This is a genomic window from Seleniivibrio woodruffii, from assembly GCF_029267515.1.
Classification (GTDB): Bacteria; Chrysiogenota; Deferribacteres; order Deferribacterales; family Geovibrionaceae; genus Seleniivibrio; species Seleniivibrio woodruffii_A.
In genome coordinates this window covers 55,672-113,342 of sequence record NZ_JAJUIS010000009.1, presented here as the reverse complement: position 1 = coordinate 113,342, position 57,671 = coordinate 55,672, and the positions used below count along the sequence as shown (strand labels likewise).

Sequence of the window (57,671 nt, the reverse complement as noted above, 5' to 3'; positions counted from 1 at the left end):
GGACGTTGAACCCATGTGGGCAGAAAAGGGTCTGCCGGTGGCTGACTTTTCCGCCGGATACAAAGAGCATGTGGTGTCGCTTTTCAGAGTGCGATGCAAAAAGGTCACAGAATTTGGCGAGAACGGCGGCTATTTCTTCAAAGACCCCGAAGATTACGACGCAAAACAGGCAGGGAAACAGTTCACAACGGCTGTTAAGCCTGCTTTCGATAAGATAGTTGAAAAAGCTGACGGTGTTGCCGATTGGAACAGAGCCGCTCTTGAAGGACTTTTCCACGGCATAGCCGACGAACTCGGAATGTCCGCAGGTAAGATAAACCCCGCCGTAAGGCTTGCCGTAACAGGCGTAGGCGGAGGTCCCGACCTGTTCGACATGCTGGAGCTTCTGGGCAAAGACTGTGTTAAACGCAGGGTTGCGGCGGCGTCCGCATGGATAGAAAAAAACGTTTAAAGGATTAAGCATGGAAGAAGAAGTATCCAAACCGTCCAATTTTTTGAAAAATATCATCCGCAAGGATCTGGAAGAGGGCAAGAACGACGGCAGAGTCCACACACGTTTCCCGCCGGAACCAAACGGATATCTGCATATCGGACACGCAAAGTCCATCTGTATAAACTTCGGACTGGCGCGTGAGTTCGGCGGTAAATGCAACCTGCGCTATGACGACACGAACCCCGTTAAAGAGGATGTGGAGTACGTTGATTCCATCCGGGAAGACGTGCGCTGGCTTGGGTTCGACTGGGAGGACAGAGAGTTCTATGCCTCCGACTATTTTGAATTTTTCTACGAATGTGCCGTAAACCTCATAAAAAAAGGAAAGGCATACGTCTGCGAACTGAACGCGGAAGAGATGCGCAAAACACGCGGAACTCTGAAAGAGCCGGGCGAGGAAAGCCCCTACAGAGACAGAAGCGTCGAGGAGAACCTCGACCTGTTTGAACGCATGAGAAAGGGCGAATTCGCCGACGGCGAAAAAGTCCTCCGTGCCAAAATAGATATGGCGTCGCCTAACATGAACATGCGCGACCCAGTAATCTACCGCATCGCACACGCACACCACCACCGCACAGGTGACAAATGGTGCATCTATCCTATGTACGACTTTGCCCACGGGCTTGAGGACTCGCTCGAAAGAATTACCCACTCCATCTGTACGCTGGAGTTTGAAGACCACAGACCTCTTTACGACTGGTTTCTGGAGGAACTGGGCGTTTTCCATCCTCAACAGATAGAGTTTGCGAGGCTGAACCTCACATATACCGTAATGAGCAAAAGGAAACTCCTGACGCTTGTTCAGAAAGGTTTCGTGAACGGCTGGGACGACCCCCGTATGCCCACTATAGCGGGACTGCGCCGCAGAGGGTTCACCCCCGAAGCGATAAGGAATTTCGCCGAGATGATAGGAGTTGCCAAAAGCAACAGCCTGGTGGACTACGGTCAGCTTGAATACTGCCTGAGGGAAGATCTTAACAAAGTCGCTCAGAGGGTCATGGTCGTCAGCGACCCGCTGAAAGTTGTCATTACCAACTATCCCGAAGACAAAGAGGAATGGTTTGAAGCGGAGAATAACCCTGAAAACGAGGCTGACGGCTCAAGACAGGTTCCTTTCTGCCGCGAGGTATACATTGAGCGGGACGACTTTATGGAGAACCCGCCTAAAAAGTATTTCAGACTGTCTCCCGGACAGGAGATGCGCCTTAAACACGCATACTACATAAAATGCGAAGAGGTCGTTAAGGATGCCGACGGCAATATTCTTGAGCTTCATTGCACATACGACCCCGCAAGCCGCGGCGGCTGGACGGAAGACGGGCGCAAGGTGAAGGGCACTGCCCACTGGGTAAGCGCAAAACACTGCATTGAGGCTGAGGTCAGGATGTATGAGCACCTTTTCAGCACGCCGAATCCCGACAAGGCTCCTGAGGGAATGGACTTCACAGCGAACATCAATCCCGATTCGCTGAAGGTTGTAACCTGTTTTGCGGAGCCATCGCTGAAAGACGTTGAGCCGATGCAGAGATATCAGTTCCTGCGGGTGGGATACTTCACAAGCGACAAGGATTCGAAACCCGGAAAGCCCGTGTTCAACAAGACCGTAGGTTTAAAGGACAGCTGGGCGAAAGAGCAGAGTAAATAAGAACTTCTTAAATGAAAAACAAAAGGCGGAAAGCAAAACTTTCCGCCTTTTTTAATGTTTAGTTGCTGCCGAATATGCTTGCGCCAAGTAGCGGTCTTTCAACCATGTTATATAAGCTGCTGCCCAGAACAGTGGCGTTCATATCGGTTATAGCGCTGGTGTTGTACGTTATTACCTGGCTCGGAAGACTGACGGACATGGTTTCAAATGAAAGCCTGTCGTCCGCATTTTCCAAATCAGCGTCACTTACTTCCCCATCCACATTCATGCTCATTACCATACCTGTATTGACGATGAAAACGGAAGATGCCGCCCCTGCATACAGATGGGTATCGAAAAAGATCCCGTCGGGAAGAGTGTAGACCCAGTTGAGTCCTTCGCCTGAGGTGACGAAGGCGGACTCGGAAAGCTGGGCAATGGATTGGGTATTTAAAATCATCTGCATGTCGCCGGACATTACGCCTGACGCAAGAGTGTAATAATAAATCAGGTTTTCTGTTTCAGACGGTGTTTTCGTTACGGCTATCTTCGCCTGGTATTCCGTGTATGAGGAGTCTGTGTCCTCAAGAGCTATCAGGGAAACGGAATTGATGTTGTACGACCCTGTGTTGAAATCGGTGGAAATCTCCGCCGCATAAGCGTTTGAATAGTCCTCCGGCACAAGCGAGAGGTAAATTTTACCGTTTATACCCACAGCCATATCCACGAAGTTCATGAGCGTATCATCCACGCCGTTGTCGGCGACTACATCGATCATATTTTCGTAACCTTCATAAATCTCTTTGGACGACTGGTATGCGAGAGAAGAGTCAAGCGCTATCAGGGAGAGCGTCGAGTGGTTCTGAGTGTCCGGAGCATATGTGTAGGCCAGAACGACAACAGTATCGTATGGTTTCACCACTGCCAGTTTAATGGGAAGCACACCGCCATCTGTATTTGTGGCCTCTATGAGGTTTGAACTCATAATGTTGCCGTCCGATGATGAAACTTTCAGCAGCATAGTGTTTGCGTTGTATGAGTTAGAATTGTTTTTCCCTTTTATAAGAAGCACGATATCGTCCGATGTGTCCGTATCGTTCACGGAATCGGAAACGAGAGCCGCATCTATGAATTTGTGAAACTGGTTATAGTCGGTATCGGCGCTCTGATATTTTTTTATCCAGCTTATGCTGTCTCCGCTTGAACTTATCTTCATCAATGTAACGAAGTAATCCCCGCCTTCATAGTTTCTGGCAACGATGTATTGCGTTCCGTCTGAGGCGGTGAGCAGCTTGACTCTGGATACTGTGTTCGCGGAGTCAGGATTTACATGCTCAATGGAATATGCGCTCAGAACGTCGCCGTCGGCATCGAAGTTAGCCATAAGAGGTTCAAAGTAACCGTTAAAATCATTATAACCGGGTGAGAGAAGATTAGTTGAGAGAAGTGCGGAGAACGAGTTGTCCGCGTTCTTTTTAAAGTCTTTGAATGCGGTGCTGAATAACTGGCTCTGAATCTCATCAAATATGTCGTAAATCTTGTAATATCCGTTCACGATAACGTTATCGTCGTCGTCACCGCCGTCACCTCCGCCGGAAACACATGCCGTTCCGGTTGCCAGACCGAGGTTATCAAATGAATAGAAGGTTGAAAACGCTCTGCCTGCGGAGTCATAGGCGGTAATCTTCATCTCGCCGTAATTCTGTGTTGCCGGGATAATGTCGCCAAGGTCAACGGATATGACAGATGTTGTGAGCGGTACCCTGCCTTTGACAGTTCTTTTCGTACCCTGGTCTGAAACAGTGAAAAACTGTATTTCTGCCCAACTTGGGGTATAAGCTGTGGGAAGAGTTACCGTAATGCTTTTTGTGCATGAGCTGCTTGACGCCATCGCCGCAGTGGGGAAGACGTTTCCGCTCATATATGACGATGTAATCCCGTCGCCCTGAACATAGAGGGTTTCAGCTACTGAGCCGGATTCTTTTGTTGTGATGGCAAACGAGTACGGGTCTCCGTCATTAACGGCGGCTGCATTTGCGTACATTGTCATATTTTCGTTTATCTCATTGAAAAAGTAGGAAGAGGCGGAGCTCGTAAGTTTTGCGTATATAAAGTTCGGATCCGGTATGATCAGATAACCCGCGCTGTTGATCCCGTTACCTGACATTGTGAATGACGCTATTTTGTCGGCTGATACAGTTCCTGCGCCGACGGAAATTCCTGCCACTTTAACGGGTGTGGTCTGCCCGCTGGTGCTGAAAAGCTGCGCCGCCTGATTCTCTATGGCAAGGTCATAGTTGTGCCCGTTGCCGATAAGTTTCCATTCGTCGTCAATCTTTGCCGCCCAGAGTTCTTCAAATTTATACGAACCGTCGCTGTATATGTATTTAACTTTTGCGGTGGCCGTGTCCTCAGATGTTTTTGATGAGGTTTTCATCTTAGATTTGGGCAGTTTCATTCTTGGGTTGAGCATCTGAACCGATATCAGATTCAGTCCGTTGCTTTTCATTTCCGCCCGTTTTGTAACGAAATCCGTTATGAAAGTGCTTCTGTCCATGCCGTTGTAAACGCCGAAATCGCTTTCATCCGCAACGTAATCATCCATATCCGATTCCGAAAGGGTTCCATCCACCCCCTTTGCCTCTACGCTGAAAACAAAGTTCTCAATGGCGTATTTATCCTCGAATGAACATGTCAGGGTCAGGTCGGAAACGGTATTGGGGACTATAGTGAGCGAATCGCCGCCCTGACAGACAAGTGTGTCTGTCCCGCTGAATGCCGAAACTGTGAAACTGTACTCCTTTCCCGCCTCAAGGTCGGGGATGGTCACGGACGACTGATTTTCCGCCGCGGTCGTTACATCCATTGTGGTTTGTTCGTCCCCGGTCGGTCCGTATCCGATGAGAACCTGAGATATGCTGGTGTTTCCAACTGTAAATCTGGGATTTGTTTTGGTTCTCTTTTTTGAGTTATCAGGCAGCTCCAGTTTAATTTCTATACTGGTATTTTTGCTTTTCGAGGCAGTTGTGCCTCCTCCGCAAGCGGAGAGAAAAGCGGTTAATGACAGAATTATAAAAAGTTTAAAGTATTGCATAGCACACCGTAATCATTAGTATGTGAAATTATGAATCAAAATGGTAAAAATAACAACAGAAGTAACGGTCAGAAATTGTAAGAAATCTATCAACTGCCCGTTTGAGTATAAAAAAAGCGGAGGTTTTGCCTCCGCTTTGTTTAATTACTTTCCTGATTTCAGCATATTCCAGTATTTTTCATAAACTTTGATAGCGTCGCCTACGTCGAGCTGGAATTCACCCTGTTTTATTATGCTCAGGGGCGGATAAATGGTCGGGTTTGTGCGCACGGATTTGTCCAGAAGCGCCACGCCCGCCTTGTTGGGGCTGGGGTATCCGACTTCCTCGCTTATCATTTTAGCAACTTCAGGTTTCATTATATAGTTGATGAACTTGTGCGCGTTCGCAACGTTTTTGGAACCTTTGGGGATGCACATGCTGTCCACCCAGAAGATAGCTCCCTCTTTGGGATAGATATATTTGATTGAAGGGTTTTCCTGCGCAGCGGCGTACATTTCACCGTTGAATGTAAGACCGAGGGTTACTTCGCCGTTTATGAACGGAACTTTTGGCGAATCGGAGTTGTAAACCCGCACGTTGGGGCGGAGTTTGCGCAGAAGTTCATAGGCTTTTTTAATTTTTTCGGGGTCGGTCTCGTTGCCGGAATAACCGAGTATCCTGAGCGCAATATGGAAGACCTCGCGCAGGTCGTCGGTAAGGATGACCTTGCCTTTATATTTCGAATCCCAGAGGATACGGTATGTGTTTGCTTTTTTCGCGTCAACAAAGTCGGAGTTGATGGCGAGAGACGTTGAACCCCAGAGATACGGCACGCTGTACTTGTTGCCCATGTCGTACTCTTTGTTGAGCAGGGACGTGTCCATGTTTTTGAAGTTCGGCAGGAGCTTCCTGTTAAGAGGTGTGAGCAGCCCTTCCTTCTGCATCCTGTTAACGTAATAGGTGGATGGGAAGATAACGTCGTACCCTTTACCTCCGAGCACTTTCACTTTTGAATACATAACCTCGTTGCTGTCATAGGTGGTGTAGATTACTTTTATGCCCGTTTCTTTTTCAAAGTTGCTCAGAACCTGTTCGGGGATATATTCCGACCAGTTGTAGACATAAACCACTTCTTTGGCAAAAGCTGAAGATGCCAGAAGGCAAAGAAGGATAGCAAAAATCAGTCTTTTCATTTTTTCTCCCTGTTAAGTATTTGAGATATCATAACTATCACAAGCGACAGGGTGAACATTATTGTGCAGAGAGCGTTCACCTCCGGCTTAACCCCCAGCCTGACCATTGAATAAATGCGAAGAGGCAGTATTTCAAAGTCAGGACCTGTTACAAAGAAACTTATGATAACATCATCCATCGAAAGTGTAAACGCCAGCAGCCATCCCGCAACAACAGCGGGAAGCATCATAGGAAAAAGGACATGGCGTACGGTCTGAAACTCCGTTGCGCCAAGATCGCCCGCCGCATCGAAAAGGTTTTTGTCAAACCCCTTCATACGGGACATAACCGTAACGGCGACAAACGGTATGTTGAAAGTGATATGCGAGAGCAGAAGGGTGATGAACCCCGGCTCCATATGTATGGTGACGAAGAGTATCAGAAGACTGATACCCATCACGATATCCGGTGCCATCATGAGGATGTATACCAGAGACATTATAACTTTTTTGCCTTTGAAAGTGTATCTGTAAAATGCCACAGCAGCCAGCGAACCGATTATGGTTGCGCAGGTTGCCGAAAGTGTAGCCACAAGAACTGAGTTGCCTGCGGCAGTCATAAGCGACGTGTTTTCCAGCAGATTCTGATACCATTTCAGAGTGAAGCCCTGCCATGTCGTGCCGAATTTGGACGCGTTGAACGAATATACTATAAGCACGAAAATAGGCACATAAAGAAATGCGTAAACAAGTGATGAATAGCCGATTTTCAGTGTACGCATCATATGGCTTCACCGCCCGTTTTCTTGGTGCTTCTATAATAGATGTAGATGATGACAAACATAATAACGGTGAGAATCATGCTTGCCGCCGCGCCCATGGGCCAGTTGCGTGTCAGAAGGAACTGGTTCCGTATGAAATTGCCTATCAGAAGGGACTTCGCACCGCCAAGAACATCTGATATGTAAAACAGACAGAGGGTCGGCAGAAACACAAGCATACTGCCGGCTATCACGCCGGGCATGGAAAGGGGCAGAACAACATGCCAGAAGGTGCGCATACGTCCCGCGCCGAGGTCTTTTGCCGCCTCGATAAGTTTGCCGTCCAGTTTTTCAAGCACAGCGTACAGAGGCAGAATCATGAACGGCAGCAGAGAATACACCATGCCGACGAGAACAGCCGTTTCGGTGTACATAAGCCTCAGAGGCTCGTCTATTATGCCAAGCGCCATGAGAGCACCGTTCAGCACTCCGTTGGTCTTTATTATTATGATGATTGCATAGGTACGTATCAGGGAGCTTGTCCAGAAAGGAATGATGATAAGCACCAGCAGAAGACTTTTGAATTTTCCCCTGTATTTTGAAAGGTTATAAGCAAAAGGGTAGCCTATCAGCAGACACAGAGCCGTGGTTACGAAAGCCATTTCGAAAGAGTCCGCGAGCACCTGCAGAAAGAGCGGGTCGCGTATGGCTTTGTAGTTATTCAGCGTGAAAACGGGTGAAATCTCACCTGGAGTGTTGCTGGTCATCAAGCTGACAGCCAGAACCATCAGTGTCGGCACAAGAACCAGAAGGATGAGCCAGACTGAGATGAGGGTTATGGAAAAGGTTTTAAAACGGTTCTTTTCAGTCATCGGGAAGCAGTACCTCCCAGCCGTCAACCCATTTAACGGCGACCTTTTCACCTGTTTTATATTCAAATTCGGGGTCGTCCTCATCGAAAAATTCGCTCGCCATGATAACCGTTCCGCTGTCCAGACGCACGATGGAATCCAGCGTCGCGCCTTTGTATGTGGTCTCTTCTATTATGCCCTGAAGCGGATAGTCGCTGTCCGCGTCTTTAATATGTTCCAGACGGATGTCCTCCGGGCGCAGAAGCAGCTTTACGCTGTCGCCCTCGACGTATGTGTGTTTTTTGGTAAGGCGGCACTGCCTGCCTTCAACGTTGGCGCGCAGTTTACCGTTAATGGTCTTTTCTATGACAGCCTGCAGAACGTTTATCTCACCCACAAACTTTGCAACAAACATGTTTTTAGGGTTTTCGTAGACCTCTTTGGGCGACCCGTCCTGCTGGATGACCCCTTCGTTCATGACCACAACCCGGTCAGACATGGAGAGAGCCTCCTCCTGATCGTGGGTTACGAAAACAAAGGTTATTCCCAGCTTGCGCTGAATGTGTTTCAGCTCTGTCTGCATCTGTTTGCGGAGTTTGAAGTCCAGTGCGGAGAGCGGCTCGTCCAGAAGGAGCACTTTGGGGCGTTTGACAATCGCCCTTGCTATTGCAACCCTCTGCTGCTGACCGCCCGAAAGATTCTGGGGCATACGGTCTGCAAAGTTTCCAAGCATAACCGTATCCAGCGCCTCTTTAACGCGTTCTTTTATCTCGTCTTTCGGAACTTTGCTCATTTTCAGTCCGAAAGCCACGTTGTCGTATACCGTCATGTGGGGGAACAGGGCATAGCTTTGGAAAACAGTGTTCACCTCGCGCTTGTTGGGCGGAATAATGCTTACATCTTTGCCGCCTATGAATACCCTGCCGTAGTCCTGAGTTTCAAGACCGGCTATGATGCGCAGAAGTGTAGTTTTTCCGCAGCCTGAGGGTCCCAGAAGGGTTACGAACTCGCCGTCTTTTATGCAGAGATCGAGGTTGTGTACAACCCCGTGTCCGCCGAATGATTTTGAAATGCTTTCCAGTCTCACTATGTCGTTTGCGCTGCTCATTATCCACCGAAAAAAATAATCTGTACTTATAATACAAATAATGTGCGGCAGTCTATAAAAAACTGACCGGAAAAACAATAAATCACAAAATTATGACAAAGGGGCTATTCAACTATGCCTGTAATGCCTTTAAGATATTCTGATTCAGGGAAAAAAGGGTTTATCGGGTGGTCGCCGCTCTGCGAGAGAAAACCTGTTATTCTGAGGGTTCTTCCGGCGTCTTTTGCAGCCCATGCTATGGATTTTATGAAATCTTCCCTTGAAACCCTGCCTGAGCATGAAAAAGAGAAGAATATTCCGTTGTTTTTCACCTTTTTCAGTCCCAGCATGTTCAGGTCTTTATATGCGCGCAAAGCCTGTTCCACAGCGGATTGCGACTTTGCCAGCTTTGGCGGGTCCAGGATGACCATGTCATGTTTTACAGAATCCGCGTTTCTTTCGCGGAGATAATCAAAAATGTCTGCTTTAACGGTTTCCGGCGTGTCAAATCCGTTCAGTCTGAAATTTTCTTTCAGGTTTGCAAGGGCGTCCGCGGAGGAGTCCACGCTTGTTATGTGTTTTGCGCCTTTTGCGGCGGCGTTCAGTGAAAACCCGCCTGTGTAGCAGAAACAGTCCAGAACGTCCTGACCCTCTGCATACTCTGCGGCTATACGCCTGTTTTCCCTCTGGTCGAAATAGTATCCGGTTTTCTGGCCGCTTTTCAGGCTTGCTGAAATTTTCAGTCCGTTCTCTTTTATTATTATGCTGTCGGGCGTTTCTCCGTGGATGCACTGCTCCTGCCAGCGTATCATCTCTTTCTTTGCCAGCTCGTCAGCGGGGCGTGCGTATATGGAAAGCGGGCTGACAGTATCAATGAGTGCGTCTTTCATCATTGGCAGATAGTGCACAGCCGAAGCTGTGTTCACCTGCAGGCTGATATGACCGTTGTATATGTCGGCAACGTAGCCGGGCAGTCCGTCCGCTTCGCCGTAAAGCAGTCGGAAGCTGTCTGTTCTGCCGGCATCTATCAGGCGTTTTCTGGCTGCTAGAGCGCATGAAAGTCTTTTTCTGAAGATATCCGCACCAAATGTTTCCTCTTCGTCCCATGAAAAGAGTCTGAGGGCTATTGCGCTGTGTTCACTGTAAAATCCGTAGGCCACGAAGCGCTTGTCAGAATCAAGAACCTTCACCGCTTCGCCGTTGACTATTCCTTTTTCAGCGGAATGAACAGCACCGGAAAATATCCACGGATTTTTATTTCTTGCCAGTTTGTCTTTGAACTTTTTAAGTATTATTGTCTTCATGCTTCTATTGAACATAAAAGAACGGTTATTTCAAGCGGATAGTAATTTTGCTTGAAATTTAGTGAATAAAAAGTAACAATTGTCAGAATAAACACAACTAATTATTTGTTTTCCGGAGGCACAATGAGTCTTTCTATAAGATACAAAATTGCTTTGATGGCAGTTGTTCCCGTACTTCTTACAGCACTGTTCCTCAGTATATTCACCTATTATCAGCTGAAAAAGATAGGGGAATCGGAGATCGCTGATTTCAGAGAGAGTATGCGCACTGCGAAAGAGCAGGAACTGAAACAGTACATAGATCTGTCAATATCGTCCATTAAAGATATATACGACAACGCTTCCGCTGACGATGAGGAAGCGAAGGCGAAGGCTGCCGCAAAAATTCAGGAACTTAATTACGGCGCCGACGGCTATATCTTTCTTAATGACCATGACGGTATCGCCCTTGCGAACAGAGCAAAGCCGGAGGTTGTCGGAAAGAATCTCATAGAGATGAAGGATAAGAACGGCGTATACATATTCAAAGAGCTCATCGCCGCAGCGGACAAGGGCGGCGGATATGTCAGCTATCAGTGGTTCAAGGCTTCAAAAAATACTGAAGTGGAAAAACTCAGCTACGCGGTAGCACTTAAAAAGTGGGGCTGGGTAATGGGTACCGGCTTCTATGTTGACGATATTCAGGACGCTGTTAACGCAAAAGAGGCACACCTTAACTCCGTTATCAGAAAAACCATTTTCATAATAATGGGTATGTCCGCTTTCATCACCGCAGGCATAGTAATAGTGGCATTCTTCCTTTCAAGCGTGCTTACAAAAAGTATTAAAGCTATCAACCAGTTTCTTAAAGAAGTGTCTGAAGGCGAGGGCGACCTCACCCGCGATCTGCCAGTTCTTTCAAAGGATGAAATGGGTGAAATGGCTCAGCATTTCAATAAATTTATAGGGAAACTTAACGAGATCATATCCATAGTTAAAGAGGGCTCCGAAAACGTTGCCTCTGCCAGCACAGAGCTTGCGAGCACAACAGAGGAGCTTACGGTTACGTTTCAGGATCAGGCAAGTCAGGTCACTTCCGTTGCCAGCGCAACAGAGGAGATAAGCGTAACTTCCCAACAGGTTATGCAGTCCATAGGCGAGGCGAACGATCAGGCTGCGAACGCAGAAAAACTCACAAGAAGCGGAAAGGAACAGCTTTTAAGCTCTGTTTCAGAGGTGATGGGAATCAGGGAAAAGGTAGAAAAGCTGGGCAGAACCATAGACAGCCTTGCGAACTCGTCTTCTGAAATAGGTAACATTACAAACGTTATTAACGATATCGCAGACCAGACAAACCTTCTTGCTCTCAATGCCGCCATCGAAGCGGCAAGAGCCGGTGAACACGGGCGCGGTTTCGCAGTTGTTGCCGACGAGGTTCGTAAACTGGCGGAACGCACCCAGAGCGCCACAAAAGAGATAGAGAACATCATTGTAAGCCTTCAGAACGAAACGAAAACAGCCACCAGCGACATGCAGGAGGCGACCAATAAAGTCGTTTCAGGCGCAAAGGCTATTGAAAACACAGAAAACGTTTTTGAGCAGATAGTTGAATCTGTCGGGAACATTAACGCTACAAACCAGACGATTAACAGTTCCATTCAGGAGCAGGTGACAGCCATTGCCAACATAAACGACAATGCGCAGGTTATTTCTTCCGGTATCGACGAAAGCTCGAACGCTCTGGCGCAGGTAACTACAACCGTTGCCGACCTCCAGAAGCAGGCGGACGACCTTCATATCATGGTGAGTAAGTTCAAAACCAGAGGCTAATTTATTCTCCGCACGGACAGTTTTTCATCTGTTTGTGCGGAGAACTTTGCATTTTTCATGAAAGAATGTTAAGATTATAAATTAATGCTCTTAATTTTTTTGCGCAGGGTGACTGATGAGTACGACTATTCTGGTTATTGACGACGATCAGGAAATTCTTGATATTCTTAAATTACTTCTCAATCTCGAAAAATACAATGTACTTACAGCTCAGAACGGTATAACCGGTCTGTTTCTTGCCAGAGAGAACAACCCTGCCATGATAATTCTTGATCTCAACCTGCCGGATATTGACGGTCAGCAGATATGTAAAATTATCAGAAGCGAGCTGGACGTGCCTATTCTCATACTCTCCGCCCGCGACAACGTTTCCGACAAGGTTGTCTGCCTTGAATACGGTGCGGACGATTATATGACAAAACCGTTTGAGAATATTGAACTTATCGCCCGCGTAAAGGCAATATTGCGCCGTGCGGAAAAGACCGGTCCTGTTCAAGGGGATGACAGCGAAGACACTGTTTTTCATCATATGCACATAGACAGAGCCAACAGGCAGGTGTTTATAAGAGGTGAAAAAATCAGCCTTACCCCGAAAGAATACGACATTCTGGTATATTTTATAGAGAAGGCAGGACAGGTACTCTCCCGCGATACCATAGTGAACGACATCTGGGGTAAAAACTCTATATACTCGTGGTCACGAAGCCTCGACGTACACATCAAAAACCTGCGCCAGAAGGTTGAGATAAACCCGAAAAACCCGGATATCATCAAGACCGTTTCAGGCGTTGGCTACAAGATCAAAAAATGAGACTCACGGTTAAGCTGATTATCAGCATAACACTGGTGACCATCGTCATAATCCTTGCCATGATTAACGTGTTCATGGAGAGTCAGAAAAAAATACTGCTTCAGCAGGCGCATACACAGGCGAAGACCATGTTCGACATGATAGTTGTCACTCGCCAGTGGGTTGCGGAAAACCGCGATCAGATAAAGCCTGTTCCGGCAGTTGCCACTAAACAGCTATCCACCTATGCTGCGCGTATGACGGATTTCCGTTTTCACATCACCAGTATGCAGCTTATCAACCCGGAAAACGCTCCGGACGAATACGAAGTGCGTGCACTTGGGCTTTTCGCTCAGGGAGCGAAAGAGCATCAGGAGATAATCACCCTCGGAGAAGAACGTTTTTACCGTTACATGGCACCGCTCTATGTCAATAAGGCGTGCATGGAGTGCCACGACTATCAGGGATACAGGATCGGCGACCTGCGCGGCGGGATATCTGTAACTATCCCCATGAAGGCGCTGGAAAAAGCAATGGCGGTGAACAACAGGAACTATCTTATAACCGGATTCGCCGCGTTTTTTGGTATTGTGCTCACCCTTACGCTGCTTCTCCGCATGACAGTTCTTAAAAACCTTTCAACCCTGACAGATGCGGCGGGTTCATACAAGACCGGAGATTTCACAAAAAAACTTACTATAAAGACCGGAGACGAAATTCAGGAGCTTTCGGAAGCGTTTGAGATGATGCGGCACAGTATCCTTGAGAATGAGGACAGACTCAAAGAACAGCTTGCCCGTGTCACAGAGCAGTATAAAACTGTTCTCGGTGTTTTGCAGACCAGAAACGACGAACTGAAAACCATAAACAGTTTTAAATCCGATATCCTTGATTCACTTGCCCACGAATTGCGCACGCCGCTGACGAAGATAATTTCCTATTCCGAACTGCTCGTTGCACAGGGGCTGGACTGTTCGCCGGATGTGAAAGAGAAGTCGCTTACAACAATAGCAAGAAGCGCGAGACTGCTGAACACTCTGTTCAGCGAGATAATCACGCTGTCCCGTCTGGACAGTAATCAGTATCCTTATCACTTTATGCCGCTGAACATCGGCAGGCTGGTTTCCGAGATTGCAGCGGAATATGAAAAGGAGATAGCCGATAAAAACATCAGTTTTGAATCGGAGATTTCAGACGAGGCAGTTGTTTATGCAGATGCGGAATCGTTCCGTCACGTCTTTGCAAACCTGATATCAAACGCAGTTAAGTTCAGCCGCGGAGGAGGATTCATCAAAGTAAGACTGAAAGACCTCGGCGAATACAACGTTATAGAGGTTGAGGATTCCGGCGTGGGAATTCCTGCGGATGAAATTGAAAAGGTCACAAAACGCTTTTACAGGGCAACCAATGTTAAACGCGAGTTTTCCGGAACTGGGCTGGGACTTTCCATAATCTCACGAATCATGGAGGGACACAGAGGCAGACTTGAGATAGAATCAGAGCAGAACAAAGGCTCTCTTTTCCGTGTTTGCGTTCCAAAAAACCTCGCGGATGAAGAGTCTGCGGAGCAGGACGCATAGTTAATTCTGGGTTAATAATTTAATCCTGCGTTCATATCGTTATATGGGCTAAATTTCTTTACTATCAATCTTGTATATGTATAGTTGACTGTGTTATAATCATTTCATGGCAGGCATAAGAATATATGACTTCCACGAAACAGTTTACTTGTCCGTCATCGGATCCGTAAAAGCGGGTGAAAGCCCGGCGGAAACTATGAAGAGGATACATTTACTGGCACAGCAGAGGGCTGCAAAGGACATTTCCGGACAGGAAGCGTCCCATATGCAGTGCCGCAGAGGGTGCAGCCATTGCTGCCGTGTCCACGTTCCCGTTCTGTGCCTTGAGGCGGACAGCATTGCGGAATATCTTTTATCATCCCTCTCTGAGGAAAGTCTGGAAACTCTTAAATCAAAGCTGCGCTATATAAAAGTGCATATCGCCGGGTATGACGAGCAGGAGCGCATCGTTGCTAACATTCCCTGCGGATTTCTGGGCAGCGAGGGCGAATGTCTCATTCACTCCGTTCGTCCCCTTGTCTGTCGTTCGGTCACAAGTGCTGACTCCGAAGCCTGCCGCCGTGCGATGACAATGTCCGTGTGCGAGGAGAACGCCTTTATTCCCATGAACATCACACACAAAAGCATATACGATTCAGCTTTTATAGGTCTTGCGGACGCTATGAAGGAAATGAAGATTGACTGCCGCAGTTTCGAGATAACTGAGGCGGTACTTTACAGACTGAATAAACAAATTGAATAGCGCCTTTACAATGTTTATTTGACGTATGGCGTTTTAAAATATAAAATTAATTACGTCTCCTATTTTGTTAGCGAGGTAAATAACCATGAAAAAGACAATCGGATTTATTGTATTTCTCACCGCAGTTTCAACAGCCATTGCCGCTGCGGACGGCGCAGCTCTTTATGCTAAATGTAAAGGCTGCCACGGTCCCGATGGTTCCAAAAAAGCTCTTGGAGTGAGCGAAGTTATCAAAGGTCAGCCGGCTAAAGATATTGAAGCTGATCTCATTGCCTATCAGGCGGGCACAGGCGGCGGAGCGAAGAAAGCCGTTATGAAAGCTCAGGTGGTAAAGCTGAACCCCGAAGAGATCAAAGCTCTGGCTGATTACATCTCAAAACTGAAATAAGCCTATGATAAAGCAAACTTTAAGGTTTGCGGGTATCTTTCTGGCGATAGTATGTCTTGCAGGTTTGGTCGCTGTCCGTCCGGTTTTTGCCGCGGACGGCGAAAAAACTATGGAGCATATGCACCATGAGGATGCGCCCGCAGAAGATAATGCGCAACCCGCGCACGAGCATGTGCACAAAGATCCGGCACCACAGGAGAAGGCGAATGTAGGTGTTACGGAGCATCTCGGCTCCGTTATACCGCTTGACCTTGAGTTTCAGACCTCTGACGGCAGAACAGTCACGCTGAAAGACATAGTAGACAAACCTACGCTTTTCGCTCCTGTTTACTATAGCTGTCCCAACGTGTGCAACTTTCTGCAGTCACGGCTTGCTGATATCATCCCGCAGGTTAAGATGAAGGCGGGCGAAACATTTCAGGTTGTTTCCGTCAGCTTCGACGAGTTCGATACTCCTGAAACAGCCGCTGAAAAGAAGGTCAACTACATGAAGGCAGCCGGCGGAACTGTGCCGGACAGCGGCTGGATATTTCTGACAGGTTCAAAAGAGAATATAGACAAACTCATGAACGCACTAGGCTTCCGTTTCCAGCGGAAAGACAGGGACTTTCTCCACCCTGTTGCTGTCATATCAGTTTCAAAGAGCGGAAAGATAGTCAGGTATCTCTACGGAACGGACATTCTGCCTTTCGAAATGACCATGGCGGTTGTGGAAGCGGAGAAGGAAACCCCCGGTCTGTCGGTGAAAAAGCTGGTTGCATATTGTTTCAGCTATGACCCGCAGGGCAAAAAATACGTTTTCGACGTTATGAAGGTTTCCGGCATAGTGGTACTTTTGGTTATAGCAATGTTTGCTTCGTATCTGTTCTTTGGCGGAAAAAAGAGAAAAAAGCGAGGTTCGGATGAGCAGTAACTCTCTTTCATTCTGGGAGGATTCGGGAAACGGCCGCACAGGTATTATGGCGTGGCTGACAACAACCGACCATAAGCGCATCGGGCTTATGTATATGTATGTTATTCTGGCGATGTTCATCGCCGGATTGTGCCTTGGGCTTGCGATACGCCTTGAGCTTATTGCGCCGGGCAGAACAATAATGGACGCGCAGACTTACAACACCGTATTCACTCTGCACGGGGTTATCATGATTTTCATCGTGGTTATCCCCAGCATCCCCGCCGCTATCGGCAATCTGGTGCTGCCCATACAGCTTGGGGCGGAGGATGTGGCGTTTCCGCGTCTCAACCTGTTTTCTTGGTATCTGTACATAGGCGGAACCATACTGGCGCTTGTGTCCCTGTTTACAGGGGGCGGCGCACCGGATACCGGCTGGACCTTCTATGTGCCTTTTTCGGAGTTCACCACAACCAACGTCTCCGTGGCTGTTATTGCGGTGTTCATCCTTGGTTTTTCATCAATACTAACCGGACTTAACTTCATTACAACCATCCACAGGCTGCGCGCTCCGGGCATGACATGGACGAAGATTCCTCTTTTCACATGGTCGTTATATGCGACGGGCTGGATTCAGGTGCTTGCAACCCCTGTGCTTGGTATAACGGTTCTTCTGATATTTGCTGAAAGGGTGCTTGGCGTCGGGCTTTTCGATCCGAACAAGGGCGGTGATCCCATCCTTTATCAGCACCTTTTCTGGATATACTCCCACCCCGCGGTGTACATCATGATTCTTCCCGCCATGGGTGTTGTTTCCGACATTATCCCCGTTTTTGCCCGCAAACCTATTTTCGGGTATAAGACTATAGCCTTTTCCAGCCTTATGATAGCCTTTGCAGGCTCGCTGGTGTGGGCGCACCATATGTTCACATCAGGCATGAGCGACACGGCGGTGCTTATCTTCTCGCTGCTTACATTTGTTGTCGCCATCCCATCGGCTATTAAGGTGTTCAACTGGACGGCGACCCTTTACAAAGGTTCCATAACCGTCGATCCGCCTCTGCTTTATGCACTGGGCTTCATCTTCCTGTTCTCCGTGGGCGGTCTTACGGGGCTTATCCTCGGTTCCGCTGGCACTGACATCCATGTACACGACACATATTTTGTGGTAAGCCACTTCCACTATGTTATCTTTGGCGGAACAGGCTTCGGTATGTTCGCCGCGGCGCATTACTGGCTGCCGAAATATTACGGCAGGATGTACAACAAAACGGTGGCGAAGGTAGCCTTCTATATTCTGTTCATAGGTTTCAACCTCCTCTATTTCCCGCTGTTCATCATCGGGCTTGAGGGGATGCCAAGACGTTATTACGACTATCTGCCTCAGTATCAGGAAGGACATGTGATATCCACCGTCGGTTCGTGGATTCTTGCCGTGGGTGTTATCATAATGCTTGTAAACCTCATCAGGGGCTTTACGAAAGGAGAAAAGCTGAAAGGGCGCAATCCGTGGGGTGCCGCTACACTTGAATGGACGATACCTACTCCGCCGCCTCTGCTCAACTTTGACAAGGAGCCGGACACCTCCCGCAAACCCTATGATTTTCAGGGGGTAACGCCGGATGAGTAACACACACAAAGACTACGCAGGCGCGAAGCTCGGCATGTGGCTGTTCCTGTTCACAGAGGTTCTGCTTTTCGGCGGTATGTTCGTGCTCTATGCGGCATATCTCCACGAGTACAGGGCGGATTTCCATGTGGGCGGCAAGCAGCTCGACGTTGTTATAGGTACGCTGAACACGGTTGTCCTGCTTTTCTCCAGCTTTGCCATAGCGGCGGCGATAACCTTTATCCAGCAGGGTAAAAAGAAGCTCGCCGTAAACTTTACGTATCTGACGATAGCCTGTGCCGGTATTTTCGTCATAAACAAGACGATAGAGTGGCGGGCTAAGTTCCACCACGGCATATGGCCGGACTCGCCCCATCTGCGGGAGATGTCCCACGGCGAGAACATCTTTTTCGGGCTGTATTTCCTCATGACGGGACTTCACGCCGTACACGTTATCATCGGCGCGATACTTCTTTCGGTGATGGTGTGGTTCATGAAAAAGGACGTTATCAATCAGCAGGATTTTGTGAAACTGGAGAACGCGGGGCTTTACTGGCACATAGTGGATCTCATCTGGATTTTCCTGTTTCCCCTGTTTTATCTTGTGTTGTGAGGTCGGTATGAGCGAAAATCATGAACATAAACACCATATACTGAGCATTAAGACTGCGGGGATAATCCTCGGTCTGCTGCTTATGCTTACGGCGATAACAGTTGCGGTATCACGCATTGACCTCGGCTTTATGAACGTTGCTGCGGCGCTTGCGCTGGCAACAACAAAGGCGCTGCTGGTCATAATGTTTTTCATGCATATGAAATACGAGAGCAGGTTTATGCAGGGGATAGTCTTTCTGTGTTTTCTGATACTCGCCATCTTCATAGGCATGACGTTCTTCGATCTTGCGTACAGGGGAGGCTGAGATGGACGCGACACTTATCGATGCCGTCAGCAAGGTTGATACGGCATTTAAATTCATATTCGGGGTATCTTTTGTCATCCTGTTCCTTATAACTGCGGTGACGCTGTATTTCCTTTTCAGATACAGCAAAAAGCGCAACCCCGTTCCCGCGCAGATTGAGGGGAACCTCGTTGCGGAAATTATCTGGATAGTAGTTCCCTGCATTATCGTGGGCGCTATGTTCTGGTACGGATGGGTAGGCTATAAGGCTCTGCGGGAGGCTCCGGCAAACAGCTACGAGGTGAAATGCACCGCCCGCATGTGGTCTTGGAAGTTCGAATATCCCAACGGAAAGACCAGCGACAAGCTGTACGTTCCTGCGGACACTCCAATCAAGGTTGACCTGACATCCGTTGACGTTATCCACAGCTTTTATGTGGCGGCATTCCGTGTAAAGATGGATACTGTACCGGGTATGCACACCTATGTATGGTTCAACAGCGGCGAACCGGCGGAATATGAGATTCAGTGCGCCGAATACTGCGGCGTGCGTCACGCATACATGCTTTCAAAGGTTGTCGTGGTTCCGAAAGAGGAGTTCGACAAATGGCTGAATGCCTCCGCCGCAGCGGAAGTTCCCGATGAGGGCGAAGAACTGCTCAAAAAACACGGCTGCTTCGACTGCCATACAACGGACGGCACGGATCTTGTGGGACCCAGCTTTAAGGGTATCTACGGACGTGATACCGTTGTTGTTGAAAACGGCAAAGAAAAGACCGTTAAAGCGGACGACATGTACCTTGAAAAATCAATTACACAGCCAGCGGCGGACATCGTCAAAGGTTATGAGGATATGATGCCTCCCTTTGAACTGACGAAAGAGGAGTTGGGCAAGATAATCGGATATTTCAAAGGTGGCGGCAAGCCCACGGCGAAACTCGGAGCCAAAGGCGCGGAGATTGCTGAACGGGAAGGCTGTACCGGATGTCACTCCGTTGACGGAAGCGAACTTGTGGGTCCCAGCTTTAAAGGGCTGATGGACAGAAAGACTGCTGTGACAAAAGACGGCAAAAAGATGGAAGTGACAGCCAACGTGGAGTATATCATAAGCTCCATAAAACATCCGTCAGAGTACGTTGTTGAAGGCTATGAACCTTCAATGCCGGAATACGGTCAGCTCAGCGACGACGACATTAAGGCGCTGATAGAATATATCAGCACTCTGAAATAGATGCTCAGCATAAAGCATCTTGTCAGGGTAAGATTATCATCAATGGTGGGTCTTTCCGCATTTGCGGGGACCTGCCTTTCTTTTCACCATATCGGTCTGACGCACCTGTACGCAGTTTGCGCGTCTGTTTTTCTGTCGTTCGGCTGTTCCGCGCTGAATCAGTATCAGGAGCGCGACAGCGACAGACTCATGAAACGCACCATGCAGAGACCTCTGCCGGGCGGGTATATTCTTCCGAAAGAGGTTCTGGCGCTCGCGGTGGTTCTGATTCTCATCGGATTCAGCTTCATTGTTTTAAGCGGCAGTCTGTGGGCAATGGCTATCGGTTTTCTGGTTGTCGCCGGATATAATTTTGTTTATACGCCTCTGAAAAAGGTGTCCCCTTTTTCTGTTATGCTTGGCGGGCTGGCGGGTGCCATGCCCCCTGTGCTCGGCTACTGTATGGCGGGCGGCAGTCCTTTTGACAGGGATATACTGCTTGTCACAGCGGTACTCTATCTCTGGCAGACTCCGCATTTCGCCATCCTTGCGGATATACATGCGGAGGACTATAAGAATGCAGGATTTAAAACTCTGACATTCTCATACGGTGCGGACAAAAGCCGACTTTTCGTTCTGGTATGGGCTGTGGCATATCTTACGGCACTGCTTTTTATCCCTTTTTCAGAAGTATACAGCAGCAGATTCACCGCTGCGGCAAGCATCGCGGCAGTTGTGCCCGTGCTGATTTTCATCTTCGGCTATGCGAAGAGACCGTCGCTTCGTTTCGGTTCGCTGAATCTTTCGGCGTTACTTTTCTTTCTGCTCATCATCGGCGACAGGCTGATGATTCATTAATCCTTGCAGTATAAAGCGTAACAGGCTATCATCTTTTTTCTGAAACAGCGGAGGTGCGTAATGAGCGCAAATGTCACAGATGTTATGAAGCGTCACCATGAGACTGCGGAAAAATACGCCGCGGCTATGGAGGCTGCGAAAGAGAAACATGAATTTATCTCCGCTATGAAGACCTGCGCGGATGAAGTTAAGGCACAGTACGGCGAACTTGAGGCTGTAAGTGAGAAGTACGCAGAGCTTATGACCCTTGGCACAGCAAGCGCGGAACTGCGGGAGATGGCTGAGAAGACAGGTGACTGCTTTGGTCGCAGAATATCTAATATATATTCGGCAACGGCACAATTTTTGACCGATCCGGAGTTTAAAAAAGCTGAACAGGAGCTTTATCAGGTTTTGACTGATAACCCGCTTTTTATGGGCGCAATGGAAAAAGAAGGCAGTTTCGATGCTGTTGCCCAGTCTTTCGCAAGCTCGGTGAACGCTATGGCGGAGAAGCTGAATGCGGAGACCACCGCCGTTTCCGGTGAAAAGGTGGCGGAGCTTGAGGCTGTGCTGAAAGAGTTCGATTCACTGGCTAAGCGTTACGCGTCGGCTCTGGAAAAAGCTGAGACTGTGCGAAAATTTGTGAACGCCAACGAGCTTTTTGTTGAAGCAGTGAAAAAGCTGATACCCCGTATGACCTCCGTTGCCGACACGATGCGTCTGCTCTCGGCGAAAAACGCTCTTCCCGAATCAGTTTCAGAAGCGGGCAAAAACCTGAGAAATACCCTTGGCAAAGAGCTTGGGGAGATATTGAAGGATAAGCGCGACCTTATGACCGATGCAAAGGTAAAAAAATCAGTTGAAAAGATAGGAAAACTGCTGGAATCGCTGCCTTTCTAAAAAACGTAACGGAAGAAGTTAATTGCGAGGATGCCCACTGCGAGACAGAAGAGAAGTCCGCGTCCGGTTATCGCCGTACCTATGACAACCATTGCCGAAAGTATCTCCGGCACGGAACCTTTTATAATCGACGGAGCCGCTATTGAAACCAGAATCGCTATGGGAATGCTTTGCAGAGCGTAGCGGAATCTGGGGGTCAGATTCACCTTCCCTGCGATGTAAAAACCAAGAACACGTGTGAGATATGTTGCCGCACCCATCCCAAGGATGGTCAGAAAACTAGTCTTGTCCATAGCTAACCCATGCTGTAAGTCCGCCGGCTATCCCGCCTGCGAGTATATACCATTTGCCGCCCACAAAATGCTCGAAAAGACATGAAACTATTATTGCAACAACCACAACAGGAATATCCTTTCTGCCGCGGAAGCCGGAAACTGCCATTGTTATGAATACCGCCGACAGCGCGAAGTCTATACCCAGTTTTTCGGGTGAGGGTATGAAAGCGCCCGCCTGTCTGCCTATCATGGCGGAAGCCAGCCAGAGGAAATAGAGGATGAATCCGGTTCCGGCAAGGTAGCCTATGCGTTCCGCCGTGCGCGCCATCTTGCCCATTGTGAGTGCCCATCCTTCATCCACCATAAAAAACAGGCTGAAGTAACTAACCCATTTTTTTTCTTTTTCCGCATAGGGATATATCGATGCGCCCATGAGGATGTGGCGTATGTTGACTATGAAGGTTGACAGGATTATTGCGAAAACCGGAAGAGGAGCGTTCCACATTTCAAGTGCCATAATCTGCGACACGCCTGCGAAAACCACCATGCACGACATAACGGTTTCCCATGTGGTGAGAACGCCCTGTGTCAGCATACCGTAAACAATGCCGTATGCCGCAACGCCTATCGCTATGGGCAGTCCTTCCTTTATTCCGAGTTTAAATGCCTGATAATTCGTATTCATCGGAGACAATTATATCTTTTTGTAATAAAAATTACATCAAGTTTTTATGATCTTTTTGAAAAAGCCAGCGCCACGCCAAGCCCCATAAGAACAGCGCCCGCCGCTTTGTTCAGAAGACCTGCGCCTTTGGAGTTTTTCAGCTTTTCACCTATCTGTCCGCTGAAAAGCGCACATGCGGAGAAGACTATAAAGGTGCATATGATGAACAGCAGCCCCAGAAGCGCCATCTGTATGGCGGGGTGTCCGTTCTGCGGTTTGACGAACTGCGGAAAGAAGGCGATGAAGAACAGCGCTACTTTCGGGTTAAGAACGTTCGCGGTGATGCTCTGTATAAAAACAGCCTTTGGGCTTAATATCTTAGTATCTTTTTCCGCGGACGCTCCGCCTTTGCTGGTGAATGTTTTCCAGCCTATGTATATGAGATAGAGCGCGCCCGCTATCTTTATGGCGGTGAACGCCAATGCGCTGGAGCGGATTATTGCCGACAGTCCAACTATTGCGAAGGTGGTATGGGCTATATTGCCCAGAGAGAATCCCGCTGCGGCTGCCATGCCGCTCTTGTGTCCCTGTGTTATGCCGCGGGTTATGACATAAATGATGTCAGGACCCGGTGTTATGGCGAGAAGTAGAGATGTTGAGCAGAAAAGGATTATCTGTGTACTGTCGAGCATGTTATACCTCTGCGAAAACTGAGTGAGACTTTTTATAATATACGGAAGGACGTTTGCCCACCTGCCAATCCGCTTCGGCAAGGAGTTTCGAACAGTCCGCAACTGACATGCCTCTGTTCTCTTCCGTTTTTTCATTCGTATCTCTTGGGTTTGCGCCCACCTCTGCCCAGAAGAGGTTAGCTCCTGCCGAAGCGCCGAGGACGTTCGGTTCGTGGGTGCAGTTGCCCGCCACTGTCGCAGGTGTCGCTATGCGTGTCACTGCCACAATCTGTGCCAGACGCAGTTCGGATATCATTCCGTACTGTTCAAGGTCGGAACCGGGGATTGTTATCCTGCGCATGGCTCCGCTGAAAGCGGGGTCAAAGGATGCTGCAAGGAGTATCTTTTCGGCTATCTCGTCGTTGGTGTGTTCCGGTCCTACGGGTTCAACGCAGGTGCCGACGATAAGGCCAGCATCCTGAAACGCACGGATTGATTTCAGACGCTGTTTAACGGGTGCGTTCGTTCTGTCGCCTTCGCCCATGCGGATGGCGTGGTATGTGCCGTTATATCCGGCGGATTTCATTTTAACAGCCTGTTCAGGGGACATATCGCCCACGTTGGCTATCATGAGGGTTTCGGGACGGAGTATTTTTCTTACTTCCTGCGAAATCTCTATAAATTTCCCGAAGTCGTAGTTTGCTGTGGTCATAAGGAAGACGGCGGCGTTTTCATCTGCATTATCAAAGCCTTTCGCATATTCAACAGCTTCCTGAACGGTGAGTTCCTTAGGTTCTTTGAATATACCGTATTTCGCGGCGAATGCGCAGAAACGGCAGTTCACAGGGCAGGGCGCAAGGTTAAGGGCGAACTGCCCGTGCACCTCGGCTGTGTTATCCGTCAGTTCGCGGGAAAATCTGACGCTTTCACCCATGAGCAGGTGTGCCTCCCGTGATTTAGGGTCTATTTCCAGCATAGAAACCACTTCCGCGTGGGTGAATGCCTCTCTGTCGCGTACTTTTCTGATTATATCGTGAACGTTCATAGATGCCTCCAAACAAACAAATAATTTTCAGAATATATTACATCACGCATCTTTACAATAGCGAATCAGCGCTTTGGTCAGCGCATCCAGCGGTTTTGATCCGATGTTCCACCTGTGCCAGTAAAGGTGCGCCTCAACGGTGTAAGGTGCCGCCGCGTCTTCTATCAATCCGTTTTCGAAGTATCTCCGGCACTGCTGATCGGGCATCATGCCTATGCCGAATCCGCGTATCACCGCATCAAGATATTTTTCGACGGACGGGATGTAAAGGCTGGGGTGGCTGATGTTCTCCGTACCGAGCGCATTGCGGAACATCTGTGTGTGGAGAGTGTCCCGTTCGTTGTATATTATGACTGGCACCTTTTGCAGTGCCTCTGCTGTGAAACCGTTCGGAAACCACTCTTTATGTTTTTCCGGCGAAACGTACATCCTGTATGTTGTTTTGCCGAGGTAATGCACACTGCATCCCTGCATGGGGGTGCTTCTGGTGCTGATACATCCCGAAGCCTCTCCGTTTTTCAGCATGGAGTGCGTCACCTCCTGATCGTCCACACGGAGTTTCAGCAGTAGCCTTTCTGTTTTGACAACATCCTCAACGGCATCGAAAAACCATGTGGCAAGGGTGTCCGCGTTAAGCCCGATACATAAACTTGTGAAACCGCAGTCCTCCTCGTGACTGAGTGCTTTCTCAAGCTCCCGCTCAAGCGAGCTTACTTTGTTGAAATGAGCTATGAACGCTTTGCCGGTGTCTGTCGGTGTCGGCGGGTTGGAGCGCACAAGGAGAACGGACTTTGCCGCATCCTCAAGCAGCCGCACGCGCTGTGACACAGCCGACTGGGTTATAAAGAGTTTTTCAGCCGCCTTCTCAAACCCGCCGCACTCGACGACGGCACAGAAGGCTTCCAGCAGTTTGTAATCGTACATAGACTAATATTAGCAAAACTTATGTATTATGAAAACAATTAATTTTACTTTTCATATCAGATGTCATATGTTTTCTGACGAAAGGAGAGCAAAATGACTGCATTTGTAAGCGGATTTTCGACCGGAGCCGGACTGATAATAGCGATAGGCGCGCAGAACGCGTTCGTTCTTACCCAGAGCGTAAAGAGGAACCATCACTTCAAGGTGGCGCTGATATGCGCTGTTTTCGACGTACTGTTCATCATGACAGGAGTTGCCGGAGTGGGTTCGTTTGTTGCATCCAATCCGCTTCTGATGAAGATTGCAACATGGGGCGGCGCGGCTTTCCTTTTCTGGTACGGTCTTCTGTCTCTAAGGTCTGCGTTTTCCGACCGCAGGATGGAACTGAATGAAAAGACAGATTCCAGCATAAAAAAGACACTGCTTGCCACAGTTGCCGTGACGGTTCTCAACCCCCATGTCTATCTGGACACAGTGCTTCTGGTGGGCAGTATCAGCGCAGGTTTCATGGGCAGCGGACGGTATTTTTTCGGACTTGGCGCTTCAACAGCCTCTGTTGTGTGGTTCTTCACCCTTGTTCTTTTCGGTTCCGCACTTGCGAGAGTTTTCGCAAAACCGATAGTTTGGCGTATGCTCGATGGAATCGTATGCTGCACAATGTGGGGAGTGGCGGTTTCGCTTATTGTATAGTATAGTGTCTTATGGATATAAGACGTACATACTCACTGAACGGGAAGGTGTCGAAGGCGGGCAGGACGGTCTACTGGATGTCCAGAGACCAGCGGGCGCGGGACAATTGGGCGCTCGTCTATGCCGCAGAGCTGGCAAAGTCGGCGGACAGCGCGTTTGCTGTGGTTTTTTGTCTGGCTCCGGGCTTTCCCAACGGCAATTCATATCATTACAGATTCATGATAAACGGGCTGAAAGAGACCGCGAAGGAGCTTGAAGCCCTCAACATCCCTTTTTATCTGCTCATTGGCAGACCGCAGGAAGAGATTCCGAAATTCGTTAGATACCAAAAAGCTGACACTCTGATATGCGATTTCATGCCGCTCAAGGTGCCTATGGCATGGCGGGAGGAGGTCGCGTCAGCGCTTGACATTCCCGTCATAGAGGTGGATGCGCACAACGTTGTTCCCTGCCGAGTTGCTTCGGACAAGCAGGAGTATGCCGCGAGAACCATACGCCCTAAGATACACAGGCTTCTGGGTGAATTTCTTACGGAATTTCCGCAGATGAACCGACAGGAGGCTGTTTTTTCTGAGACTGTTCAGGCGCCGGACTGGAAGAGGGCGGAGACGCTGTATCCGTATGACGGATTATTCCCTGTGACAGCAGGATCAAAGGCGGGTGCAGAAACACTGCATGAGTTTACAGACGAAAAGCTCTCTTTCTATAACGAAAAACGGAATAACCCCAATTTTGATGCACAGTCCATGATGTCCCCGTATTTCCATTTCGGTCAGATCGCCCCCCAAAGAGCTGCGCTGAACGTTCTGGCGGCGGATGCGCCGGATGCAGATAAGGACGCATACATTGAAGAGCTTATCGTGCGGCGTGAACTTACGGACAACTACTGCTTATATAATCCAGATTACGACAGTATTGACGGTGCGGATTCATGGGCGCTTAAAACCCTTGATGAACACAGAGACGACAGACGTGATTATGTTTATTCATACGAACAGTTTGAGCTGGCTGAAACCCACGACACCCTGTGGAACGCAGCACAGGATCAACTGCGTCTGACGGGGCGTATGCACGGCTATATGCGGATGTACTGGGCGAAGAAGATCCTTGAGTGGACGGCTGACCCTGAAGCAGCTTTCAGATACGCTCTTCTGCTGAACGACACCTATGCGCTGGACGGGCGCGACCCGAACGGATATGTGGGCGTGGCGTGGAGCGTTGCCGGAGTGCACGACAGGGCATGGACGGAGCGACCCGTTTACGGGAAGATACGCTATATGAACCGAAACGGCTGTCGGTCAAAGTTCGATGTGGCTGGTTATATTGACAAAATAGATGAAATAAAAAAGGGCGGTGAGTGACACCGCCCTGTCTGTTTTTATACGGAGAAGTGTTTCAGCATGGAGGAAAGCTCCATAGCCTTCGCATTAAGTGACGCGGCTATCTGACTTACGTCGTCACCGGCATGGGTGTTGCGTTCCGAAAGATCATAAAGCTGCTGCATTATCTGTATAAGCTCTTTAGTTCTCGTGGCTATGAGCGTTGTTTTGCCCACAAGAGTTGCGGAGGTGTTCAGCGACACACTCAGCTCGTCTTTTGTGCTGTTTGCCAGATTTATCAGGTCGTTGGACTGATCAGCAACGCCAAGTATCTTTTTGGAAAGTTTGTCTGTCTCTTTGCTTATGGATTCAACGCTGTCCACCAGCTCGCCTGTTGTCGAATTGATAGTGCCCAGCGACGCCTGAGTGCGTTCTGCGAGTTTTCTCACCTCGTCCGCAACAACGGCAAATCCGCGTCCGTGTTCGCCTGCTCTCGCCGCCTCTATGGATGCGTTAAGCGCCAGCAGGTTTGTCTGGTCGGCAATGTCTGCTATCATGCCCAGAACGCTTGAAATCTGCGCCATCTGTTCGTTCAGCGCCTTTATGCGCTCGGAAAGCTCAGACTGCCTTTTGCTGTCCTGAACGATGGATGCGGAGAAAGTGTTCAGATGAACGGTGAACTCCTCAAGCTGTCTGTTGCCTTTTTCTATTACCTCTGTGGTGGTGACAGCCATCTCCTCGGTCATGTCCAGTTCGTTGCCGACTTCGGAGGTAAGCTCGCCGCTTTTTGAAACCAGCTCCATCTGCTGGTGTATGTTGTTTGAAAGGGATTCTGCCGTTGACGAGAGCCTGATGCTTGATTCGTATGTTTCGTCTGCGTTGCGCATTGTTGATGATACGACGCGATGCACAGTGTCTATGAAATGATCAACGTATTTCGCTGCAATGCCTATCTCGTCGTGGCTTTTAACGTTCAGCCTGAGGCGCAGGTCACCGTCACCCTCGGAGATATCGCGCATTCTGTCTTTAAAATTGTTAATAAATCCTATCATTATTTTTGAGGCAAGCATAAGCAGAAGAACAGATGCTATTATCACTATTGTGAAGAAAAGCTGCATACGGAGCATGTTCGTAACTTTTGATTCGGATGCCTCCTGAAGCATGGTCACGGCTTTGTTCATTTCAGCCAGCAGGGGCATATTGTTCTGCATAATGTATTCAAGCGCCTGTTTGTCGCCTGATTCAAGATATTTTGTAATATTACCGGAAAAAGTTGTCCACTGCTGTGCAACTTTTTCAAGCTGACCGTGCGCAGGTTCGCCTACAGCGTTTATGAAGACCTTTTCGCCTTCCGGGTCGTTTGAAACGGGCACTTCGCCGGAGTTTATAAGCCCTTTAAGGGTCATATCGAAGTTTTTGACGGAACCTGTGATACTTTTTTTCACATCTTCTTGCGAAGCGCCGCCGAGTTCGTATATCAGAACCTCTTTGGTCATTTTTTGCGTGAGCATACGCTGGCGCCCGCCAAGGTTTACAATAAGTGCATCCTTTTCCTGCCCCTCTATTACAATCCAATTTGTTATAAAAGATACTATTATGATTAGAAAAACCACTGAAGTGGGAATAAAGAGTTTTTGCATAATGCTTAACTTCATATAAAAACCTCTGTTTGTGTTGACTGGATGATAACAAAAATATCGACGTTTGTCCTCTAAAAAATGTGTTCCGAACGCCATAGAAACTGGTAGCAGATACCGGAAAAAGCACTTGCAGGAATATTTAATCGAAAAAGGATAAAAAATGTCTTATTTGAAAAATCCGCAAAAAAGTATATATTAACAGCCAAACGGTGAACTTTATGGAAAAATACAAAATACATGTCGAAGGGATGGGGTTTGAATACGGCACCGTATGTGTCCCCTGCGTCTTTGCGTTTATTGATGAAATGAAGAAACAGAAGGGCATTTCGGAAATAATGTTTGTCATAACCGAAAGGGTGTTTTATGTCACTTCAGACAGGCTTGGTGAAAAAAAGACCCGCAAGCGTATTGATACCGCTCTGGACAAAGCCGGTCTGACTTTATGCAAAGACTTCCGTCTGTGTTCCCTTATGGTTTGCGATTGAACCTTTCCGATCTTTTAAATGCGTACACCTGAATGATTATCACCAGCACCAGCACAACAATGAATACTATGAATCCTTTTTCGCTCTTTCCGCCTGGTATCCCGCCGAGGTTTACACCGAAAAGCCCTGTGAGAAACGTTACAGGCAGAAAAACAGCCGCCATCATCGAAATGAAATACATGTTCCTGTTTATCCGGTCGTTGGTTATGGCTGCAACTTCGTCCTGAAGAACGTAGCACCTGTTGTCCAACGCGTCCAGATCCTCTATGAATTTGCTTATCTTGTTGATACATTCCTGAATACGCTGTTCCTGAGAAGCGTCAAACAGGCAGCCTTTTGCCGATGCCAGTTTTGCTGCGGCATCTTTCTGCGGTGAGAAATATCGGGTGAAGGTTATAACAGCGCGCCGTATCTCTGATATCTGCCTGCGCTGATTTATATCCGATTCATCGATGATTTTGTATTCCAGCTCGTATGTGCCGTCTTTAAGGTCTGTTATGTAGCTTTCAGCACGCTCTGTAAGCAGTTCCAGCAGAAGGGTGACAAACTCACCGGATGTTCTCGGAGCGTCCTCGGCTTTAAGAGCCGCCGCGATGTCTTCAACGGCGTGGCACTGGCGCTTTGATGTGGAGATTATCCTGTCCGGCTGAATGAAAAGCCTTATGGAAACCATGTCGTGCGGATCCTGCTCTGTGTTGAGGTTCACTCCTCGCAGGTTCAGCATATATCCGTTCTGATAAAAAACGGTGCGTGGACGTGTGTCCTCTTCCAGAAGGCTGTCTATGGCAAGCTGGTCAATGTTTTCCTGTTCGTAAAGCCAGTCTTTTGTTCTCCCGCTGTCGGCTTCCATGTGCACCCACGAAAGCCTTCTTGCGATATTTTCCGAAGGGTGGGTGCGGTCGGTGTCTATCCATCCGTTTGTGTCTGATAGTATAAAACTATATGTTATATATGATTTATCCATTGTATATTGCCTCAGATGTAGTATACCTGATATAGCGTAAGTGTTCTATATTATTTGGAGAGAAGGTTTCCATGTTCAGTTCATTCAAAATAAAAAATCCGTCACTTTATATTATATTTTTGTCTCTGATAGGCGCAACGCCTCCTCTTGCTACCGATATGTATCTTGCCGCCATCCCTAAGATAGCCGCCGACTGGAACGTCCATGTTTCCGTAGTGAACCTTTCACTGGTGCTCTGGTTTGCGTCTTTCAGCTCGTCTCTGCTGCTTTTCGGTCCCCTTTCGGACAGGATAGGGCGCAGACCTGTTCTCCTTTTCGGGTTGTGGCTGTTCGTGGCGTCCAGCTTTCTGTGCGGACTTTCCGCGAATCCTTACATGCTGATAATGTTCCGGGTTATTCAGGGTATGGGTGCCGCTGCACCATCAGCGATGGTCATGGCGATATGCAGGGATAAATATGATGGTGCGGAGCGTCAGAAAGCGCTGGCGTACATCGGTGTTATCCTCGCCGTTGCGCCCATGGTGGCGCCGTCCATAGGTACGATGCTGCTTGGGTTTGGTTCGTGGAGACTGATATTCTTCACTCAGGGCGCCATGGTACTTATAACGTCAATTATCGCAATGGGATACGAGGAGACGGCGAAAGAGTTTATAAAGGGCAGCGTGCTTTCGATGTTTCTGCGGTATAAGTCTCTGCTGTTCAACAGGGAATATGCTGCAGCAACCACGGTTATGGGACTTTCCATCTCCCCTTTTTACGGATTCATAGCGTTTTCACCCATCGCATATATCAATATCTACGGGCTTTCCGGTCAGCTTTTCAGTATCCTCTTCGGCATGAACGCCGTCTGTGCCATGGCGGGTTCTTTTGCAAGCGCAAAGCTCTCGGTCAGGCTGAAACAGTCGCTTATGCTTTCTGTCGGATTTATCGGTGCGTTTGCGGGCGGTCTCTTCGTTCTGCTGTTCAATCACCGCGGATATGAGTTCTTTGCTGCGGGGATGTTCATCTTCGCTTTTTTCACAGGGTTCAACAGACCTGTCAGTTCCAGCCTTGTTCTTGAACAGGTACGCACGGACATAGGTTCCGCTTCGTCGTTCATGGTTTTTTATCAGTTCATGGCGGGCGCTCTCAGCATGTGGCTTGTGACACTGCCCCATGCAGACCCTCTGCGATTTTACGGTCTGCTCATTGCCTGCGTATCTCTCTTTGTGCTGGTTATATGGCCGTTTCTCTTTATCTGGCTGCGCCGCAAAGGGAGAATATGAGAGGAACATTCACTTGTTAAATTAAGATTGAATCGGTATAGTCAATTAGGTGATTATTTGATTTTTTGAGGTGCCACATGACTATCAGGGCAAAACTTAATTTATTTTTTTCTGTATTATTCGTAGTTTCTGTGTTCACAGCCGTGTATCTCGGCATAAAACTGTCCGGCGCAGAATCCGCTTCGGAAACGCAGGATGAAAGGGCGAGACAGATACTGGATGTTAATCAACTGAAAACTTATAACAGCGGCATAGCACTGGCTGCGATGGACGTAATAGTCGATAAAGATTCCATGCAGGTTGCCCCTGAACTTCTGGAAGAACTGAACGGATATTACAAAGATATAGAAGAGATGACGCCGACCTTCCGTGAATATGCAGATACTGACGAGGAAAAGGCGAATATTGAAAAGATTCTGGCTATGTTCGCGAAACAGAAAGAGGTTGTTGAAGGTGAACTTTTCAACGCCGTAAAAAACGGAGCGGACAACGAAACGTTTGCTGCGCTTGATGACAGGATAGACGGTATTGCCAGCGAAAACAGCAACGAAATAGAGCTTCTGATATCCTCCATCACAAACGAATATGAACTGGCTTCCGATATTAACAGAACTGCGGTAAGTTCCGCAGCATTCTGGGTTTATTTCACGTCAATCTCAATAGCCGTTCTGTCAGGTCTGATATACTTTTTCGTGCACACAGCGGTTATCAAAAGGCTTTACAGCTTTATACATGTTCTTAAAGATTTCACAGGCGGCAAGGGAGACCTCACCCGCCGCATAAACATAAAAACCAAAGACGAGATAGGCGAGATGTCAGGCTATTTCGACAGCTTCGTCAGCAGTATTCAGGAAATAGTATCCGACGTTAAGGAGAATGCCGCTGGGGTCAGCGTAAGTGCGGAGGAGCTTAACTCCACTATGAGAAATATGACTGAGACCTTTATGGAGCGCTCCCGTCAGGTTGAATCCATAGCTTCCGCCATAAGCGAGATAGGTGCCACCAGTGACGTCATGGTGGACAATATACAGCAGGCTTCCGTTCCACTGAACGAGGCTGTGGACAGTACGAAAGACGGTGCGGAAAAACTTGAAATGGTGAAAAAAGGAATGGCGGGCATTACACATTCCACCGGAAAACTTTCCGAAACCATCGAAAACCTTACTACCTCTTCGGGACAGATAGGTGAAATTCTCAACGTGATAAGCGATATTGCCGACCAGACCAACCTTCTGGCGCTCAACGCCGCAATCGAGGCGGCAAGAGCTGGAGAGGCGGGCAGGGGCTTTGCCGTTGTTGCCGACGAAGTGCGCAAACTGGCGGAAAGAACCCAGTCCGCAACATCTGAGATTGGTTCTATAATCAGAACTTTTGTCGCGGATACAAAGTCCGCGTCCACTGAAATGGGCGACGCAGAGAAGAATATTGAACAGGGCAATAAACTTATCGAGCAAACGGATGCTTCGTTCAGAAAAATTGTGGATGCAATTACCGACGTGAATCTCAGCATCGGTGCCGTGCGGCTTGCTATCGGCGAACAGAGCGAGGGTATCCAGAACGTAAACGAAAACGCTGTGCAGATGTCAGAAGGGCTGGAACAGAACGTAAACACTATGACAGAAGTTAACAGTACGATAGATCAGCTTGCACAGCAGGCGGCACATCTTAACACTATGGTGGAAAGATTCAGGGTGTAGATGAACAGATTTCTGAAGTTTTACAGAGCCATTATTATTATCGACGGAAACGGGGACACTGTCTATGCTGACGGGGTCGGCAGTCTGCTTCTGAAAGAGACGGATGCCGGCGCAAAACTTAAAAATGTTGCGGACGGGGAAACACTGCGCCTCTTTAAAGGCGGTTTGGCATCCGACTATTCCGTGACATCCGAAAACGTCGGTGAAAGCGGGCACAGACTCGTTATTCTTGAGAACGCCGCTGAGCGCGAACGTGCCTCTAAACTTATGTCTCTGGGTGAAATAATGCCCTCTCTGGCGCACGAGATGCGCAACCCTCTCACGGGAATCGGTGTTCTGCTGGACGATATCCACGACAGGCTGAGCTGTGCCGAGAATGAAAGGCATCTTCTTAGGATGGCGATATCTGAGATTGAACGTCTTGAGCAGATGCTTACGGATGTTCTCACATATTCAGGAAGTGATGTCCGCGCCATGGGCGAAGAGGACATTGCTGTCGTTCTTTCGGAAGTGCTGATGCTCAACCATAAGCTCTGTGTAATAAACAGGGTCGTGGTTCGCACAGAGATAGAACCGGGCATACCGCATATCCTTGCGGACGGCAGCAAACTGCGGCAGGCGTTTCATAATCTTGTGATAAACGCCGTTCAGGCAATGGAAAGTGGCGGAAATCTGACAGTGACCGCTAAAACTGCTGATAATAAGATATATATTCATTTCGAAGATACAGGCTCCGGCATACCGGAAGAAAAAGTTCATATGATTTTCGAACCGTTTTTCACAGACAAACAGGGCGGAACAGGCATAGGGCTTTCAGTGGTGCGCGATATTGTGCGCAGACACGGCGGCGAGATAACGGTTTCAAGCGAGGTGGGAAAGGGTACCGAGTTTCTTATAACTTTCAATCTGGGTTGATGGCGAAAAACCGCCATGTTTTTCTTGCTATATTTTCATAATCGCCTATACTTTATTTCACCCAATTATTCGCATGGATTTGATATGGAAAAAATACTCGTTGTCGATGATGAAATTTTTATTCGCGAAAATCTCGAAAGAACTCTCACGCTTAAAGGTTACGACGTTGCCGTTGCCCAGAACAGGCACGAATCGATACATATGCTGACCGAGGGCGATATCGACCTTGTTCTGCTCGATCTGAACCTTGGCAGGGACAGCGGTATAGACATACTGCGTGAGATGAAAGAGATAGATCCAGAAATTCTGGTAATAATCATAACAGGCTACGGAACCGTTGAAAGCGCCGTGGAGGCGCTTAAAATGGGCGCCTACGACTATATCAAAAAACCTTTCAAAGCGGACGCGCTGCACCTTATCGTTCGGCTTGCGCTGGAAACAAGAAGCCTTAAACGGGAGTTGAAATCATTTAAACGGGACGGTTCTGTTCTGCCGGAGGTTGTCGGTGTAAGCCCTGCCATGACGGATGTTTTCATGAAGATACGCGAGGTGGCAAAGCACGAGACAGCCACAGTGCTTATTACCGGTGAGAGCGGCACGGGAAAGGAGGTTGTGTCCAGAGCGATACACAATCTTTCTCCAAGAAAGGACAAGCCGTTTGTAGACATAAACTGCGGTTCGCTTCCATATAACCTTCTGGAATCAGAGCTTTTCGGGCACGAAAAGGGAGCGTTCACCGATGCCAAGACAAGAAAAACCGGACTTCTGGAAGAGGCAGCGGGCGGCACTGTGTTTCTTGACGAGATAGGCGAAATGGATATGAATTTGCAGGTTAAGTTCCTGCGTGTGCTGGAAGAGAGAAAGATACGCAGACTGGGCAGCACCAGAAACATAGATATAGACGTGCGTATAATTGCAGCCACAAACAAGGATCTGCGTGAGGCAATAAACAACAAAGAGTTCAGGGAAGATCTGTTTTACAGGCTTAATGTTTTTCCGCTGTCTCTGCCGCCGCTCAGAGAGCGGACGGAGGATATCGCACCGCTGCTTGACCATTTTATAAAACGTTACAGAACCGAGTTTAAAAAGGATATTCGCGAGGTTTCGAAAGAGGCGCTGGAACTGTTCAAGGCTTATCCATGGCCGGGAAATATCCGTGAAATGAAGAATATCGTCGAGCGGATCTGTATCATGTACAGCCGTGAGATAATCACGCCGGACATGCTTCCGCGTGAGATATCAGGCGAAAAACCGAAAATCGGAACCCAGAGCAATTTGCATATACCGCCTGATGGTATGGATTTTGAATCAGCCATTGAAAGTGTCGAGAAACAGCTTCTTTCCGAAGCACTTGTCATTACGGGTGCTAACGTCCTGCGGACGTCGAAACTGCTGAATATTCCAAGGGGCACTCTGCGGTATAAGCTGGAAAAATACGGTTTGGTCTGATTTGTTTTTCGTATAGACCATTTAACGCATTTAGAGATAGAGTATAAAAGCAAACTAAGATGAGATCGCCGCGTCTCTTTCGCTCCTCGCGAAGCCGGATTTTTTATTTATCTTCGCGATGAACGAAGTGACGCAGCAGAACGAGGATTCAAGCAGATTTTTGTTTAGATGCGAGTAGTACAAGGAAGAATTTTGATTTAGACGGGGAGTGTACGTGAGTGTACATGACCCTAGAAATCAAAATTCTGACGATGTAATAAGACGTATATAAACAAAAAGAGGGGATATAAAAAAGCCCTGCCGGTATTGGAGACCTCAGCAGGGCGAAAAGCGGTTGATACCGCCTATGCATCTATTTATTTGTGGCTATTTGTTTCTTTTTGTCCTGTCAGCGGGCATTTCGCCCGCCGAATACAAGACACTCCCCCTCGGCATTACGCCGAACCCATGTTTAAATCTGATACCTATTGCGTACGTTTCAGTAATTATTAGAGCAATGCCTGTGCCAAAATTGTAAAATCCATGTGCGTGTTTTGTAAATATCTGCTGTCAAAGCCTTAAAAAAATATTCGAGAGCCGGATGCGCATTTTTATACTGGTTCTTGTATGGCGAAAATCAGCCAATTGGGCTGTGTTGCGTTTGTGCTGTGGCTGTTTTTCGCCACAGAGTATTGTAATAACTATATATATTGTTGTGATTGCACAATATTTTATATAATGGAGAGTTGAATTTATGAATCTATGATTAATTAAATACTGACATATGAGCTTTACTAAGGGGATTATTTCTAAATCTATTGTGAATATTTCTAAAATAATATAAAATTGAATCATAGAAGCATAGTCAAAGGTTAGCTTTTTAATATATTCCGTTCCGTTAAACCAAGTGACGGTATGCCCGGAGAAAGCTGGATGATTATTCCGGAAATTAAGAGTGTCAGAACAAAACTGTTTATTTTTGTGATGCTCACAATACTGTTAATGTGCGCGGTTTTTGCAGTTACACTGTATTCTATGACTGTGTCAAATATCAACTGGCGTACAGCGTCTTCCTTCCGCACTTCTTTTTCAGTTCTGAATGAAAAAATCAAAAGTTTGCAGGTTGATCTTCTTAAATATACAGACGTGATATCCGGCTCGGATTATTTGGGAATAATGGATTTTTCCACCGAAACTGGGCTTTTCCGCGAGGCATCCAAGCTGTCGGAGATGGCGAATCTTGGAAACGTAGGGGCTCTGGCTGTTTATGACAGCGAAATGAAGCTGCGGGTCTTTGCATTCAGAGAAAACGGTGACTATTACGGTGGTTACATGGATTATGCGGGTAAACCGGTAATAATTAAAAACGGCGAAATAATGAGCGGTTTCGGCGGAGTTGATTTTATAAAAGATTTTCTGGCAAATTCCAGACACGTCCGCAGAGGGTACAGCTTTACCGACATATCCGGCGTATTGACTGTTCAGTACGCAGCAGAGGCTGTCCGCGGCGGAAGCCGTATGACCGTTATGTCAGCTGATTTTCTCGATTCATCCTTTGTACGTCAGGTTGAGGCGGCAACGGGAATGGGCTTCACATATTATATCAACGGATGGACAGTTTTTGACAGTTCATTCAGACCTGACACGGATCATACGACACTGTTTCCCGAAAGTTTCACCACAGCCGAGCGCATACAGCGTTCAGACGGTATGAACGTGTATTTCCAGAAATGGGTGATAGACGGGGATACCTCGGTGGATTTCGGATTCTCCGCCCACGACTACGCAGTGCGGGACATACGCCAGAGCATCCTTATGGGATTTATAATGATTTCCTTTTTTGTACTGGTGCTTGTGGTGCCCGTCAGTTTTTTCCTGTTGAATCTTGCCGTTACAAAGCCTCTGAAAGAGCTTCAGGTCGCTGTGCGAAAGGCGGAATCACTTGATTATGATCAGTTTCTTCCCATAAAAAGGAGTGACGAAATCGGGGATCTTGTTTCTGCGTACAACGAGCTTATAAAGCGTATAAAGCAGCGTGAAACCGAGCTTGAGGACATGAACGTTAAGCTGAAAAACATGGTTGAACTTGAAACCGGACTGAGACAGAAGAACGAACAGCTCCTTTTCGAACAGCAGAAATTTGTCGATATGGGACGTATGGTGAACGCTATAGCCCACCAGTGGCGGCAGCCCCTGAACATAATAGGGCTTGCTGTTCAGAGCTATGTTATAGGTCAGCGCGAAGGCAATCTGGATATGGAAGAGGCGAACGAGTTTGAAGAGAAGATAATGACTATGCTCCAGCATATGTCCACCACTATAGACGATTTCCGCAACTTTTTCCGTGCGGACAAAACGGAAAAACAGTTTTCAATCATAACCAGTATGGTGGAGGTTATAAGGCTGATAAACGCCCAGATGAAATACAACGGCATATCGCTTAACTATACATGCAGGAGTGGCAGCGATATTTTTGTATATGCGGAAGGCGTATGCGAAAACCCAGGGAAACTGGCTGATACGGCGATTGTAAGCGGATTTCCTGGTGAGATGAAACAGGCTGTGCTGAACATCATTCAGAACGCAAAGGACGCTATAATAAAAGAGATACGTGCCGGAAAAATTAATGAAGGAATAATAGATATAATCCTCGAAACCGATGAACATGAAATATCTTTCTCCATATCTGACAATGGCGGCGGCATCGACGAGGCAGTTATGGCGCGGATGTTTGAACCTTATTTCACCACGAAACAGAACGAAGAGGGTACCGGAATCGGTCTGTATATGACCAGAGCCATAATAGAGAACCATATGAAAGGCAGAATTTCCGCTTCAAACACAATTGAAGGTGCGATGTTCACAGTGGTTCTGCCGAAATTCACTGCCTAGGCGAGGAATTTTATGCGCAAAATGATTCTTTTGTTTATGTTTGTACTCATTACGAATTTTGCTCACGCTGACAGGGAAAAGGTTTTCACTGTGGGGGTCAGGGCTTACAACGGTATTCAGGAAGCATATCAGATGTGGTCGCCGACACTTGCCTATCTTGAACAGCAACAGACGAAATATTCATTTTACCTTATGCCGGTTTTCGGGTTTGAGCAGATGCGCAGGCTGATGGAGACCGGGCAGCTTGATTTCGTTATAACCCAGCCGGCGGAAGCCGTTATCCTTCAAGAGAAATACGGCGCACGGATAATGCTTACGGAACTCAGGGAATACAACGGCAAGACGGTTTCTTATTTTTCGTCTGCTGTTTTCACCCGCGCCGACAGAAAAGATATAAATAATTTCAGGGATATCAAAGGAAAAGTGTTTGCAGGTATCGATCCGGAGGGGTTCGGTGCATATTGGATGGGGCTGAAAGAGATTCGCGATGCCGGGCTGAAAGAGAACAAAGACTTCAAGGTTGTCTTTACCGGTACGCAGGACAAGGTTGTTGACTATGTTCTTGCCGGAAGCGCGGATATGGGCAGTGTGCGTTCCGGCATCCTTGAAAGCATGGCGAAAAAGGGCAGGATAAAGCTCAGTGATATAAAGGTTATAAACAGCGTTTCCGACGGACTGCCGCTTCTTCACAGCACAAGACTTTATCCTGAATGGGCTTTTTTGGCTGGTAAAAACGCGGACGAGCAGACTGTAACGGATATGCAGAACATTCTTACTAATATTCCGCGCGATTCGCAGGTTTTGAAAGACGGCAACTATGCCGGATGGATAATGCCTGTAAGCTATATCAGCATATACGAGCTTATGCGGTCGCTGGACATCGGGCTTTATGAGAAAAAACAGTTTTTCGGTTTCGCTGACTGGCCTTTCTATCTCAAGGTGCTGGTGCCTATAGCTTTCATATGGATTCTGATACTGTTGTATGTAGGGTTTTCGGTATATAGAAAATAGTTTATATTGATTTAATACCGCCATGGGAGTATGTTTGCGTATATTTTTTTATTGAGGGAAATATGCGTACAATAACAGTTCTTATATTTGCGGTTTTTTTGCTTTCACTCAATCTTTTTGCCGAACCGCTGAAAACGGTTGATACCAAAGATATAGTCAACCTTTCTAAATCATTTAAGGGTAAAACCGTAGTCGTTTTCTGGGCTCCCTGGTGCCCTCACTGTATGCGCGAAATGCGTATGCTTAGAAACAATCCGGATTTCATAAAAAAGCATAATATTCAGGTTATAGGTATAACGAAGCCTGCCGATGAGAGATACGCTGAATCTACCATCAAAGAAGAGAAATTCCCTTTCCGGTTTTTTACGGGTTCCGTGGCTCTGCACAAAGAGATGATGAAGATAGACGCCGTTCCATATACTAAAGTTTACAACAGCAAAGGCGATCCGGAGGACGAGGAATACGGTTCCCAGACCCTTGAAGACCTTGAGTTAATGATTAACTGAATCTCAGGAAGTAATTTTTAAATAGATACATTTCAGATAAGCGCCCTCGTTGAATCCGACCGGATGATCGGGGGCGTTTCTCGTTCTTTCCGTTTCTTTAAAGCAGCGTCCCGAACGCTTCACGGTTTTGAGAACCGTTTCGAAGAAATCATCTGCACCAACCCGCGCCGAGCATGATGCACAAATAAGGATGCCATCCTTTGACGTGAGGTTTACCGCCAGCTTTGTCAGCTTTTCGTATGCCGCAAGCGCATTTGGTACGTCCGCCTGTTTTCGCGCGAAAGAGGGTGGATCGACAATCACCATTCCGAATTTTCTGCCTTTGTCCGCAAGCTGTTTCATAGCCTCGAACGCGTCCGCGCAGAGGGTCTCGTGGAGACAGGTGAGGTCGGGGTTCAGTGCGAAATTGCGTTTAGCCGCTTCCAGAGCCTGCGGAGCGATGTCGAGGCTTATGACGGACTTTGCGCCGCCCTTAGCCGCATAGAGAGAAAAACCGCCGTTGTATGCAAATATATTCAGAACGTCTCTGCCCTTTGCCAGTTTTCCGGCTCTCGCTCTGTTATCTCTCTGGTCAAGGAAGAATCCGGTCTTCTGCCCTTTCACAGGGTCTGCCTCGAAGAGTATGCCGTTTTCCGAAAATATAACCGCGCCGCCGACCGGTTCGCCGTACAGCAGACAGCCATCGGAATATCCGTACTGCGGAGCCACTGTGCGCGATAGCCTCAGAATTATGGTAAGTGGGCTTATAAGTTCTCTGAATACCATGCAGATAAGCTCCAGATGGGGCATCCATGCGGTCGTATCGAGTTTTATGACGAGAACGTTACGATAAATATCCGCAACCAGACCGGGCAAACCGTCGTTTTCGCCATGTATAAGGCGGAAACCGTCAGTGAGCTTATCATCTATAAGATGTTGTCTTTTTGATATGGAATTCTGCATGGCGGTTTTCAGCCATGCCTCATCTATGGTGGTTTTCGGTTTGGTTGAGAGGATGCGTATGCGTATTGGAGATGTGGGGTCGTACAGCCCCAGTCCTATAAATTCGCGTTTTGCACTGAATATGGCGGCGATGTCCCCTGCGCCTGCTTCGCGGCTGGTTTTCAGCACTGCGTCGGCGTACACCCACGGATGTCCTTTTTTTATGCTCTTCTCTGCGGCAGGTGTCACCTGAACCGACACTGAGGGTGCTATGGGCGGCATGTTCGCTCCTTGATATGATGTTGGGAATATACAGGAAAAGCAGTGGAAATACAAAGAATAAGTATCAGACTGCCGCGCTTGCGCTAGCAGTGACGGTTCAGGTTTCAGGATGAAACCCGTGGAGCGAGTGACACCGATTTATCGGTTGAACGAGTGGAACGTGAGCGGAGCGAGGCTTTTGCCGATTGGAGCGTTGACGTATTTTTTCCAAGGAAGGAAAAAAATGCGTCAACTAATTGACACTGAGGGTGCTATGGGCGGCATGTTCGCTCCTTGATATGATGTTGGGAATATACAGGAAAAGCAGTGGAAATACAAAGAATAAGTATCAGACTGCTTCGTCGTTTGACTCCTCGCAGAGATGGGAGAAATTAAAAAGGGAGTGATGAAGGGGGTTATTTCATCACTCCCATAGAAGAGGTATGGGAAATTATGCCGCTATAACGGGCGACAGATTAATGTCCATCCTTTTAAGTTCGTCAACTATAAGAGTCTCAATCTCGTCGAGCCTCTCTTCAACCTCAGGGCTAAGCTCCACAGAGCTGTCCAGACTTGCAGGGATAACGCCGTAGAATGTTATCGTTTCCGGTGCTTTTCCTCTCAGCTCGCTGAGTGTAAGTACCTCCTGAAGCCCTATCTGGTGGGGGGACATCTTTGCGGGAATTTTCTCCAGCATGATATCCTCTTTTTTGTAAACCCTGAGTTCGCCGGGTATTCCCTGCGCGTCGAGGCTGTCCACGATAATCACATGGGCGGTCTCCTCAAGTTTATGGGTGGCAAGAATACCCATAGTCCCGCCGTCATAGAACTCGACATCGTCTGAGGTTTCATATTTTTCATTCATCCTTTTAACAAGATGAACACCAAGCCCCTCGTCGCTGAGAAGCAGATTTCCTGCTCCGAAGACCACCACCTGCATATTATCTAACCCTCACGTTTGTAATCTCTTTGCCCTCAGGGTCGATAGAGTGCACTGCACATGCTATACAGGGGTCGAAAGAGTGAACAGTTCTGATTACTTCCAGAGGTTTGTGTGCGTCAGCAACGGGGTTGCCCTGAATACTTGCTTCATAGGGTCCTGCTGCGCCGTTTTCATCTCTGGGTCCTGCGTTCCATGTTGAAGGAACAACTGCCTGATAGTTTTTAAGTTTTTTGTCTTCGATAACCATCCAGTGAGACAGGGTTCCGCGGGGTGCTTCGTGGAAGCCCACACCCTGATATTCGCCTTTGGGCAGTTCTGTGTGGTTAGCGTAAACTGTGTCGCCTTTGCCGTAGTTTTCAACGAGCATGTCGAGGTATTTGAGTGATTTTTCAGCCATGATAACGGAACGGATGGCGCGTGTGACGTGACGTCCCATTGTAGACTGAAGGGCGTTAACGCTGATTCCGAGTTTGCTGCATACTGCGTCAACAAGGGCTTTGACCTCTTTGTCGCCTGCCGCATAGGAAGCGAGTATCTGAGCAACGGGTCCAACCTGAACAGGTCTGCCGTCGAGTCTGGGCGCCTTGCACCATGTGTATTTGCCGTCGGGGTTGAAGTCTGTGTATTCAGGCTCTGTAACACCTTCGAAGGGGTGTTTAGGCTTGTCGTCTTTGTACCATGCGTGAGCTGTGGACTCAGTGATGCCTTTGATGAGAGCTTCGTCAGTGTGAGTTGTCAGTTTACGGAAGTTTTTAAGGTCTCCGCCGTGGATGATACCGCCTGACATATCGAATTTAGTCATTTTGCTGTCAAGGGGGAACTCAGGCACAGCGAGGTAGTTATCCACGCCGCGTCCGTATGAGAACCAGTCTTTGTACAGAGAGCCGATTGTCACAACGTCGTTGAAAAGAACTTCTTTAACGAAGTCTCTTGTTTCGGTCATGAGTTGTCTGAGCAGTGCGATGCGCTCCATGTTGATTGCTGCTTCGTTGTCCATGTTGATTGCTGTTGCGACACCGCCGAGGCAGAGGTTCTGAATGTGGGGGTTCTTTCCGCCGAGGATAGCAACGGCAGCGGCAGCTTTTTTCTGATAGTCGAGTGCTTTCAGATAGTGTGCGGCAGCCATAAGGTTAGCTTCGGGCGGAAGTTTCATTGCGGGGTGTCCCCAGTATCCTGAACCGAAGATGCCGAGTCTGCCTGTCTGAACGAAGGCAGTCAGTTTTTCTTTAACGGCTCTGAACTCTGTTTCGCTGTTGCCGGGCCAGTTTGAGATGGACTGGGCAAGCTGTGCTGTCTTTTTGGGGTCTGCGGAAAGAGCTGAAACTATGTCAACCCAGTCCAGAGCAGACAGGTGATAGAAGTGAACGATGTGATCCTGTACGGAGTGCTGTGCGATGATAATGTTGCGCACGAGCTGAGCGTTAAGGGGCACTTCAACGTTCAGTGCGTTTTCAAGTGAGCGGATAGAGCTGATAGCGTGTACTGTGGTACAAACGCCGCAGAATCTCTGCGCAAAAACCCATGCGTCTCTGGGGTCTCTTCCCTGAAGAATTTTTTCGATACCTCTCCACATCTGCGCGGAGGACCATGCTTTTGAAACCTTGCCTCCCTCCACTTCGAAGTCAATGCGGAGGTGTCCTTCAATACGGGTAATAGGGTCGATTGTGATTCTATTGGACATCTTCGTTTTCTCCTAAAAAATTAATGAGCCTTTGCTGTTTCCGCAGTTGCCTCGTGTCCGTGAACCTTAGGCATGATGGGGAACAGTTTTACAAGCACCATATAGCCGAGTATCTCGAAAGCCACGAGACCGATGGTGATAAAGAACTCCGGCAGCGAGGGGAAATAGCTCCAGTTGCCGTGAGGTTTAAATCCGATAAGGTATACGTTGAAACGGAACCAGCCTCCGCCTATCAGAAGGAACATCGCAGCGATGAAAACCATTCTGGGGGATCTTCTGTACTGATTCCACATCAGGATGTATGTACCTGTGAGAATCAGCAGCATCTCAGCCATGAACATCCATGAGTAGAAGTCTCCGGCGAAGGCAGCGCTGAGCTGACCTCTCACATACAGGTCAATGAAACGTACTGTCAGCCATATGCCTGTTACATAAGGGATTATTCTTGAAAGCTGCTGAACCTCTTTTTCAAAGGGTCTTCTGAAAGCCATTGAAGAGGCGAATGATTCAAAAATAACTGTTGCATAGCCTATGTAAAGGGCGTTGATGATGAACAGCAGGGGAAGTATCTCCGTATGCCATATGGGGTTCAGCTTGGACTTGGCGATGATGAGCATCGAACCGAGTGAAGACTGGTGCATAGAGGGCAGGGTGATACCAAGTATAACTATGAATATCAGCACCTTATCAAGTTTCGGATAGATTATCATAGCGTAGTGTTTCAGCTTGGGGAATCTGTTGTCCTTCATATGTATGAAGCGCTCAAGTATCGCGGGCAGAACTTCGATGATAAGAACCACGTTGTATGCCATGATACAGACCGCAACTTCGAACATTACCGAGTTCGGCTGCCAGCGCGAAGGGATGAAGAAGCTGTATGCGTTCCAGTAACGACCAACGTCAACCATAACGGACATACCTGCAAGCATGTAACCGAACATACTTGTAACCAATGCCGAACGGATCAGGGGGTGGTACTTCATCCTGTTCATGATGTAAATTACCAGCGCCATGGCGTAGCCGCCGCACGCAAAAGCTGTTGAGGTTGCAACGTCATAAGCGATCCAGATACCCCATGGGTAACCGTCTGAAAGGTTTGAAACGGCGCCGATACCCATCACAAATCTGTACGCGATGAGCAGGAAACCGAGAACCGTAAAGAAAAGAAGCACATAGAAGGCAGGAGTAAGGATCTTCGCCCTATGTACCTGATATTCGTCGTGATGTCCGGCCATTAGTGTTTGCCCTCCTTCTCGTGTTTCTCTTTTTCCAGCTCGTGCTCGATTTCCACTTCAAGTTCGTGCTCAAGCTCGTGTTCGTGTGCAACCTCCTCAGCGGATTTTCTGTTGCGCAGCGCCACGAAAGCAAGGAAACCGTAAAGCGCCACGGGAGCTATGAAGCCTTTGTATACCGTGTGCTGAACGTGCTCGGACATAAGAGCAGCGGATTCTTTTTCCAGTTCGGGGAATCCGAGATTGTCAAATGAAGTGCCCGCAAGGTAGATAACGTTTGTTCCGCCCACTTCGAACTCACCGTAAATATGTTTCTCATATTTTCCGGGGTTCTCTGCCTGACGGCGTTTCGCCTCTGCCAGAAGGTCTTTGCGCTTGCCGAAGATAACGGCGTTCGTGGGGCATACCTCGCAGCAGGCGGGAATGTTCTTCAGTTTAAGGTTGGTGAATTTGCAAAGGTCGCATTTCACTATTTTGGGGAAGGTTTCCGGCCATTCAAATTTGGGAATGTTGAACGGACAGGCAACCTGACAGTAACGGCAGCCGATGCAGATGTTTTTGTCATAAAAAACAATACCTGTGCCTGCTTCTTTCTGCATTGCGGAAACGGGACATGCGGAAACGCATGAAGGTTTGATGCAGTGCATACACTGATATTTTACATATGCGTGCTTTGTGGGATCCTGTTCATCCTTGTAAAGTTTGATGATGTTCCTTGTGCGGTAGTCAAGGTCATTGGGAGCGTCCCATACCCTGTCGTTGTCGCCGGGCATAGGTGCTGCCGCCATGTCGTTGACCTGCTTGCACTTTGAAACGCACGCCTTACAGCCGACGCAAAGTGTCGAGTCATAGAACATGCCTACGGCTTCGTCATCGGCTTTGATTTCTTGCTGCGCGCTTGCTGAAAGGGGAGCGAGCATAAGCGCTCCGCCGGCGGCGGCAGTCTTCAGGAAATCACGCCTTGTCTTCTTCATCATCCCCTCCTTTAGGCAGCTTGTTCGCCATTATCGCACTTGCAGCGATTGCGGCGCCTGCCACCATACCGATAACGCCGGTTGTGACCGGATCAGCACCTTTTCCGCGGGGTGCGGGGTTGGCGTTGGGGTAGAAATCGGGCGGAGTGATTTCGTGAATCTGTGCTTTGTCATAGATTGACGTGTGGAACATAACGTCGGGTTCTGTACAGCCTATGCAGGGGTGACCCATGGAAACAGGCCATACGCCAACGTCGTTGAAACGCTGAACAGAGCAGTTTGCAAAAGTTACGGGACCTTTGCAGCCGAGTTTGAACAGACACCAGCCTTCTGAATGACCCTGATCGCCGAACTGTTCGGCAAATCTGCCCGCATCAAAGTGGGGTCTGCGTTCGCAGTGTTCGTGTATTCTTCTGCCGTATGCAAATTCGGGTCTGCCGAGTTTGTCGAGTTTGGGCAGTTTTTTGAATGTCAGATAGTAAAGGATTGTCGCAAGCAGGTTATAGGGGCTGGGAGGACATCCGGGAACGTTGATAACGGGTTTGTCCTTAACAAGGCTTGCAGCCGATACAGCCTGTGTGGGGTTCGGGTCTGCAGCCTGAACACCGCCGAAAGATGAGCAGGTGCCGATGCAGATAACAGCGGCAGCGCCTTCTGCTGCATCTTTAAGAGAGTCCACAGCTTTTTTGCCTGCCACTTTGCAGTAGATGCCGTCTTCGGCAAGGGGAACCGCGCCCTCAACAACGAGGATGTATTTGCCCCAGTTTGCCTTCATGCTGTCTTCAAGTGATTTTTCAGCCTGATGACCGGAACCTATCATCAGTGTTTCGTGATAGTCAAGCGAGATAAGGTCGAGGATGAGTGCCGCAGGATCCGGGTGACCGGAGCGGATAAGCGATTCGGAACAGCCTGTACATTCCTGAAAATGAAGCCAGATTACAGGCGGTCTGTTGTCCGCTGTGGCCGCCTCAGCAACCTTTGTGTGCATAGCGTAAGGAAGACCCATCAGAGCGGTCAGACCTGCGGTAAGACGCAGGAAATCACGTCTGTGGAGCCCTGTGCTGAACAGAGTGTTATCAGACATTTTAAACCTCAAAAAGTTAAAATTAGAAAATCTGAAACGTAAGCAATAATAGGAATCTTCAAACGTATGCAAATAATGAATAGTTCGGTCTGTATTAATGTGTTTGTGACCGTTAGTATCTAAATACATACAAAATAATTAAATGCAATAGACGATTCTTAGTTGATTTTTTTTAAAACACCGATTCAAACGGTTTTCAAAAATCGCAAAAGTGTAGATTCAGATTTTGGATGTTTTTTATTAAATTCATATCTTTTAAATATGTAATCGTTTAAATCTGAATATTAATAATAATATAGACTCTTGGGTATCTATCGTATGTTTTGACGTAATACTATATGCGTATTAGTATGATTTGCATGTGTTCAAAACTGTTTGTTTGAAAAAATATTTAAAAAACGTTGTGTTGTCTGAAATTAAACAATGTTTTATGAAATTGTGTCGGGCTTTCTGCATTTTTTGCTCTTTTATATGCCGTTTCCTTTCCTTGGTTCAAAATTATCGTATACCGTATACAGTATCCGCTGGTTTCCGGCTTAGATTCTCAGGCGGAAAAACGACAGCGGTATTTTTATAATGCCGTCTGTTTTTGCAGGATAATAATGTTATCCTGCTCTCTGTGATGCCCCAGCGATGCGGGCAGAAGATCGGCGGAAAGCATACGCAGCGCCAGAGCCACTGTCAGTGCCTTTGATGCTATGCGCAGCATTTCGCGGAGATTGAACGTCTTTTCGATATGGACAAAAGCCTTGTCTGTAAGCGATTCGAACTGCCAGAGAGATTCGGGGTTATCTGCCGATACGGGATATATTGTATAGTCCGTGCGCAGGCAGCTTTTTCCGCCCATCTCCCATATTCTGAAACATTGCTTATGGAAAAGGTAGTCGAAAACAAGCTGAAGGTCTGAGTCTGTGATATCGGCACTGTGCTGAATCACGCTTCCGCCTATCCTGACCGTATTGTGAGTTTTCATCATTGCTTTAATATCGGACACTGATGTTAAAAATCAATGAATATTTTGTACTTAATATGTCTGATTAATACAGCCGAAGCACGTCTGCCCATTCAGTTCTTATGCCGTTCTGGCGAAGGGAAAGCCTGTAACCGTAGAGAGTTTCGTTGAGGATTTTACGGCGCACAGGAAAATAGATGCCTGCACCTTTAAGTGATGAATTGATGCTGTAAGTCTCTGTGAAAACACGCTTATAATCAATTTTATATGCGTCCATAAGTTCTTTGAAATCCCCGTTTATGCCGAACAGCGTCACTGCGCTTTCCGGCAGTCTGTTGTAAGGGCGTACGCCAGCCGTTTTGACCTTTTGGTAGAATAGACCGACCGTTCTGTTAAGCTCATCTCCGGTTTTTGTTATGAACACAGTGAGTGGTTCGGTGCCGCTGCTGTATGATACTTTATAGCCGTTCAGGTATGCCCGTGCCGCATCCTTTGAAGACACGCCTTTATGTTTCGCGAAATACTCTGTAAACGTGGCATAATCGTTTCCGCTGGCGGGCAGGGTGGTGGATGCGGAGACTATATATCCTGCCGTGTTGTTAAGCACCAGAAGGCTTTCGATGCTGCCCATGTAGCACATGTCAAGCCCCAGCACGTCCGGTTCTATGCCTTTCAGTGCGCCGCGTATCTGCAATGCGTTCAGGGAACCTTTGTCGTTCATATAAGGCGGAACCCCGTGCGCAGTTATGGAATAGAAATATCTGTCCGCGGGGTAGTTTTTATGTACATAAGAAAAGAAGGCTTTCAGGGTATCTATATTGTATGAATTCTCGGAAATGCCTGAGACATTGATGAATCCGTTGCAGTCGGAAACATAGGTGATATCTTTCAGGTTCGACCTGTCGTCGCTGTTCTTTTTGCGGTCATGAAAAAAGATGATGTTAGCGTTTTCCGGCTTATTCCGGCATATCTCCTGCACATTCTCCTGCTGTTCTCGGTAGAAATTAACCCCGTCGGCAAGATAGAACGCCAGCGTCCAGCTTTCTGCTGCGTGTGCGGCGGAGAATAACGAAAGAAGAAAGAGCGCCGTCAGAAACTGCTTAATCTGTTTTGTCCTGATAAGCGGTGTCCTGCCTGTGCTCGTCCAGTGAGTTGTGTCCGTATGCAGTTAGCAGAAGCGCAATGCACAGCAGGAAAATCTTCATGTAGACCATTGGCTTAAAGCTGTGCGCACGCAGTTTTTTCATCCTCAGGGCTATGCCTGTGAGAGCTGTTGCCGCCAGCAGAAGAAGCCCCGAAAGAAGCACCAGCGGGCGCTTGTCAGTTGTGAAAAAGTGCACCAGCAGAACGGCGAACAGAGCGGGCGTAAGGTAGAAATGCAGCTTTACCAGCAATTGACGTTTGATGTTTACTATCCCCTTTATCTGGGCATACTGAAACGCGGCCATGCCAAGAATGACAAGACATACGATTATCGTTACCGACAGCGAACCTGTGATATCGTGTAGTTCTCTCATATTTCAAATACCTTCACCATATTTGTTGAACCGCGTACACCGAGGGGCGTTCCTGCGGTTATTATTATTCTGTCGCCTGATTTTGCCAGCCCTTTTGCAACGGCGAACTCCGCCGCGTTGGCAAAAAGCTCGTCAATATCCGTGAAACCGCCGCAGTGTCCGGGAATCACTCCCCAGAATATGTTCAGCTTACGGTATGTGTGCTCGTTGGGTGTCAGTCCGAGGATGGGGCATACGGGGCGGAAACGCGCCACGGAGGAGACTGTGAAGCCGGATTCAGTGTAGGCTACGATTGCTTTGGCACCAAGGTCTTTAGCAAGCCAGCTTGCAGAGCGTCCCACAGCCCATGAAACGGATTTTGTGTGAACACCGTCGGATGAGCTGTCAACGCCCATTTCGTAGTTAATGTGGGATTCGGTCGCTTCCGCCAGTTTGTTCATAACGTTCACCGCCTCCACAGGGTATGCGCCGGAAGCCGTTTCTTCGGAAAGCATTATCGCGCATGTGCCGTCGAACATTGCGTTTGCAACGTCGGTGCACTCCGCGCGGGTGGGGCGGAAGTTGTCAACCATGCTTTTCAGCATCTGGGTGGCGGTTATGATTATCTTGCCCTCTTTGCGGGCTTTTTTGATTATCTGTTTCTGTATGACCGGCACGTCATAAAGCGGCATCTCCACGCCGAGGTCGCCGCGGGCAACCATTATTCCGTCCACCATAGGGAGTATCTCGTCGATGTTCTGCACCGCCTGCGGCTTTTCTATTTTAGCTATCAACAGCGGCGGATTGGACTGTTTCGCCAGTATGGAGCGTATCTTAACGAGGTCTGCCGCGCCGCGCACAAACGACAGTGCCACCGCGTCAACGCCTTTTTCCAGTCCGAACATAAGATCGGCACGGTCTTTATCTGTGAACGCCACGATGCTGAGGTTTGTCGAGGGCATGTTAACGCCCTTTTTCGTGTATGCAGTCCCGCCGTTCAAAATGCGGCAGGTTACGATATGTCCTTCAATGGCTTCTACTTTAAGTTCCATCGCTCCGTCGGCAAGGAGCACTCTGTCCCCTACGCTGAGGTCTTCCGAAAGGTTCGGATACTGTACGGGAAGGATATTTTCACCCGCGTGCTCTTCGGATGCCAGCAGGCAGGTTTCACCGGATTTCAGCGCAACGCCCTCCGTCGGCAGCACGCCCAGACGTATCTTGGGACCGCATAGGTCTTGCAGAATGGTGACGGCGGCACCCTTTTTCGCGGATAGTTCGCGGATGGTGTCTATCATTTCTCCGTGGGATTCGTGTGTGCCGTGGGAAAAATTAAGGCGGGCTACGTTCAGCCCCGCATCTATAAGCTGTGAAAGGGTTTCTTTATCGCATGAAGAGGGTCCGATGGTTGCAACTATCTTGGTTTTTCTCACTTTTGTTCCTCCGAATAAATCATACCATAAGCATAATGTATGCAGAGGAATTTACAACCTTATTTATGTGAACAGACGGGGCAGGTGGGATTGCGCTTGAGTTTCGGCATGACCGTGCGCATTTTCATGAAATCTATGTGCATCATGCGCCCGTTCAGCGGTTCGCCGTGTCCTGTAATGATTTTTATCATTTCAACAGCCGCCAGACAGCCTATCGTGCCGGATACAGCGCCGAGAACGCCGAACCCAAGCTCTTTCCAGTCCTTGTCATTTTCCGGCATATTACAGGCGAGGCACGCGGTTTCATAGGGGATGACAGTGAAGAGGTACCCGTACATATCGTCCATGGCTGCTTCCACCATGGGAACGTTCAGGTCAACGCAAGCCTTGTTCATGGCAAGGCGTTCGGGAAAGTTCGGTCGTGCGGACATGGCGATATTGCAGCCAGATATGAGTTCCTTTGCCTTCTCTTCGTCCAGCCGGACGTTGTACATCTCCAGTTTCATTTCAGGATTAATCTTCATGAGGTTTTCATATGCAATGTCAACGCGGGGCTCGCCAACGCGGTTGATGTCCATCAGCAGTTGGCGGTTCATGTTTGTTTCGGTGAGGTTGCCGTAATGGGATATCACCATCCTGCCTATTCCAGCACAGGCGAGGTATGCCGCCGTAGCACCGCCTAGTCCGCCGATTCCGCCCACGAAAACGGAAGCGTTTTTCAGCTTGTCCTGCTTTTCAGGTGTGAAATCCTTCATCATCATCTGCCGTCTGTAGCGTTCGTTGTAATCTGGCATGGCGCACCTCCATTCCGGCTCAGTGTATTACCATGCTTTTTTGTTGGCAAGGGGGAATAACGGGGGAGGGTTATTGCGTATACTTAGTAATTGCCCAAGTGAATAATGAAGAAAGTACCATTATGATTAGATTCAAAACTAACTGGTCTTTATTCCTAGATATAAATGAAGGCTTTTCTCCTTTTGCATGAGTATATAGGAAAAAACGTCTTTTAGTATAGAGTGGTATAAATAATGAAGCAAAAGTCAATATATACAAAATAACGTGAAGTTCACCACTTCTCATGCTTAATATTATTGAAGAGATTATTAGTAAACTTGATAAATAAGGATTTATGGAATCAAGATAATAAAAAAAGTTCTTTCTATTTGATAAAATCTTTATTGTCTTATTCTCAATATGAGCTTTTTCAGAACCATTTAATTCAGACCCTAAATAATTACATTCAATATTTAATCTAGCATATGGTGACGAACCAATAATTTGAATATTTGGAAATTTCCCGTTTGGAAATTTGCTAACTAATTGCTCCAGCTCTGCTATATCTGAAATTGAATATTCGCCAGATATTAATTTAGCTTCTTTGCAATTATTAATAAAAGCGCCATATATTTCTTGTATATCGTCTAGATAAAGTGTCGCATTTGGGTAGTAAAATTCTTTTTTTTTGTTAATACGTTCCATAAACCCTCTTAATTAGCATAACGTTAGGTTTTATGTTTGTCAATATTATAGCATTATATGCCTTCGGCGGGGACTCGTTTTTTGTCTGCCTGCATCGTACAGCCAGCCAAAAAGACCAGTCTGCTCACTTCCGCCGACATCCTGTCGGCTCATCCTTCCTTATCGGTCGGAGTTCGCATCCGTTCGAGTCACACCAAGGCAGAATACAAAAAAAGCCACACCCTTTTGGGTATGGCTTTTTTTGTATGCCGAGGGGGGGACTCGAACCCCCACAGGATTAACTCCCACAGGTACCTGAAACCTGCGTGTCTACCAATTCCACCACCTCGGCGCTTACTGCTTCATCAGCGGTAAGGGGGTTTATACAGTTTTATACAATTCTTGTCAAGCAACTTATTCCGTATCTGCGATAAAAATTTATGCCGACCTGAACTTCAGCAGCACTGCGGAATTGAGTATCACCGCGACCGACCCTGCGTTGTGTACCAGCGCACCCATAATCGGGTTCAGCGTACCCATCATAGCAAGGATTATCGCAACGAAATTGAGCAGCATCGACAGTGTAAGGTTCAGCTTTATCGTGCCCATGGTGCGTTTTGCCAACTTCAACAGGTGGGGGATATTTTTGATATCGTCGCCAACCAGCGCAATGTCTGCTGCATCAACTGCAATATCGCTTCCTATTCCGCCCATCGCCACGCCAACGTGTGCCTTTTTAAGAGCCGGGGCATCGTTTATGCCGTCTCCCACCATGCAAACCATCTCTTTTGCATTTTGGTATCTATCTATAGCTGCCATTTTGTCTTCCGGCAGACAGTCAAATTTCACGTTATTTATGCCGGCTTCCCGTGCGATAAAGTTTGCTGCGTGCATATGGTCGCCTGTCAGGAGAACGCTTTCAACGTTGATTCCCCGAAGTTTTCGGACTATTTCCCTGGTTTCGGGGCGTATTACGTCGGAAAGTGCTACAAACCCTGCCGCTTTGCCGTCTTTTGCTACATAAATTACAGTACAACCCTCATTTCTGTGCTTTACGGCATCGTTTACGACCTCGTCCGGTAGTTCTATCCCGTTTTCAGCCATCATTTCAGCATTTCCTGCGAGTATTTTTGAGCCTTCCACCGCAGCGTTGACACCTCTGCCCGCTTTAAGGCTGAAATCCTGCGGCTGGGGTAGGATATCTGACGATACTTTTCTGTAATGGGCTGTGACGGCTTTGCCCAGAGGGTGTTCGGAGCGCTGTTCTGCCGCCGCCGTGTACCGGAGCAGTCCTTCGTCGCTCAGACCTTCGCGGCAGCTTTTGAAATATGTCACTTCCGGTTTTCCGAAGGTGAGGGTGCCGGTTTTGTCGAAAGCTATTTTGGAAACTTTTGCAAGCCTCTCCAGAGCGTCGCCTTCACGCACAAGAATACCGTATTTTGTCGCATTGCCTATACCCGCCATTATTGCTGTGGGCGTTGCAAGCACAAGGGCACAAGGACAGAAAACAACAAGAATTGTGACCGCGCGGATTATTTCGCCTGTGACAAACCATGTGCCAGCCGCCGAAACAAGAGCTATAACGACTATCCATGTTGCCCATCTGTCCGCCATGCCGACTATCTTTGCTTTGCCAGCATCAGCTGATTCCACCAGTCTTATCATCCTCTGGATAGAGCTGTCCTCTCCAACCTTTACAGCCTTCATGTCAAAAGTGCCGAATTGATTTACAGTGCCGCTGAAAACCTCGTCCCCGACACTTTTGTCAACGGGAAGAGCTTCGCCTGTCATAATAGACTGGTCAACGGAGGTCTGTCCTGAAATGATTGTGCCGTCAACAGCGATCGTTTCGCCAGCCAGCACACGCAGAACGTCGTCAACATGAACCTCTTCCGCGGGTATAACGCTCTCCTGCCCGTTTCTTACAACCCTTGCCGTTCGGGGGGTGAGGTGAACCAGCTTTTCTATTCCCGCCCTGGCTTTTGCAACTGTGCGTTCTTCCAGCATGGCGCCCAGTGCCATTATGAAAGCTATTTCGCCTGCGGCAAATATCTCCCCTATGATAACAGATGCCGCAAGAGCTATTGAAACAAGAACGTCTGCCTTTATATCAAATTCGGTTAACAGTCCTGTGATGGCTCCTTTGATGATTGGAAGACCGCAAAGGATGATAGCCACCCATGCGATGTCAGGACGGATATCAACTATTTTGAAAAAACTTAGAACAAGAGAAACCGCAGACAGCCCAAGAAAAAGCATTGTCCTTTTTTCATCGTTTTCAATAAAATCTCTGATAACATTCATTAATTTCTTACCCCATTCGTGAAAAGTGTTCCACTGCCTTTGCAAAGTCGTCGATTGTCTTTTCAGCGTCGCCGTGTTTGATTCCGTCGTAAACGCAGTGGTGAAGGTGTCCCTCCAGAACCATTTTACCCACCTTGTGCAGGGCGCTTTTTGCGGCATTTATCTGGATGAGGATATCCTCGCACGGGACATCCTTTTCAACCATTTCCGAAATGCCTCTTAGCTGCCCTTCAATTTTTTTCAGTCTTGTCTGAACCTTAGGTATGTCGATACACTGACGCATAATGCCCTCCGCTAACTATATACCCTATAGGGGTATGGGGTATATTTAAATTTATTGATATTGATTGTCAATATAAAACTTTAAAAAGATACAAAAAAACCGCCCGAACGTTTCCGAAGGGCGGTTTAAAGATTTGCTATATTATTATTAGCGTTCGAGATACTCAGCAGCAACCCAGCCTTTGCCGGTATCTACCCAGCCGTATTTGCGGTCGTATTCACACACGGTATCTCCGCGGCTGTAGGTTTTGAGAACCTTTGCGTTTGCATCGGGTTTTTTGCGTGCTTTCAGTGTTTTGGAAGCCACCGTGAAGCATTTCACGTCTTTCAGGTTGGCGAGGTTAACCCATCCTTTTTCGCTTCTGCCCCAGTCGTCATCAATTTCGTAAAGGCATACTTTTTCACCTGCGTCATAATCGCCCACAAGTTTTGCCCTTTTGGATGCCGTTTTTCTGATGTTAGCTTTTTTGTATGAAACGTACATACACTTGATTATCTTGTCTTTGGCTTTTTCTTTCTGAACTGTTTTTTCATCGGTGGATTTGTCGGAAACATATTCCATATTCACCCAGCCGATATTTGTGCGTATCCATCCGTTTTCGGTCTCAAGAACCTCTACCTTTTCGTTTTTCTGGTATTGTCCCACAACGTCGGAGTTGATATTTGCAAGTGAACGTATGTTGACTTTTCCGCCTGCTATGTATTTATAGACGGCTTTGTTTTCCTGTTTTGCGGGTTTAACCGTTTCTATGGTTTTTGCAGAGGATTTTTGCTGTTTCGTTGTTTTTTGCGATGCAACAGGATTGTCGTAGTTATACTCAGTCATGCGTGTTTTTGTTTCTTCTTCTGCCGCCGCGGGTTTAACTTCCTGTTTTGCTATATCCTCCGGCATTTTTGCCGAGAGAAACTTTGTGTTAACCCAGCCTTTGCCTGTGTCTATCCAGTCTCCGATACGGTTTTCTTCACAGATATAGCTGCCTTTTTTATATATTCCTGTTCTTTCAGACAGAAAAGATGGGTTGTTTCTGATATTTGTAACCTGGGATGTAACGTAATAGCATTTTTTATCTGTGGTGACCGCTGCGGGTTTATCTGCTGCAGGTTTCTGCGGTTGTTTGGAGAATCTGGTATTGTCCTGCCACTTAACAGGGTCTGCAATCGGGGCTGTTTCCTGAGTCTGCGTTTCGGATGTGTTCTCTTTCAGTCCTATGCCTGTCTGTCCGAGGATACCCCTTACGTTATTATTCGGTTTTTCGTCCGCTGCTGCGGAATTAACTATAAGAAATGCGGAAACTATTGCCGGATATATATATTTTTTCATAAGAACCTTTGTCTGTGTTAATGAATACGCATTATAACAGCATGGTCGGTTTTGTCCATATTTTTTTAAAATTGTTAAGGAAAGTGTTTTTTCAGCGTACTGTAACGCTTTTGTAGAGCGTTTTCCAGTCGAAATCCACAGGAGAAAAACCATTGATAACGGATTCGCCGGTTTTTCTGTCAGAGGAAAAAGAGAGAACGGAGCGTATCAGTTTCTTTTTTTCTTTTCCGCTGCGGATATAAAGAAACAGTCCCGGAATGCTTTCCGTTTCGGCAACGGTGCGGAAAACAGACCTGTAAAGCGGCGGCAGCACATCTTCGTAATCTGTGTATTGCGTTGCTCCTGCATCCGCTTTTTTCAGATATACCTGAGTGAACACGTCGTCCCATTTGTCTGGAAAAAGCTCTTTGAAATGCCCTGTCCCTACAACTTTTTCGACATATTCCACAGGAAGATAATACCCTCCGGTAGAGTGTCTTGACGGAAAAGCAATTGTTTTGTCTTTAAGGTCGCTCACCCATTTCACGGGTGAGTCTTTGAGAACGAAGATACACGATTTAATATAGATGGTATCGTGTGTTGAGACTATCATATCCGGAGCTTTGCCGAGATATTTCTGCATAAGCACAGCGGGATAGACAGATATGAATGCCAGTTGAACACGCTTTTCCGATATGGTTTCTGCAAAACCCTGCGGCGAGTCTGACTCTATTATTTTGTAGCCTGTGTATTTGTTCTGTTGCTGAACATAAGCTGCGAAGCGGCGCAACTCTTCCGGAGACTTGAAAAAATCGTTTTTCAGTATGCCGATGTTCAGTGTTTCGGCGCAGGTGTTCCCATAGGAAAAAAAGAGAACGGCGGCAACCACCGCCGCATTAATTATTTTCCTGCGAGTCCCAGACGCAGATATTCTTTG

At 47.7% G+C, this 57,671-nt stretch carries 54 protein-coding genes and 1 tRNA gene (2 of these 55 only partly in view); 24 read left to right on the top strand and 31 right to left on the bottom strand.

Annotated elements, in window-relative coordinates; all coding sequences use genetic code 11:
* Both gltX and Q7P67_RS10635 read left to right on the top strand, forming a co-directional pair.
* Window positions 1-451: the end of a glutamate--tRNA ligase gene (gene gltX / locus Q7P67_RS10640; RefSeq protein ID WP_303851987.1), read on the top strand. It extends 1,016 nt beyond the left edge of the window; only the last 451 of its 1,467 coding nucleotides appear in the window; its start codon lies off the left edge, out of view; its stop codon occupies window positions 449-451.
* Window positions 452-461: 10 nt separating this feature from the next.
* Entirely contained in the window at window positions 462-2,138 is a 1,677-nt protein-coding gene (locus Q7P67_RS10635; protein ID WP_303851986.1) for a glutamine--tRNA ligase/YqeY domain fusion protein, read from the top strand.
* A gap of 58 nt (window positions 2,139-2,196) precedes the next feature.
* Here the strand turns inward: Q7P67_RS10635 and Q7P67_RS10630 are convergent, their stop codons facing one another.
* From Q7P67_RS10630 to Q7P67_RS10605, 6 genes are all read right to left on the bottom strand, one after another.
* The gene (locus Q7P67_RS10630; protein WP_303851985.1) at window positions 2,197-5,211 is read right to left on the bottom strand and encodes a hypothetical protein; all 3,015 of its coding nucleotides are present in this window, start codon (window positions 5,209-5,211) and stop codon (window positions 2,197-2,199) included.
* A gap of 144 nt (window positions 5,212-5,355) precedes the next feature.
* Entirely contained in the window at window positions 5,356-6,384 is a 1,029-nt protein-coding gene (locus Q7P67_RS10625) for a PotD/PotF family extracellular solute-binding protein (protein ID WP_303851984.1), read from the bottom strand.
* The gene (potC, locus tag Q7P67_RS10620) at window positions 6,381-7,148 is read right to left on the bottom strand and encodes a spermidine/putrescine ABC transporter permease PotC (RefSeq protein ID WP_303851983.1); all 768 of its coding nucleotides are present in this window, start codon (window positions 7,146-7,148) and stop codon (window positions 6,381-6,383) included. Before potC ends, Q7P67_RS10625 begins: the two co-directional genes overlap by 4 nt.
* The gene (gene potB, locus Q7P67_RS10615; RefSeq protein WP_303851981.1) at window positions 7,145-7,996 is read right to left on the bottom strand and encodes a spermidine/putrescine ABC transporter permease PotB; all 852 of its coding nucleotides are present in this window, start codon (window positions 7,994-7,996) and stop codon (window positions 7,145-7,147) included. The genes potC and potB overlap by 4 nt, the downstream gene beginning before the upstream one ends.
* Window positions 7,989-9,083, bottom strand: coding sequence for a spermidine/putrescine ABC transporter ATP-binding protein PotA (gene potA / locus Q7P67_RS10610; protein ID WP_303851979.1), 1,095 nt, complete (start codon window positions 9,081-9,083; stop codon window positions 7,989-7,991). The genes potB and potA overlap by 8 nt, the downstream gene beginning before the upstream one ends.
* Before the next feature lie 104 nt (window positions 9,084-9,187).
* Window positions 9,188-10,366 carry a class I SAM-dependent rRNA methyltransferase gene (locus Q7P67_RS10605; protein ID WP_303851977.1) on the bottom strand — a complete coding sequence of 393 codons (1,179 nt, stop codon included), beginning with the start codon at window positions 10,364-10,366 and terminating at the stop codon, window positions 9,188-9,190.
* Window positions 10,367-10,489: 123 nt separating this feature from the next.
* Between Q7P67_RS10605 and Q7P67_RS10600 the strand changes: the two genes are divergently transcribed.
* From Q7P67_RS10600 to Q7P67_RS10545, 12 genes are all read left to right on the top strand, one after another.
* Window positions 10,490-12,175 carry a methyl-accepting chemotaxis protein gene (locus Q7P67_RS10600; RefSeq protein WP_303851976.1) on the top strand — a complete coding sequence of 562 codons (1,686 nt, stop codon included), beginning with the start codon at window positions 10,490-10,492 and terminating at the stop codon, window positions 12,173-12,175.
* 115 nt (window positions 12,176-12,290) lie between these two features.
* Window positions 12,291-12,986, top strand: coding sequence for a response regulator transcription factor (locus Q7P67_RS10595; RefSeq protein ID WP_303851975.1), 696 nt, complete (start codon window positions 12,291-12,293; stop codon window positions 12,984-12,986).
* Entirely contained in the window at window positions 12,983-14,545 is a 1,563-nt protein-coding gene (locus Q7P67_RS10590; RefSeq protein ID WP_303851973.1) for an ATP-binding protein, read from the top strand. Before Q7P67_RS10595 ends, Q7P67_RS10590 begins: the two co-directional genes overlap by 4 nt.
* Window positions 14,546-14,651: 106 nt before the next feature.
* Window positions 14,652-15,287, top strand: coding sequence for a YkgJ family cysteine cluster protein (locus Q7P67_RS10585; RefSeq protein WP_303851972.1), 636 nt, complete (start codon window positions 14,652-14,654; stop codon window positions 15,285-15,287).
* 85 nt (window positions 15,288-15,372) lie between these two features.
* Window positions 15,373-15,675 carry a c-type cytochrome gene (locus Q7P67_RS10580; RefSeq protein ID WP_303851970.1) on the top strand — a complete coding sequence of 101 codons (303 nt, stop codon included), beginning with the start codon at window positions 15,373-15,375 and terminating at the stop codon, window positions 15,673-15,675.
* Window positions 15,676-15,679: 4 nt separating this feature from the next.
* Window positions 15,680-16,588, top strand: coding sequence for an SCO family protein (locus Q7P67_RS10575; RefSeq protein ID WP_303851968.1), 909 nt, complete (start codon window positions 15,680-15,682; stop codon window positions 16,586-16,588).
* The gene (gene ctaD, locus Q7P67_RS10570; protein WP_303851966.1) at window positions 16,578-18,197 is read left to right on the top strand and encodes a cytochrome c oxidase subunit I; all 1,620 of its coding nucleotides are present in this window, start codon (window positions 16,578-16,580) and stop codon (window positions 18,195-18,197) included. The genes Q7P67_RS10575 and ctaD overlap by 11 nt, the downstream gene beginning before the upstream one ends.
* A complete protein-coding gene (locus tag Q7P67_RS10565; RefSeq protein ID WP_303851965.1) occupies window positions 18,190-18,789 on the top strand; it encodes a cytochrome c oxidase subunit 3 family protein in 600 nt (199 codons plus the stop codon). The genes ctaD and Q7P67_RS10565 overlap by 8 nt, the downstream gene beginning before the upstream one ends.
* Window positions 18,790-18,796: 7 nt before the next feature.
* A complete protein-coding gene (locus Q7P67_RS10560; protein WP_303851964.1) occupies window positions 18,797-19,096 on the top strand; it encodes a cytochrome C oxidase subunit IV family protein in 300 nt (99 codons plus the stop codon).
* Between the two features lies 1 nt (window position 19,097).
* A complete protein-coding gene (coxB, locus tag Q7P67_RS10555; protein WP_303851963.1) occupies window positions 19,098-20,306 on the top strand; it encodes a cytochrome c oxidase subunit II in 1,209 nt (402 codons plus the stop codon).
* Entirely contained in the window at window positions 20,307-21,143 is an 837-nt protein-coding gene (locus tag Q7P67_RS10550; protein ID WP_303851961.1) for a protoheme IX farnesyltransferase, read from the top strand.
* Window positions 21,144-21,203: 60 nt separating this feature from the next.
* The gene (locus tag Q7P67_RS10545; protein ID WP_303851960.1) at window positions 21,204-22,025 is read left to right on the top strand and encodes a hypothetical protein; all 822 of its coding nucleotides are present in this window, start codon (window positions 21,204-21,206) and stop codon (window positions 22,023-22,025) included.
* Here Q7P67_RS10545 and Q7P67_RS10540 read toward each other — a convergent pair.
* The 5 genes from Q7P67_RS10540 to Q7P67_RS10520 are packed head-to-tail and all read right to left on the bottom strand — an operon-like array spanning window position 22,022 to window position 25,604.
* The gene (locus Q7P67_RS10540) at window positions 22,022-22,318 is read right to left on the bottom strand and encodes an AzlD family protein (protein ID WP_303851959.1); all 297 of its coding nucleotides are present in this window, start codon (window positions 22,316-22,318) and stop codon (window positions 22,022-22,024) included. The genes Q7P67_RS10545 and Q7P67_RS10540 overlap by 4 nt on opposite strands.
* Window positions 22,305-22,985, bottom strand: coding sequence for an AzlC family ABC transporter permease (locus Q7P67_RS10535; RefSeq protein ID WP_303851958.1), 681 nt, complete (start codon window positions 22,983-22,985; stop codon window positions 22,305-22,307). Before Q7P67_RS10535 ends, Q7P67_RS10540 begins: the two co-directional genes overlap by 14 nt.
* A 44-nt stretch (window positions 22,986-23,029) precedes the next feature.
* The gene (locus Q7P67_RS10530) at window positions 23,030-23,656 is read right to left on the bottom strand and encodes a LysE family translocator (protein WP_303851956.1); all 627 of its coding nucleotides are present in this window, start codon (window positions 23,654-23,656) and stop codon (window positions 23,030-23,032) included.
* 1 nt (window position 23,657) lies between these two features.
* Entirely contained in the window at window positions 23,658-24,680 is a 1,023-nt protein-coding gene (locus Q7P67_RS10525) for a radical SAM protein (RefSeq protein ID WP_303851954.1), read from the bottom strand.
* A 42-nt stretch (window positions 24,681-24,722) separates the two neighbouring features.
* On the bottom strand, window positions 24,723-25,604 hold the full coding sequence (locus tag Q7P67_RS10520; protein ID WP_303851952.1) for a LysR family transcriptional regulator ArgP: 882 nt from the start codon (window positions 25,602-25,604) through the stop codon (window positions 24,723-24,725).
* A gap of 93 nt (window positions 25,605-25,697) precedes the next feature.
* Between Q7P67_RS10520 and Q7P67_RS10515 the strand changes: the two genes are divergently transcribed.
* Complete coding sequence (locus tag Q7P67_RS10515) at window positions 25,698-26,294, top strand: LysE/ArgO family amino acid transporter (RefSeq protein ID WP_303851950.1); 597 nt, start codon at window positions 25,698-25,700, stop codon at window positions 26,292-26,294.
* Window positions 26,295-26,305: 11 nt separating this feature from the next.
* Window positions 26,306-27,655 (top strand): deoxyribodipyrimidine photo-lyase, encoded by a 1,350-nt coding sequence (locus Q7P67_RS10510; RefSeq protein ID WP_303851948.1) that lies wholly within the window; start codon window positions 26,306-26,308, stop codon window positions 27,653-27,655.
* Window positions 27,656-27,672: 17 nt separating this feature from the next.
* Here Q7P67_RS10510 and Q7P67_RS10505 read toward each other — a convergent pair whose 3' ends face one another.
* Window positions 27,673-29,268: a methyl-accepting chemotaxis protein gene (locus Q7P67_RS10505; protein ID WP_303851946.1), complete on the bottom strand. Its 1,596-nt coding sequence runs from the start codon at window positions 29,266-29,268 to the stop codon at window positions 27,673-27,675.
* A gap of 203 nt (window positions 29,269-29,471) precedes the next feature.
* On the opposite strand from Q7P67_RS10505, the gene Q7P67_RS10500 reads away from it, so the two are divergent.
* Entirely contained in the window at window positions 29,472-29,738 is a 267-nt protein-coding gene (locus Q7P67_RS10500; RefSeq protein ID WP_303851945.1) for a hypothetical protein, read from the top strand.
* Here the strand turns inward: Q7P67_RS10500 and Q7P67_RS10495 are convergent.
* Window positions 29,722-30,702 carry a zinc transporter ZntB gene (locus Q7P67_RS10495; RefSeq protein WP_303851943.1) on the bottom strand — a complete coding sequence of 327 codons (981 nt, stop codon included), beginning with the start codon at window positions 30,700-30,702 and terminating at the stop codon, window positions 29,722-29,724. The genes Q7P67_RS10500 and Q7P67_RS10495 overlap by 17 nt on opposite strands.
* A 119-nt stretch (window positions 30,703-30,821) precedes the next feature.
* On the opposite strand from Q7P67_RS10495, the gene Q7P67_RS10490 reads away from it, so the two are divergent.
* The 7 genes from Q7P67_RS10490 (at window position 30,822) to Q7P67_RS10460 (ending at window position 40,416) form a co-directional block, all read left to right on the top strand.
* Window positions 30,822-31,967 (top strand): multidrug effflux MFS transporter, encoded by a 1,146-nt coding sequence (locus Q7P67_RS10490; RefSeq protein WP_303851941.1) that lies wholly within the window; start codon window positions 30,822-30,824, stop codon window positions 31,965-31,967.
* A 77-nt stretch (window positions 31,968-32,044) separates the two neighbouring features.
* On the top strand, window positions 32,045-33,664 hold the full coding sequence (locus Q7P67_RS10485; RefSeq protein ID WP_303851940.1) for a methyl-accepting chemotaxis protein: 1,620 nt from the start codon (window positions 32,045-32,047) through the stop codon (window positions 33,662-33,664).
* On the top strand, window positions 33,665-34,579 hold the full coding sequence (locus tag Q7P67_RS10480) for a PAS domain-containing sensor histidine kinase (RefSeq protein ID WP_303851939.1): 915 nt from the start codon (window positions 33,665-33,667) through the stop codon (window positions 34,577-34,579).
* 84 nt (window positions 34,580-34,663) lie between these two features.
* Complete coding sequence (locus Q7P67_RS10475) at window positions 34,664-36,028, top strand: sigma-54 dependent transcriptional regulator (RefSeq protein WP_303851938.1); 1,365 nt, start codon at window positions 34,664-34,666, stop codon at window positions 36,026-36,028.
* Between the two features lie 912 nt (window positions 36,029-36,940).
* Window positions 36,941-38,899 carry a sensor histidine kinase gene (locus Q7P67_RS10470; protein ID WP_303851937.1) on the top strand — a complete coding sequence of 653 codons (1,959 nt, stop codon included), beginning with the start codon at window positions 36,941-36,943 and terminating at the stop codon, window positions 38,897-38,899.
* A 36-nt stretch (window positions 38,900-38,935) separates the two neighbouring features.
* A complete protein-coding gene (locus Q7P67_RS10465) occupies window positions 38,936-39,910 on the top strand; it encodes a phosphate/phosphite/phosphonate ABC transporter substrate-binding protein (RefSeq protein WP_303851936.1) in 975 nt (324 codons plus the stop codon).
* 62 nt (window positions 39,911-39,972) lie between these two features.
* Window positions 39,973-40,416, top strand: a complete 444-nt coding sequence (locus tag Q7P67_RS10460) for a peroxiredoxin (RefSeq protein WP_303851935.1) — start codon at window positions 39,973-39,975, stop codon at window positions 40,414-40,416.
* Between the two features lie 3 nt (window positions 40,417-40,419).
* Here the strand turns inward: Q7P67_RS10460 and Q7P67_RS10455 are convergent, their stop codons facing one another.
* The 18 genes from Q7P67_RS10455 to Q7P67_RS10370 form a co-directional block, all read right to left on the bottom strand.
* Entirely contained in the window at window positions 40,420-41,619 is a 1,200-nt protein-coding gene (locus Q7P67_RS10455) for a class I SAM-dependent methyltransferase (protein ID WP_303851933.1), read from the bottom strand.
* Between the two features lie 430 nt (window positions 41,620-42,049).
* Window positions 42,050-42,538: a HyaD/HybD family hydrogenase maturation endopeptidase gene (locus Q7P67_RS10450; protein ID WP_303851931.1), complete on the bottom strand. Its 489-nt coding sequence runs from the start codon at window positions 42,536-42,538 to the stop codon at window positions 42,050-42,052.
* Between the two features lies 1 nt (window position 42,539).
* On the bottom strand, window positions 42,540-44,222 hold the full coding sequence (locus tag Q7P67_RS10445; protein WP_303851930.1) for a nickel-dependent hydrogenase large subunit: 1,683 nt from the start codon (window positions 44,220-44,222) through the stop codon (window positions 42,540-42,542).
* 20 nt (window positions 44,223-44,242) lie between these two features.
* Window positions 44,243-45,457, bottom strand: coding sequence for a Ni/Fe-hydrogenase cytochrome b subunit (hybB, locus tag Q7P67_RS10440; RefSeq protein ID WP_303851928.1), 1,215 nt, complete (start codon window positions 45,455-45,457; stop codon window positions 44,243-44,245).
* On the bottom strand, window positions 45,457-46,428 hold the full coding sequence (gene hybA / locus Q7P67_RS10435; protein ID WP_303851926.1) for a hydrogenase 2 operon protein HybA: 972 nt from the start codon (window positions 46,426-46,428) through the stop codon (window positions 45,457-45,459). The genes hybB and hybA overlap by 1 nt, the downstream gene beginning before the upstream one ends.
* On the bottom strand, window positions 46,409-47,512 hold the full coding sequence (locus Q7P67_RS10430) for a hydrogenase small subunit (protein ID WP_303851924.1): 1,104 nt from the start codon (window positions 47,510-47,512) through the stop codon (window positions 46,409-46,411). Before Q7P67_RS10430 ends, hybA begins: the two co-directional genes overlap by 20 nt.
* A gap of 571 nt (window positions 47,513-48,083) precedes the next feature.
* Window positions 48,084-48,488 (bottom strand): hypothetical protein, encoded by a 405-nt coding sequence (locus Q7P67_RS10425; protein ID WP_303851923.1) that lies wholly within the window; start codon window positions 48,486-48,488, stop codon window positions 48,084-48,086.
* Window positions 48,489-48,549: 61 nt separating this feature from the next.
* Window positions 48,550-49,443 (bottom strand): clostripain-related cysteine peptidase, encoded by an 894-nt coding sequence (locus tag Q7P67_RS10420; protein ID WP_303851921.1) that lies wholly within the window; start codon window positions 49,441-49,443, stop codon window positions 48,550-48,552.
* 121 nt (window positions 49,444-49,564) lie between these two features.
* Entirely contained in the window at window positions 49,565-49,981 is a 417-nt protein-coding gene (locus tag Q7P67_RS10415; RefSeq protein WP_303851919.1) for a hypothetical protein, read from the bottom strand.
* Window positions 49,978-51,390, bottom strand: a complete 1,413-nt coding sequence (gene pyk / locus Q7P67_RS10410; RefSeq protein WP_303851917.1) for a pyruvate kinase — start codon at window positions 51,388-51,390, stop codon at window positions 49,978-49,980. The genes Q7P67_RS10415 and pyk overlap by 4 nt, the downstream gene beginning before the upstream one ends.
* A 59-nt stretch (window positions 51,391-51,449) precedes the next feature.
* The gene (locus Q7P67_RS10405) at window positions 51,450-52,184 is read right to left on the bottom strand and encodes a HesA/MoeB/ThiF family protein (protein WP_303851915.1); all 735 of its coding nucleotides are present in this window, start codon (window positions 52,182-52,184) and stop codon (window positions 51,450-51,452) included.
* Window positions 52,185-52,254: 70 nt separating this feature from the next.
* The gene (locus Q7P67_RS10400; RefSeq protein ID WP_303851914.1) at window positions 52,255-52,869 is read right to left on the bottom strand and encodes a hypothetical protein; all 615 of its coding nucleotides are present in this window, start codon (window positions 52,867-52,869) and stop codon (window positions 52,255-52,257) included.
* A 246-nt stretch (window positions 52,870-53,115) separates the two neighbouring features.
* Window positions 53,116-53,200: transfer RNA gene (locus Q7P67_RS10395), tRNA-Leu, on the bottom strand.
* An 86-nt stretch (window positions 53,201-53,286) separates the two neighbouring features.
* Window positions 53,287-55,152 (bottom strand): cation-translocating P-type ATPase, encoded by a 1,866-nt coding sequence (locus Q7P67_RS10390; protein ID WP_303851912.1) that lies wholly within the window; start codon window positions 55,150-55,152, stop codon window positions 53,287-53,289.
* Between the two features lie 7 nt (window positions 55,153-55,159).
* The gene (locus Q7P67_RS10385; protein ID WP_295226134.1) at window positions 55,160-55,435 is read right to left on the bottom strand and encodes a metal-sensing transcriptional repressor; all 276 of its coding nucleotides are present in this window, start codon (window positions 55,433-55,435) and stop codon (window positions 55,160-55,162) included.
* A 147-nt stretch (window positions 55,436-55,582) separates the two neighbouring features.
* Complete coding sequence (locus Q7P67_RS10380; protein WP_303851911.1) at window positions 55,583-56,755, bottom strand: SH3 domain-containing protein; 1,173 nt, start codon at window positions 56,753-56,755, stop codon at window positions 55,583-55,585.
* A 91-nt stretch (window positions 56,756-56,846) separates the two neighbouring features.
* Window positions 56,847-57,623, bottom strand: coding sequence for a phosphate/phosphite/phosphonate ABC transporter substrate-binding protein (locus tag Q7P67_RS10375; protein ID WP_303851910.1), 777 nt, complete (start codon window positions 57,621-57,623; stop codon window positions 56,847-56,849).
* Between the two features lie 11 nt (window positions 57,624-57,634).
* Window positions 57,635-57,671 carry the end of a CoA-binding protein gene (locus Q7P67_RS10370; protein WP_303851909.1) on the bottom strand. Its footprint extends 383 nt past the window's final position, so 37 of the gene's 420 nt are visible here — the last part of the coding sequence; the start codon falls outside the window, past its right edge; its stop codon occupies window positions 57,635-57,637.

What these genes read in the sequence shown, in the direction of transcription:
- Q7P67_RS10550 (WP_303851961.1), top strand. Translation starts at nt 20,307, where the DNA reads ATGCTCAGCATAAAGCATCTTGTCAGGGTAAGATTATCATCAATGGTG.
- Q7P67_RS10540 (WP_303851959.1), bottom strand. Translation starts at nt 22,318, where the DNA reads ATGGACAAGACTAGTTTTCTGACCATCCTTGGGATGGGTGCGGCAACA.
- Q7P67_RS10630 (WP_303851985.1), bottom strand. Translation starts at nt 5,211, where the DNA reads ATGCAATACTTTAAACTTTTTATAATTCTGTCATTAACCGCTTTTCTC.
- Q7P67_RS10385 (WP_295226134.1), bottom strand. Translation starts at nt 55,435, where the DNA reads ATGCGTCAGTGTATCGACATACCTAAGGTTCAGACAAGACTGAAAAAA.
- ctaD (WP_303851966.1), top strand. Translation starts at nt 16,578, where the DNA reads ATGAGCAGTAACTCTCTTTCATTCTGGGAGGATTCGGGAAACGGCCGC.
- Q7P67_RS10460 (WP_303851935.1), top strand. Translation starts at nt 39,973, where the DNA reads ATGCGTACAATAACAGTTCTTATATTTGCGGTTTTTTTGCTTTCACTC.
- Q7P67_RS10415 (WP_303851919.1), bottom strand. Translation starts at nt 49,981, where the DNA reads ATGAGAGAACTACACGATATCACAGGTTCGCTGTCGGTAACGATAATC.
- Q7P67_RS10400 (WP_303851914.1), bottom strand. Translation starts at nt 52,869, where the DNA reads ATGGAACGTATTAACAAAAAAAAAGAATTTTACTACCCAAATGCGACA.
- Q7P67_RS10590 (WP_303851973.1), top strand. Translation starts at nt 12,983, where the DNA reads ATGAGACTCACGGTTAAGCTGATTATCAGCATAACACTGGTGACCATC.
- potA (WP_303851979.1), bottom strand. Translation starts at nt 9,083, where the DNA reads ATGAGCAGCGCAAACGACATAGTGAGACTGGAAAGCATTTCAAAATCA.
- Q7P67_RS10470 (WP_303851937.1), top strand. Translation starts at nt 36,941, where the DNA reads ATGATTATTCCGGAAATTAAGAGTGTCAGAACAAAACTGTTTATTTTT.
- Q7P67_RS10525 (WP_303851954.1), bottom strand. Translation starts at nt 24,680, where the DNA reads ATGAACGTTCACGATATAATCAGAAAAGTACGCGACAGAGAGGCATTC.
- Q7P67_RS10635 (WP_303851986.1), top strand. Translation starts at nt 462, where the DNA reads ATGGAAGAAGAAGTATCCAAACCGTCCAATTTTTTGAAAAATATCATC.
- Q7P67_RS10580 (WP_303851970.1), top strand. Translation starts at nt 15,373, where the DNA reads ATGAAAAAGACAATCGGATTTATTGTATTTCTCACCGCAGTTTCAACA.
- Q7P67_RS10585 (WP_303851972.1), top strand. Translation starts at nt 14,652, where the DNA reads ATGGCAGGCATAAGAATATATGACTTCCACGAAACAGTTTACTTGTCC.
- Q7P67_RS10495 (WP_303851943.1), bottom strand. Translation starts at nt 30,702, where the DNA reads ATGGATAAATCATATATAACATATAGTTTTATACTATCAGACACAAAC.
- Q7P67_RS10430 (WP_303851924.1), bottom strand. Translation starts at nt 47,512, where the DNA reads ATGTCTGATAACACTCTGTTCAGCACAGGGCTCCACAGACGTGATTTC.
- Q7P67_RS10530 (WP_303851956.1), bottom strand. Translation starts at nt 23,656, where the DNA reads ATGCTCGACAGTACACAGATAATCCTTTTCTGCTCAACATCTCTACTT.
- Q7P67_RS10390 (WP_303851912.1), bottom strand. Translation starts at nt 55,152, where the DNA reads ATGAATGTTATCAGAGATTTTATTGAAAACGATGAAAAAAGGACAATG.
- Q7P67_RS10475 (WP_303851938.1), top strand. Translation starts at nt 34,664, where the DNA reads ATGGAAAAAATACTCGTTGTCGATGATGAAATTTTTATTCGCGAAAAT.
- Q7P67_RS10500 (WP_303851945.1), top strand. Translation starts at nt 29,472, where the DNA reads ATGGAAAAATACAAAATACATGTCGAAGGGATGGGGTTTGAATACGGC.
- Q7P67_RS10485 (WP_303851940.1), top strand. Translation starts at nt 32,045, where the DNA reads ATGACTATCAGGGCAAAACTTAATTTATTTTTTTCTGTATTATTCGTA.
- Q7P67_RS10595 (WP_303851975.1), top strand. Translation starts at nt 12,291, where the DNA reads ATGAGTACGACTATTCTGGTTATTGACGACGATCAGGAAATTCTTGAT.
- Q7P67_RS10625 (WP_303851984.1), bottom strand. Translation starts at nt 6,384, where the DNA reads ATGAAAAGACTGATTTTTGCTATCCTTCTTTGCCTTCTGGCATCTTCA.
- Q7P67_RS10605 (WP_303851977.1), bottom strand. Translation starts at nt 10,366, where the DNA reads ATGAAGACAATAATACTTAAAAAGTTCAAAGACAAACTGGCAAGAAAT.
- Q7P67_RS10600 (WP_303851976.1), top strand. Translation starts at nt 10,490, where the DNA reads ATGAGTCTTTCTATAAGATACAAAATTGCTTTGATGGCAGTTGTTCCC.
- Q7P67_RS10425 (WP_303851923.1), bottom strand. Translation starts at nt 48,488, where the DNA reads ATGATGAAAACTCACAATACGGTCAGGATAGGCGGAAGCGTGATTCAG.
- coxB (WP_303851963.1), top strand. Translation starts at nt 19,098, where the DNA reads ATGGACGCGACACTTATCGATGCCGTCAGCAAGGTTGATACGGCATTT.
- Q7P67_RS10465 (WP_303851936.1), top strand. Translation starts at nt 38,936, where the DNA reads ATGTTTGTACTCATTACGAATTTTGCTCACGCTGACAGGGAAAAGGTT.
- Q7P67_RS10535 (WP_303851958.1), bottom strand. Translation starts at nt 22,985, where the DNA reads ATGAATACGAATTATCAGGCATTTAAACTCGGAATAAAGGAAGGACTG.
- Q7P67_RS10545 (WP_303851960.1), top strand. Translation starts at nt 21,204, where the DNA reads ATGAGCGCAAATGTCACAGATGTTATGAAGCGTCACCATGAGACTGCG.
- Q7P67_RS10450 (WP_303851931.1), bottom strand. Translation starts at nt 42,538, where the DNA reads ATGCAGGTGGTGGTCTTCGGAGCAGGAAATCTGCTTCTCAGCGACGAG.
- Q7P67_RS10445 (WP_303851930.1), bottom strand. Translation starts at nt 44,222, where the DNA reads ATGTCCAATAGAATCACAATCGACCCTATTACCCGTATTGAAGGACAC.
- Q7P67_RS10505 (WP_303851946.1), bottom strand. Translation starts at nt 29,268, where the DNA reads ATGAAGTTAAGCATTATGCAAAAACTCTTTATTCCCACTTCAGTGGTT.
- hybB (WP_303851928.1), bottom strand. Translation starts at nt 45,457, where the DNA reads ATGGCCGGACATCACGACGAATATCAGGTACATAGGGCGAAGATCCTT.
- hybA (WP_303851926.1), bottom strand. Translation starts at nt 46,428, where the DNA reads ATGAAGAAGACAAGGCGTGATTTCCTGAAGACTGCCGCCGCCGGCGGA.
- Q7P67_RS10515 (WP_303851950.1), top strand. Translation starts at nt 25,698, where the DNA reads ATGACTGCATTTGTAAGCGGATTTTCGACCGGAGCCGGACTGATAATA.
- potB (WP_303851981.1), bottom strand. Translation starts at nt 7,996, where the DNA reads ATGACTGAAAAGAACCGTTTTAAAACCTTTTCCATAACCCTCATCTCA.
- Q7P67_RS10480 (WP_303851939.1), top strand. Translation starts at nt 33,665, where the DNA reads ATGAACAGATTTCTGAAGTTTTACAGAGCCATTATTATTATCGACGGA.
- Q7P67_RS10380 (WP_303851911.1), bottom strand. Translation starts at nt 56,755, where the DNA reads ATGAAAAAATATATATATCCGGCAATAGTTTCCGCATTTCTTATAGTT.
- Q7P67_RS10405 (WP_303851915.1), bottom strand. Translation starts at nt 52,184, where the DNA reads ATGCCAGATTACAACGAACGCTACAGACGGCAGATGATGATGAAGGAT.
- Q7P67_RS10520 (WP_303851952.1), bottom strand. Translation starts at nt 25,604, where the DNA reads ATGTACGATTACAAACTGCTGGAAGCCTTCTGTGCCGTCGTCGAGTGC.
- Q7P67_RS10560 (WP_303851964.1), top strand. Translation starts at nt 18,797, where the DNA reads ATGAGCGAAAATCATGAACATAAACACCATATACTGAGCATTAAGACT.
- Q7P67_RS10455 (WP_303851933.1), bottom strand. Translation starts at nt 41,619, where the DNA reads ATGCCGCCCATAGCACCCTCAGTGTCGGTTCAGGTGACACCTGCCGCA.
- Q7P67_RS10575 (WP_303851968.1), top strand. Translation starts at nt 15,680, where the DNA reads ATGATAAAGCAAACTTTAAGGTTTGCGGGTATCTTTCTGGCGATAGTA.
- Q7P67_RS10565 (WP_303851965.1), top strand. Translation starts at nt 18,190, where the DNA reads ATGAGTAACACACACAAAGACTACGCAGGCGCGAAGCTCGGCATGTGG.
- Q7P67_RS10510 (WP_303851948.1), top strand. Translation starts at nt 26,306, where the DNA reads ATGGATATAAGACGTACATACTCACTGAACGGGAAGGTGTCGAAGGCG.
- potC (WP_303851983.1), bottom strand. Translation starts at nt 7,148, where the DNA reads ATGATGCGTACACTGAAAATCGGCTATTCATCACTTGTTTACGCATTT.